Source organism: Alcanivorax hongdengensis A-11-3 (assembly GCF_000300995.1).
Classification (GTDB): Bacteria; Pseudomonadota; Gammaproteobacteria; order Pseudomonadales; family Alcanivoracaceae; genus Alcanivorax; species Alcanivorax hongdengensis.
In genome coordinates this window covers 1-56,241 of sequence record NZ_AMRJ01000004.1, presented here as the reverse complement: position 1 = coordinate 56,241, position 56,241 = coordinate 1, and the positions used below count along the sequence as shown (strand labels likewise).

53 protein-coding genes are annotated in these 56,241 nt (G+C 62.4%); 33 read left to right on the top strand and 20 right to left on the bottom strand.

Annotated elements, in window-relative coordinates; all coding sequences use genetic code 11:
* Nucleotides 1–108 precede the first annotated feature (108 nt).
* From acpP to A11A3_RS04430, 11 genes are all read left to right on the top strand, one after another.
* Complete coding sequence (gene acpP / locus A11A3_RS04480) at nt 109–342, top strand: acyl carrier protein (RefSeq protein ID WP_008928079.1); 234 nt, start codon at nt 109–111, stop codon at nt 340–342.
* Between the two features lie 206 nt (nt 343–548).
* The gene (fabF, locus tag A11A3_RS04475; RefSeq protein WP_008928078.1) at nt 549–1,787 is read left to right on the top strand and encodes a beta-ketoacyl-ACP synthase II; all 1,239 of its coding nucleotides are present in this window, start codon (nt 549–551) and stop codon (nt 1,785–1,787) included.
* A 14-nt stretch (nt 1,788–1,801) separates the two neighbouring features.
* Complete coding sequence (gene pabC / locus A11A3_RS04470; protein ID WP_008928077.1) at nt 1,802–2,578, top strand: aminodeoxychorismate lyase; 777 nt, start codon at nt 1,802–1,804, stop codon at nt 2,576–2,578.
* Complete coding sequence (mltG, locus tag A11A3_RS04465; RefSeq protein ID WP_008928076.1) at nt 2,578–3,636, top strand: endolytic transglycosylase MltG; 1,059 nt, start codon at nt 2,578–2,580, stop codon at nt 3,634–3,636. The genes pabC and mltG overlap by 1 nt, the downstream gene beginning before the upstream one ends.
* Complete coding sequence (gene tmk / locus A11A3_RS04460; RefSeq protein WP_008928075.1) at nt 3,633–4,262, top strand: dTMP kinase; 630 nt, start codon at nt 3,633–3,635, stop codon at nt 4,260–4,262. The genes mltG and tmk overlap by 4 nt, the downstream gene beginning before the upstream one ends.
* The gene (locus tag A11A3_RS04455; RefSeq protein ID WP_008928074.1) at nt 4,253–5,260 is read left to right on the top strand and encodes a DNA polymerase III subunit delta'; all 1,008 of its coding nucleotides are present in this window, start codon (nt 4,253–4,255) and stop codon (nt 5,258–5,260) included. Before tmk ends, A11A3_RS04455 begins: the two co-directional genes overlap by 10 nt.
* Nucleotides 5,261–5,303: 43 nt before the next feature.
* Complete coding sequence (locus A11A3_RS04450; RefSeq protein ID WP_008928073.1) at nt 5,304–5,651, top strand: PilZ domain-containing protein; 348 nt, start codon at nt 5,304–5,306, stop codon at nt 5,649–5,651.
* A gap of 163 nt (nt 5,652–5,814) precedes the next feature.
* Nucleotides 5,815–6,612 (top strand): TatD family hydrolase, encoded by a 798-nt coding sequence (locus tag A11A3_RS04445; RefSeq protein ID WP_008928072.1) that lies wholly within the window; start codon nt 5,815–5,817, stop codon nt 6,610–6,612.
* Complete coding sequence (locus A11A3_RS04440; protein WP_008928071.1) at nt 6,609–7,925, top strand: DNA recombination protein RmuC; 1,317 nt, start codon at nt 6,609–6,611, stop codon at nt 7,923–7,925. Before A11A3_RS04445 ends, A11A3_RS04440 begins: the two co-directional genes overlap by 4 nt.
* A 379-nt stretch (nt 7,926–8,304) precedes the next feature.
* Nucleotides 8,305–9,957 carry an FMN-binding glutamate synthase family protein gene (locus tag A11A3_RS04435; protein WP_008928070.1) on the top strand — a complete coding sequence of 551 codons (1,653 nt, stop codon included), beginning with the start codon at nt 8,305–8,307 and terminating at the stop codon, nt 9,955–9,957.
* Nucleotides 9,958–10,188: 231 nt separating this feature from the next.
* The gene (locus tag A11A3_RS04430; RefSeq protein WP_008928069.1) at nt 10,189–11,832 is read left to right on the top strand and encodes a trypsin-like serine protease; all 1,644 of its coding nucleotides are present in this window, start codon (nt 10,189–10,191) and stop codon (nt 11,830–11,832) included.
* On the opposite strand, the gene A11A3_RS04425 is transcribed toward A11A3_RS04430, so the two are convergent.
* Nucleotides 11,800–12,642 carry a hypothetical protein gene (locus tag A11A3_RS04425; RefSeq protein ID WP_008928068.1) on the bottom strand — a complete coding sequence of 281 codons (843 nt, stop codon included), beginning with the start codon at nt 12,640–12,642 and terminating at the stop codon, nt 11,800–11,802. The genes A11A3_RS04430 and A11A3_RS04425 overlap by 33 nt on opposite strands.
* A 32-nt stretch (nt 12,643–12,674) precedes the next feature.
* Entirely contained in the window at nt 12,675–13,790 is a 1,116-nt protein-coding gene (locus tag A11A3_RS04420; RefSeq protein WP_008928067.1) for an aminotransferase class V-fold PLP-dependent enzyme, read from the bottom strand.
* Between the two features lie 199 nt (nt 13,791–13,989).
* On the opposite strand from A11A3_RS04420, the gene A11A3_RS04415 reads away from it, so the two are divergent.
* Both A11A3_RS04415 and A11A3_RS04410 read left to right on the top strand, forming a co-directional pair.
* On the top strand, nt 13,990–14,625 hold the full coding sequence (locus A11A3_RS04415) for a TetR/AcrR family transcriptional regulator (protein WP_008928066.1): 636 nt from the start codon (nt 13,990–13,992) through the stop codon (nt 14,623–14,625).
* The gene (locus A11A3_RS04410) at nt 14,622–15,173 is read left to right on the top strand and encodes a DUF1285 domain-containing protein (protein WP_008928065.1); all 552 of its coding nucleotides are present in this window, start codon (nt 14,622–14,624) and stop codon (nt 15,171–15,173) included. The genes A11A3_RS04415 and A11A3_RS04410 overlap by 4 nt, the downstream gene beginning before the upstream one ends.
* Here the strand turns inward: A11A3_RS04410 and A11A3_RS04405 are convergent.
* Both A11A3_RS04405 and A11A3_RS04400 read right to left on the bottom strand, forming a co-directional pair.
* Complete coding sequence (locus tag A11A3_RS04405) at nt 15,166–16,854, bottom strand: bifunctional protein-serine/threonine kinase/phosphatase (protein ID WP_008928064.1); 1,689 nt, start codon at nt 16,852–16,854, stop codon at nt 15,166–15,168. The genes A11A3_RS04410 and A11A3_RS04405 overlap by 8 nt on opposite strands.
* Nucleotides 16,854–18,323 (bottom strand): NarK family nitrate/nitrite MFS transporter, encoded by a 1,470-nt coding sequence (locus A11A3_RS04400; RefSeq protein WP_008928063.1) that lies wholly within the window; start codon nt 18,321–18,323, stop codon nt 16,854–16,856. The genes A11A3_RS04405 and A11A3_RS04400 overlap by 1 nt, the downstream gene beginning before the upstream one ends.
* Nucleotides 18,324–18,647: 324 nt before the next feature.
* Here A11A3_RS04400 and nirB point away from each other — a divergent pair, with 324 nt between their 5' ends.
* The 5 genes from nirB (at nt 18,648) to A11A3_RS04375 (ending at nt 26,386) form a co-directional block, all read left to right on the top strand.
* Nucleotides 18,648–21,179: a nitrite reductase large subunit NirB gene (gene nirB, locus A11A3_RS04395; protein WP_008928062.1), complete on the top strand. Its 2,532-nt coding sequence runs from the start codon at nt 18,648–18,650 to the stop codon at nt 21,177–21,179.
* A 4-nt stretch (nt 21,180–21,183) separates the two neighbouring features.
* Entirely contained in the window at nt 21,184–21,528 is a 345-nt protein-coding gene (nirD, locus tag A11A3_RS04390; protein ID WP_008928061.1) for a nitrite reductase small subunit NirD, read from the top strand.
* A 2-nt stretch (nt 21,529–21,530) separates the two neighbouring features.
* The gene (locus A11A3_RS04385) at nt 21,531–22,808 is read left to right on the top strand and encodes an NAD(P)/FAD-dependent oxidoreductase (protein ID WP_008928060.1); all 1,278 of its coding nucleotides are present in this window, start codon (nt 21,531–21,533) and stop codon (nt 22,806–22,808) included.
* A complete protein-coding gene (locus A11A3_RS04380) occupies nt 22,805–25,441 on the top strand; it encodes a nitrate reductase (RefSeq protein ID WP_008928059.1) in 2,637 nt (878 codons plus the stop codon). The genes A11A3_RS04385 and A11A3_RS04380 overlap by 4 nt, the downstream gene beginning before the upstream one ends.
* Before the next feature lie 87 nt (nt 25,442–25,528).
* Nucleotides 25,529–26,386 (top strand): peroxiredoxin family protein, encoded by an 858-nt coding sequence (locus tag A11A3_RS04375; RefSeq protein ID WP_008928058.1) that lies wholly within the window; start codon nt 25,529–25,531, stop codon nt 26,384–26,386.
* On the opposite strand, the gene A11A3_RS04370 is transcribed toward A11A3_RS04375, so the two are convergent.
* The gene (locus A11A3_RS04370) at nt 26,383–27,201 is read right to left on the bottom strand and encodes an ion transporter (RefSeq protein ID WP_083851671.1); all 819 of its coding nucleotides are present in this window, start codon (nt 27,199–27,201) and stop codon (nt 26,383–26,385) included. The genes A11A3_RS04375 and A11A3_RS04370 overlap by 4 nt on opposite strands.
* Before the next feature lie 104 nt (nt 27,202–27,305).
* Here A11A3_RS04370 and A11A3_RS04365 point away from each other — a divergent pair, with 104 nt between their 5' ends.
* Together A11A3_RS04365 and A11A3_RS04360 are read left to right on the top strand one after the other, a co-directional pair.
* Nucleotides 27,306–28,316, top strand: coding sequence for an alpha/beta hydrolase (locus A11A3_RS04365; RefSeq protein WP_008928056.1), 1,011 nt, complete (start codon nt 27,306–27,308; stop codon nt 28,314–28,316).
* A gap of 222 nt (nt 28,317–28,538) precedes the next feature.
* A complete protein-coding gene (locus A11A3_RS04360; RefSeq protein WP_008928055.1) occupies nt 28,539–32,069 on the top strand; it encodes a hypothetical protein in 3,531 nt (1,176 codons plus the stop codon).
* A gap of 116 nt (nt 32,070–32,185) precedes the next feature.
* Here A11A3_RS04360 and A11A3_RS04355 read toward each other — a convergent pair whose 3' ends face one another.
* On the bottom strand, nt 32,186–33,259 hold the full coding sequence (locus A11A3_RS04355) for a 3-deoxy-7-phosphoheptulonate synthase (RefSeq protein ID WP_008928054.1): 1,074 nt from the start codon (nt 33,257–33,259) through the stop codon (nt 32,186–32,188).
* A 184-nt stretch (nt 33,260–33,443) separates the two neighbouring features.
* Nucleotides 33,444–34,151, bottom strand: coding sequence for a Sir2 family NAD+-dependent deacetylase (cobB, locus tag A11A3_RS04350; RefSeq protein WP_008928053.1), 708 nt, complete (start codon nt 34,149–34,151; stop codon nt 33,444–33,446).
* A gap of 33 nt (nt 34,152–34,184) precedes the next feature.
* Between cobB and A11A3_RS04345 the strand changes: the two genes are divergently transcribed.
* Nucleotides 34,185–34,559, top strand: a complete 375-nt coding sequence (locus A11A3_RS04345) for a hypothetical protein (protein WP_008928052.1) — start codon at nt 34,185–34,187, stop codon at nt 34,557–34,559.
* A gap of 34 nt (nt 34,560–34,593) precedes the next feature.
* A complete protein-coding gene (locus A11A3_RS04340) occupies nt 34,594–36,129 on the top strand; it encodes a bifunctional GNAT family N-acetyltransferase/carbon-nitrogen hydrolase family protein (protein WP_008928051.1) in 1,536 nt (511 codons plus the stop codon).
* Between the two features lie 54 nt (nt 36,130–36,183).
* Here A11A3_RS04340 and A11A3_RS04335 read toward each other — a convergent pair whose 3' ends face one another.
* Nucleotides 36,184–36,414: a hypothetical protein gene (locus tag A11A3_RS04335; RefSeq protein ID WP_157375348.1), complete on the bottom strand. Its 231-nt coding sequence runs from the start codon at nt 36,412–36,414 to the stop codon at nt 36,184–36,186.
* Between the two features lie 159 nt (nt 36,415–36,573).
* A complete protein-coding gene (locus A11A3_RS04330) occupies nt 36,574–37,455 on the bottom strand; it encodes an oxygenase MpaB family protein (protein ID WP_008928049.1) in 882 nt (293 codons plus the stop codon).
* A 231-nt stretch (nt 37,456–37,686) separates the two neighbouring features.
* On the opposite strand from A11A3_RS04330, the gene A11A3_RS17225 reads away from it, so the two are divergent.
* The 4 genes from A11A3_RS17225 (at nt 37,687) to A11A3_RS04310 (ending at nt 40,477) form a co-directional block, all read left to right on the top strand.
* The gene (locus A11A3_RS17225) at nt 37,687–38,493 is read left to right on the top strand and encodes a YbaY family lipoprotein (protein WP_008928048.1); all 807 of its coding nucleotides are present in this window, start codon (nt 37,687–37,689) and stop codon (nt 38,491–38,493) included.
* A 95-nt stretch (nt 38,494–38,588) separates the two neighbouring features.
* Nucleotides 38,589–39,170, top strand: a complete 582-nt coding sequence (locus A11A3_RS04320; RefSeq protein WP_237738826.1) for an IMPACT family protein — start codon at nt 38,589–38,591, stop codon at nt 39,168–39,170.
* 90 nt (nt 39,171–39,260) lie between these two features.
* Entirely contained in the window at nt 39,261–39,659 is a 399-nt protein-coding gene (locus A11A3_RS04315; RefSeq protein WP_008928046.1) for a DUF1330 domain-containing protein, read from the top strand.
* 83 nt (nt 39,660–39,742) lie between these two features.
* Nucleotides 39,743–40,477 carry a dienelactone hydrolase family protein gene (locus A11A3_RS04310; protein ID WP_008928045.1) on the top strand — a complete coding sequence of 245 codons (735 nt, stop codon included), beginning with the start codon at nt 39,743–39,745 and terminating at the stop codon, nt 40,475–40,477.
* Between the two features lie 12 nt (nt 40,478–40,489).
* Here the strand turns inward: A11A3_RS04310 and A11A3_RS04305 are convergent, their stop codons facing one another.
* The gene (locus tag A11A3_RS04305) at nt 40,490–40,930 is read right to left on the bottom strand and encodes a DUF3617 domain-containing protein (RefSeq protein ID WP_008928044.1); all 441 of its coding nucleotides are present in this window, start codon (nt 40,928–40,930) and stop codon (nt 40,490–40,492) included.
* An 85-nt stretch (nt 40,931–41,015) separates the two neighbouring features.
* On the bottom strand, nt 41,016–41,654 hold the full coding sequence (gene nth / locus A11A3_RS04300; RefSeq protein WP_008928043.1) for an endonuclease III: 639 nt from the start codon (nt 41,652–41,654) through the stop codon (nt 41,016–41,018).
* A gap of 125 nt (nt 41,655–41,779) precedes the next feature.
* Between nth and gltS the strand changes: the two genes are divergently transcribed.
* Nucleotides 41,780–42,958, top strand: coding sequence for a sodium/glutamate symporter (gene gltS, locus A11A3_RS04295; RefSeq protein ID WP_008928042.1), 1,179 nt, complete (start codon nt 41,780–41,782; stop codon nt 42,956–42,958).
* 208 nt (nt 42,959–43,166) lie between these two features.
* Here gltS and A11A3_RS04290 read toward each other — a convergent pair whose 3' ends face one another.
* Together A11A3_RS04290 and A11A3_RS04285 are read right to left on the bottom strand one after the other, a co-directional pair.
* The gene (locus A11A3_RS04290) at nt 43,167–43,697 is read right to left on the bottom strand and encodes a glycine zipper 2TM domain-containing protein (RefSeq protein WP_008928041.1); all 531 of its coding nucleotides are present in this window, start codon (nt 43,695–43,697) and stop codon (nt 43,167–43,169) included.
* Nucleotides 43,698–43,807: 110 nt separating this feature from the next.
* On the bottom strand, nt 43,808–44,380 hold the full coding sequence (locus A11A3_RS04285; RefSeq protein ID WP_008928040.1) for a hemerythrin domain-containing protein: 573 nt from the start codon (nt 44,378–44,380) through the stop codon (nt 43,808–43,810).
* Nucleotides 44,381–44,486: 106 nt separating this feature from the next.
* Here A11A3_RS04285 and A11A3_RS04280 point away from each other — a divergent pair, with 106 nt between their 5' ends.
* The gene (locus A11A3_RS04280; RefSeq protein WP_008928039.1) at nt 44,487–44,918 is read left to right on the top strand and encodes a hypothetical protein; all 432 of its coding nucleotides are present in this window, start codon (nt 44,487–44,489) and stop codon (nt 44,916–44,918) included.
* Between the two features lie 102 nt (nt 44,919–45,020).
* Here the strand turns inward: A11A3_RS04280 and A11A3_RS04275 are convergent, their stop codons facing one another.
* The 6 genes from A11A3_RS04275 to rsxA form a co-directional block, all read right to left on the bottom strand.
* On the bottom strand, nt 45,021–45,734 hold the full coding sequence (locus A11A3_RS04275; RefSeq protein ID WP_008928038.1) for an electron transport complex subunit E: 714 nt from the start codon (nt 45,732–45,734) through the stop codon (nt 45,021–45,023).
* Nucleotides 45,727–46,371 (bottom strand): electron transport complex subunit RsxG, encoded by a 645-nt coding sequence (gene rsxG, locus A11A3_RS04270; protein ID WP_008928037.1) that lies wholly within the window; start codon nt 46,369–46,371, stop codon nt 45,727–45,729. The genes A11A3_RS04275 and rsxG overlap by 8 nt, the downstream gene beginning before the upstream one ends.
* On the bottom strand, nt 46,368–47,387 hold the full coding sequence (gene rsxD / locus A11A3_RS04265; protein ID WP_008928036.1) for an electron transport complex subunit RsxD: 1,020 nt from the start codon (nt 47,385–47,387) through the stop codon (nt 46,368–46,370). The genes rsxG and rsxD overlap by 4 nt, the downstream gene beginning before the upstream one ends.
* Before the next feature lie 149 nt (nt 47,388–47,536).
* Nucleotides 47,537–50,224, bottom strand: a complete 2,688-nt coding sequence (rsxC, locus tag A11A3_RS04260; protein ID WP_008928035.1) for an electron transport complex subunit RsxC — start codon at nt 50,222–50,224, stop codon at nt 47,537–47,539.
* 70 nt (nt 50,225–50,294) lie between these two features.
* Entirely contained in the window at nt 50,295–50,879 is a 585-nt protein-coding gene (rsxB, locus tag A11A3_RS04255; protein ID WP_008928034.1) for an electron transport complex subunit RsxB, read from the bottom strand.
* 79 nt (nt 50,880–50,958) lie between these two features.
* A complete protein-coding gene (rsxA, locus tag A11A3_RS04250; RefSeq protein ID WP_008928033.1) occupies nt 50,959–51,543 on the bottom strand; it encodes an electron transport complex subunit RsxA in 585 nt (194 codons plus the stop codon).
* Nucleotides 51,544–51,847: 304 nt separating this feature from the next.
* On the opposite strand from rsxA, the gene A11A3_RS04245 reads away from it, so the two are divergent.
* Both A11A3_RS04245 and A11A3_RS04240 read left to right on the top strand, forming a co-directional pair.
* Complete coding sequence (locus tag A11A3_RS04245) at nt 51,848–52,981, top strand: aminotransferase class V-fold PLP-dependent enzyme (protein WP_008928032.1); 1,134 nt, start codon at nt 51,848–51,850, stop codon at nt 52,979–52,981.
* A 175-nt stretch (nt 52,982–53,156) separates the two neighbouring features.
* On the top strand, nt 53,157–53,825 hold the full coding sequence (locus A11A3_RS04240; protein ID WP_008928031.1) for an alpha/beta hydrolase: 669 nt from the start codon (nt 53,157–53,159) through the stop codon (nt 53,823–53,825).
* 672 nt (nt 53,826–54,497) lie between these two features.
* Here the strand turns inward: A11A3_RS04240 and A11A3_RS18220 are convergent.
* The gene (locus A11A3_RS18220; RefSeq protein ID WP_040296711.1) at nt 54,498–54,908 is read right to left on the bottom strand and encodes a type II toxin-antitoxin system PemK/MazF family toxin; all 411 of its coding nucleotides are present in this window, start codon (nt 54,906–54,908) and stop codon (nt 54,498–54,500) included.
* Between the two features lie 164 nt (nt 54,909–55,072).
* Here A11A3_RS18220 and A11A3_RS17675 point away from each other — a divergent pair, with 164 nt between their 5' ends.
* The 3 genes from A11A3_RS17675 (at nt 55,073) to A11A3_RS17670 (ending at nt 56,213) form a co-directional block, all read left to right on the top strand.
* A complete protein-coding gene (locus A11A3_RS17675; protein WP_157375342.1) occupies nt 55,073–55,396 on the top strand; it encodes a hypothetical protein in 324 nt (107 codons plus the stop codon).
* 70 nt (nt 55,397–55,466) lie between these two features.
* Complete coding sequence (locus A11A3_RS04230) at nt 55,467–55,817, top strand: hypothetical protein (protein WP_008928029.1); 351 nt, start codon at nt 55,467–55,469, stop codon at nt 55,815–55,817.
* Nucleotides 55,818–55,916: 99 nt separating this feature from the next.
* Nucleotides 55,917–56,213 carry a hypothetical protein gene (locus A11A3_RS17670; RefSeq protein ID WP_157375339.1) on the top strand — a complete coding sequence of 99 codons (297 nt, stop codon included), beginning with the start codon at nt 55,917–55,919 and terminating at the stop codon, nt 56,211–56,213.
* Nucleotides 56,214–56,241 lie beyond the last annotated feature (28 nt).

Here is a 56,241-nt window from a genome sequence, read left to right as displayed (position 1 = left end):
ACTTAAGGTTAAGTCGGTACCTGCGGCGGCTTGCAAGCGCAAACAGCGTTCACCTAGAATAGCCGCTCATAGGTGCTAGCACACCATTAACAGGAGAGTAATAGGATCATGAGCAGCATCGAAGAACGCGTGCAGAAAATCATTGTGGAACAACTGGGTGTAAAACCGGAAGACGTAAAATCCGAAGCGTCCTTCGTTGAGGATCTGGGTGCAGACTCCCTGGACACCGTTGAGCTGGTGATGGCACTGGAAGAAGAATTCGAAACCGAAATCCCGGACGAAGAAGCTGAGAAAATCAGCACCGTTCAGGCAGCCGTGGATTACATCAAGGCCCACAGCTGATTCGGTTGCTTTCAAAGCAGACACGAAAGCCGCAGGTTCTGTGAACTTGCGGCTTTTTTGTGTTGGTCAGTGATGGCCCGGCCCAGACCGGGCGACCGTGATGTTTGCTTACACAACGACGACCCTGCAATCAGGGCGTTGTAGTACGCTTGCAGCCTGAAAACCGGATAATTCAGGCAAATAATCAGGATTGGGAGGAACAACAGGTGACGTTACGTCGTGTAGTGGTGACTGGCCTGGGCATGCTCACGCCCCTGGGTGCGGATACCGCCAGCAGCTGGGAAGGGATCAAGGCCGGCAAGAGTGGCATCGGCATGATCGAGCATTTCGACACCGAAGCGTTCTCCACCAAGTTTGCCGGTCTGGTTCCCGAGTTTGATGTCAGCGAGTATCTGCCTCCCAAGGATGCCCGCAAGATGGATATTTTTGTCCAGTACGGCCTGGTGGCTGCCATTCAGGCCTTCCGGGATTCCGGTCTGGACATGGAACGCGAAGATCCCACCCGCATCGGTGCCGCCATCGGCTCCGGTATCGGCGGGCTGACCAACATCGAGGAAAACCATCGCAAGATGCTCGATGCCGGTCCGCGCAAGCTGTCGCCGTTTTTTGTGCCCGGCACCATCATCAATATGATCGCCGGCAACCTGGCCATCATGTACGGCTTCAAGGGGCCCAACTTCGCCACCGTTACCGCCTGTACCACCGGCACCCACAACATCGGTTTTGCCGCCCAGCAAATCCAGCTGGGCCAGGCGGATGTGATGATTGCCGGCGGCGCCGAGAAGGGCTCCACGCCCCTGGGCATGGGTGGCTTCAGTGCCGCCCGGGCGCTGTCCACGCGCAATGATGATCCGCAGGGTGCCAGTCGCCCCTGGGACAAGGAGCGTGATGGCTTCGTGCTGGCCGACGGCGCCGGCGCCGTGGTGCTGGAAGAATACGAACGGGCCAAGGCCCGTGGCGCCACCATCTATGCGGAGCTGGTGGGCTATGGCATGAGCGACGATGCCTATCACATCACCGCGCCCGCAGAGGGCGGTGCCGGTGCCGCCCAGGCCATGCGTAATGCCCTGGTGGGAGCCGGTGTCAGCCCCGAGCAGGTGGGCTATATCAATGCCCACGGCACCTCCACCCAGGCCGGCGATGTGGCCGAAGCCATGGCCATCAAGAGCGTCTTCGGTGACCACGCTTACAAGCTGGCGGTGAGCTCTACCAAATCCATGGTTGGCCACCTGCTGGGCGCCGCCGGCGCGGTGGAGGCGATCTTCTCCATTCTTGCCATGCGTGATTCGGTGGCACCGCCGACCATCAACCTGGAGAACCCGGACGAGGGCTGCGACCTGGACTTTGTGGCCAACCAGGCCCAGCAGCGCGGGATCGAATACGCCCTGTCCAACTCCTTCGGTTTTGGTGGTACCAACGGCACCCTGCTGTTCAAGAAAGGCTGACGGATTCGGTGCCCGTGGACCCGAGAGATCGCGGCCTGGCCTACGGTGACGGGGTGTTTGAAACCCTGCGCGTCACCGCCGCCGGCCAGGTGCCTCTCTGGCCGCTGCACCGCCAGCGTCTGCAAGCCGGCTGTGCCGCCCTGGGCATTCCGCTGGAGCTGAGCCGGCTGGAACAGGCCCTGGCCGATCAGCTGAGCGCGTCGGCCGGGCAGGGCGGCGTGCTCAAGCTTATCGTCACCCGCGGTGTCGGCGGCCGGGGTTACCTGCCACCGGCGTCGCCCGTGCCGAACTGGTTCTGGCAACATGGCGCGCTGCCCGTTTGGGCGGATTCCCTGCGCCGCGAAGGCCTTACCCTGGGGCTGTGCAGCACGCCGCTCTATCCCGAACCGCTGGCCGGCTTCAAGCATCTCAATCGCCTGCCCCAGGTGCAGGCCCGCCGGGAAGTGGCCCGTCAGGGCTGGCACGAGGGCCTGCTGCTCAGCGCCCATCGTCAGCCCCTGGAAGCCACCGCCATGAACCTGTTTGCCCGCATTGACGGCCACTGGTGGACGCCGGATCTGGCCGCCGCCGGCGCCGGAGTGGGCGGAGTGATGCGACAGTGGTTGCTGCAGCATCTGGCCGGTCAGGTACGCTGTGATCTGCGGCCGTTGTCACAGCTGCGTACCGCCGAGGCAGTATTTCTTTGTAATAGTGTTGTCGGCGTGCTGCCGGTGCGTAAACTGGCGCAATGGCACTGGCCGGTGAGCGAGTCAGTGCGACAACTCCAACAGACTGTCGATACCCTTTTTTAATGCGTCGAAAAATTCGCCTTTTTGGCCTGCTGGTCGTACTGCTGGTGGTGGCCGTGCCCGTCGGCGGTGCCTGGGTTGCCCGTTACCTGCATCAACCGCTGCCGCTCAAGGAAGCCCAGCTGGTGTTGATTTCACCGGGGACCGGCTTCAACCGTTTTCTCTATGACCTGCGCAGCGAAGGTCTGCTGGGCGATGCCCACCAGGCACACATGCGCTACTGGGGCGCGCGGCTCTATAGTGCCTTCACCGGCATTGCCGGGCGCATGCATGTGGGCGAATACCGGGTAGAACCCGGCGACAGCCTGCTGACCCTGCTCGATCGCATTGACCAGGGCAAGGTGCTGCAGCGCAGCATCACTTTTGTGGATGGCTGGAATTTCCGGGAAATGCGGGCTCGCCTGGCCGGCATGGATACCATCGAGCACCGGATCAAGGGGCTCAGCGATGCCCAGGTGATGACCCGTCTGGGCCGGCAGGGGCAGCACCCGGAAGGCTGGTTTGCCCCGGATACCTACTTCTACACCCGTGGCACCACCGACCTGACCCTGCTGCAGCGGGCCCTGGAACGTCAGCAGGCGATTCTGGACCGGGCCTGGGCCCAGCGTGACCAGGACCTGCCCTACGACACGCCCTACAAGGCATTGATCATGGCCTCCATCGTCGAGAAGGAAACCGGTGTCCCGGATGAACGTGCGGAAATTGCCGGCGTGTTCGTCAACCGCCTGCGCAAGGGCATGCGCCTGCAGACCGACCCGACGGTGATCTATGGTATGGGCGAGCGCTACGACGGCAATATCCGCCGCTCTGATCTGCGCCGCCCGACACCGTACAATACCTATGTGATTCAGGGGCTGCCGCCCACGCCCATTGCCATGCCCGGCCGTGAGGCCATCGAGGCGGCCATGCATCCGGCGCACACCGAGGCGCTCTATTTTGTTGCCCGGGGTGACGGCAGCCACTATTTCTCCAAAACGCTGGCCGAGCATCGCAAGGCCGTGCGCGATTACCAATTACGGCGCCGGGATGGCTATCGCTCGGCACCGGGAGACAAGCCATGAGCAGCGGGCGTTTCATTACCCTGGAAGGCGGCGAGGGGGCCGGCAAAAGCAGTAACCTGCAGTGGCTGGCTGAGCAACTGCGCGTCAAGGGCCACCGTGTGGTAGTGACCCGTGAGCCCGGCGGTACCGTGTTGGCCGAACGTATTCGCGAAGTATTGCTGCACCCCGGCGACGAGCCCATGGCCGACGATACCGAGCTGCTGCTGGTATTCGCCGCCCGTGCCCAGCACCTGGAGGCGCTGATTCGCCCGGCGCTGGCCCGTGGTGACTGGGTACTGTGTGACCGTTTCATCGATGCCACCTGGGCCTACCAGGGCGCCGGGCGTGGCCTGGATGCCGGAGCCATTGCCCGCCTGGAACAGCTGGTGTTGCGCGACACCCACCCGGACATGACCATCCTGTTTGATGTGCCGGTGGAAGTGGGCATGGCCCGTGCTGGTGAACGTGGCAGCCTGGATCGCATCGAGCAGGAAGACCAGGCGTTCTTTGAGCGCATCCGCGCCTGTTATCGCCAGCGTGCCCACCAGCAGGCGGAGCGTTTTCGGGTGGTGGACGCCGCGCTGACCCTGGAACAGGTGCGCGCCCAGCTTCGCCCCTTGCTGGAGGAGATGGATCAATGGCCGTGACCCGTGCCCGCGTTCAGGTGCCATGCCCCTGGCACCAGCAGGAAATGACCCGGCTGCTGGAGCAGCATGAGCAGGGCCGTCTGCCCCATGCCCTGTTGCTCAGTGGCGTGGCCGGCACCGGCAAGCTGCGGTTGGCCCAGTCGCTGGCGCAGACCCTGTTGTGTGAAAAGCCCAGCGGCGGTGTGGCCTGTGGCCAGTGCCAGGGCTGTCAGCTCAGCAGCGCCGGTACTCACCCGGACCTGCACACCCTCTACCCGGACGAGCCGGGCAAGGCCATCAAGATCGACCAGGTACGCCAGCTGGTGGCCTTTGCCACTCGCACTGCCCAGTACAGTGGTTACCGGGTGGCCATCATCCGCCCGGCCGAAGCGCTCAACCGCAATGCCCAGAATGCCTTGCTGAAAACCCTGGAAGAGCCGGGCAGCCAGACCCTGCTGTTGCTGGTCAGTGATCAGCCCAGCCTGTTGTTGCCCACCATTCGCAGCCGCTGTCAGCAACGGCCGCTGCCACTGCCGGCGCCCGGGCAGGCGCTCGACTGGCTCTCGCCGCAGGTGGGGGAGAGCGCCTCGTCCTTGCTGGCGGCGGCCCAGGGGGCCCCCCTGAGGGCGCTGGAACTGGAGCAGGCAGACTGGTTTGCCGATCGGCAGCGCCTGCTGGAGGCCCTGGTCAATGTGGCCGAGGGGCGCCAGAGTGCCGCCCAGGCCTCACCGGCCCTGTCCCGCCACGACCCGAAGATACTGGCACCGGTGATCTACGGCTGGTTGTCCGCCTGTCTGCATCAGCACTACAGCGGAGAAGAAGGCTCGGACCCGGCCCTGTCTGCCTTGCTGGCCCGGCTGGCCAGGGCGGTGCCGCCGGCGCGGCTGCTGCGCGCCGCCCAGCGGGTGCTGGAGGGCCGGCGAGCCCTGCAACAGGGCGCCAACCCCAACAAGGAATTGCTCTACGAACAGTGGCTACTGGTGCTGCTGGGAATTGACGCTGCAGCAGCGGCGTTCTAATCTGCCGACATCATTAATAATAATTTCGTAAGGGGCTCGTACCATGAAAATGCCCGGGGGCCGCAGTGGCATTCTGTCACTGACGATCAAGGACAAGGCCGTGCTGTACTCCGCCTACATGCCCTTCATCACCAACGGTGGCCTGTTCATTCCCACCGACAAGCAATACAAGCTGGGCGAGGAAATCTTCCTGCTGCTCAACATCATGGATGAAGCGGACAAGATTCCGGTGGCCGGCAAGGTCATCTGGATTACTCCCAAGGGGGCCCAGGGCAACCGCAGCGCCGGCATCGGCGTGCAGTTTTCCGACCAGGACGACACCGCCCGCGTGACCATCGAAAACCATCTGGCCGGCTCGCTGGAATCTGACCGACCGACTCATACCATGTAACCGCCGCCGGCCATCGATGGCCGGCGCGTCCCCTGCGTTTTCCTTCGATGGCGTTACCACTTCGGTGGGAACTGTACAAAAAAACAGTGTATGGTGGGCTTGCCGATCTCCCCCGGGAATTCGTTACAATCCGCCTTTTGCAAAACCGGAGCTGTTTGACGCCATGACCGCCCCCGCCGTGCCCCTTGTTGACTCTCATTGCCATCTGGACCGCCTGAACCTGGAGGCCCATAACGGTGATTTCGAGGCCATGATGGCTGCCACTGCGGATGCCGGGGTCAGTCACATGCTATGCATCGGCGTGGATCTGGAATCCTTTCCACAGGTTCAGGGTCTGGCGGAGCGCTATGACAATGTGTTTGCCAGTGTCGGTGTGCATCCGCTCTACAAGGAATCCCGTGAGCCACAGGTGGCAGAGCTGGTGGAACGGGCTGCGCACCCGCGGGTGGTGGCGATAGGCGAGACCGGACTGGATTACTTCTATGCCAGGGAGCAGCGCGACTGGCAGCAGCGCTACTTCGTCGCCCATATTCAGGCCGCCCGTGAGACCGGGCTGCCGTTGGTGATTCACACCCGTGGCGCCAAGGACGATACCCTGGCGTTATTGCGAGAGCATGGCGGCGGGGAAGTGCGCGGTGTGCTGCACTGCTTTACCGAAGACCTGGACATGGCTCGCCAGGCCATGGACATGGGGTTCTATATTTCCATCTCCGGCATTGTCACCTTCCGCAATGCCGAGGCCCTGCGCGAGACCGTGCGCGAGCTGCCGCTGGAGAGGCTCTTGATCGAAACCGATTCCCCCTGGCTGGCGCCGGTGCCGTACCGGGGCAAGCCCAATGAGCCGCGCTACGTGGCCCAGGTGGCCGAGTGCGTGGCCAGCCTGAAAAACGTCAGCGTGGAAACCCTGGCGGCCGCCACGGCGGAGAATTTCTTCACCCTGTTCAACAAGGCGCAACCATGAATCTGACGGTAATGCTGGTGCTGGCGGTGGTAGCGGGGGCGGCCCCGTCAGCCCTGCTGGTGTTTATTCTCGAACGCCGGCGTGCGGCACGGGCGCAGGCCGAGTGGCAGCAGGCGCTGGATGGCAGCCGTGAAAAGCTGGCTCGCCTGCCGGTGCTCGAGCAGCAGCTGGCCAGCGAGCAGCAACATCGCCAGCACAGTGACGAGCACGCCCGGCAACTGGCAGCGGAAAAAGCCCGGCTGGAAGAGCGCGTTGCCGGCCAGCAGGAAAAACTGGCTTTTTCCGAACACAGTCGCGCCCAGCTCAAACAGGAATTCGAAAACCTGTCCGCCCGCATTTTCGAGCAGCGTGGCAAGCAGTTACAGGAGCAGCAGCAGCAGGGGCTGGATGGTTTGCTCAAACCCTTCCGTGAACAGCTGGCCGACTTTCGCCGTCGCGTGGACCAGATCCACAGTGACGAAACCCGTGCCCAGGCCTCCCTGATCGAGCAGCTCGGCCAACTCAAGAGCCTTAACCAGCAGATGCATGAGGACGCCCGTAATCTCACCGATGCCCTCAAGGGCCAGGTGAAGACCCAGGGCAACTGGGGCGAGATGATTCTCGAGCGGGTGCTGGAATCTTCCGGGCTGACCCGTGGGCGCGAATACGATACCCAGGTGAACCTGAAGGACGAGGATGGCCAGCGACGCTTACCTGATGCCATTGTGCACCTGCCGGAAGGCAAGGATGTGGTGATCGATGCCAAGGTGTCACTGGTGGCCTACGAGCGCCTCAGCAGTGCCGAGGGGCCGGAAGAGCGTGACCAGGCCCTGCGTGATCATCTGCTCTCCCTTCGCAGTCACATCAAGGGGCTGGATGCCAAGGACTACAGTGGTCTGGCCGGTATTCGCAGTCTCGATTTCGTGCTGCTGTTCATTCCGGTGGAAGGCGCCTTCATGACTGCCATGGAGCAGGACGCGTCACTCTACACCGATGCCTTCGAGCGCAATATCGTGCTGGTCAGCCCCACCACCTTGCTGGTGACTCTGCGCACCATCCAGAACATCTGGCGCTACGAATACCAGAACCGCAATGCGCTGGATATCGCTGATCGGGCCGGCAAGATCTGTGACCAGGTATCGCTGGTGGCCGAGTCCATGGATGATGTGGGCGACAAGATCGACAAGGCCCAGCAGGCCTGGCAGCTCACCTACAACCGTCTCAGTCGTGGCCGCGGCAATCTGCTGGGCCAGGCTCACAAGCTTCAGGACCTGGGCGCCAAGGCTCGCCGTAATCTGCCGTCGCCCGGTGACGACGTTGATGGGGAGAGTTAAGGAAGCTCTGAAAAACCCCTTACATACCCAGAGGGCATAAACGCTCAGGCTTACAGGCTGGTTCAACCCCTCGGCCAAGGTAAAGGGGGGCGCTTTTTTGAAGGTGTATGTCGATCCATCGGCTTTTTACCTTCAAAGAAAGGGCAACAACGAGTGTGGGCCAGCCTGAAAGCCCCGAAGGGCGAGCCCTGACGCGCACATCTGTTGCGCCTTGCCCCTGGCAAAGGGAGCCACCCTGTCCGTCGTGGCAAGATACAACAGCTGCACGCTTCAGAGCACGCTGAGCATGTAAGGGGTTTTCAGAGGTTCTCTCAGGGTGTTGCCTGCGGGCAAAGTCGGTTAGCGTAAAGGCCCCCTTTATGCTGACGGAGATGCCTCAATGGCCGCACTGCTCAGAGGACTGGCCCGTTACGGCGCCCTGATTGCTGTCGTTTTTTTGGCGCTGGCCAGTGCTGCGGGACTGTTTTTCTTCCCGCAGCGTCACGGATTATGGATGCTGCTGCTGGTGGCCGGGCCGCTGGCCATCATCGGGCTCTGGGATCTGTTGCAATCGTCCCACTCGCTGTTGCGCAATTACCCCCTGCTGGGTCATGTGCGCTGGTTCTTTGAATTTCTGCGCCCCTTCCTGCGCCAGTACATTGTCGAGGGGGACCGTGAAGCGCGCCCCTATAACCGCAACATGCGCTCGCTGATTTACCAGCGCGCCAAGGATGTGGTGGACGTAAAACCCTTTGGCACCGACCTGGATGTCTATGCCAACGAGTATCAACTGGTTACCCACTCCATGGCCCCGCGGCCGACGCCGGATGCGGATTTTCGCGTCACCGTGGGCAGCAGCCAGTGCAAGCAACCCTACCAGGCCTCTTTGCTGAACGTGTCGGCCATGAGCTTCGGCTCGCTCAGTGCGCCGGCCATCGAGGCGCTCAATCTGGGCGCCAGGAACGGCGGTTTTTACCACGATACCGGCGAGGGCAGTATCAGCCGCTATCACCGTCTGCACGGCGGCGATCTGGTCTGGGAGTTGGGCAGTGGCTATTTCGGCTGTCGTGACGACAACGGCCACTTTGATCGCCAGCAGTTCCGCGAACAGGCCCGCAGTGATCAGGTCAAGATGATCGAGATCAAGCTCAGTCAGGGGGCCAAGCCCGGCCATGGCGGGGTGCTGCCCGGTTCCAAGGTAAGCGAGGAAATTGCCCGTGCCCGGCGCATCCCGGTGGGGCAGGACTGTGTCTCCCCGGCATACCATTCGGCCTTTTCCACGCCCCGGGAGCTGTGCGAATTTGGCGCCCTGTTGCGAGAGGAATCCGGCGGCAAGCCGATTGGTTTCAAGCTTTGTGTCGGCCACCCCTGGGAGGTGCTGGCGGTCTGCAAGGCCATGCTGGAAACCGGCTTCTACTTTGACTTTATCGTCGTCGATGGCTCGGAAGGCGGCACTGGCGCGGCGCCGGTGGAGTTCTCCGACCATATCGGCATGCCGCTGCACGAAGGCTTGCTACTGGTGCGCAATGCCCTGGTTGCCACCGGTCTGCGCAGCGAGATACGACTGGCCGCCAGCGGCAAGGTCTACAGCGCCTATTCCATGGCCGCCAACCTGGCGCTGGGGGCGGACTGGTGCAACGCGGCGCGGGCCTTCATGTTGAGCCTGGGTTGTGTACAAACCAAGAAGTGTCACACCGACCGTTGCCCGACGGGCGTGGCGACCCAGCATGCCGGTCGTCAGCGTGGCCTGGTGGTGGCGGACAAGGCGCCCCGGGTGACCAACTTCCAGCGTCACACCCTCGAACATCTGGCCGAACTGATTGCCGCCGCCGGGCTGGATCATCCCGGCCAGTTGCATCCTCATCATATTCTGCACCGTCGCAACGGCACGCGGCTGGAGCCGCTGGACGAGATTTATGCCTTCCTGGAACCGCGCAGCCTGCTGGACAACCCGGAGCAGAGCCCCTATTACGCCTGGTGGCAGGCGGCGGACCCGGACAGCTTCCTGCCCAGACAGGTGGTGGGGCCCCATCACCACAAGGAAGAGAAATAAGGGTTTCATTATATAAAGTTTATTGCTGTATATTTTTATGCACTACAAAGTGTTGTAATCGTGACGTGATTTGTCGTGAATGGCAGCGAAAAACGGCACTTCGCGTCGGGTTTTGTCAAATCAGTAAAAAATATTAGGGTAATGATTTAATATTAGAACCCCGTCACAGGATCTAACCCTTTTCCCTCGATAGTATCTCTGCGTTGCAGAATATTAACCGAGGGTTTAGTTATGTATCGTTTGTGTCTTGCTCTGCTGTTGAGCCTGGGGCTGATTCAGGCGGTATCGGCGCTGGAAGCCCAACCTCGAATCATCGGGGGACAGGACGTCACACAGGTTCGGCCCTGGATGGCCGAGGTGGAAATCAGCCGATCCGGCGATCCGCAGAAGACATCCACCCTTTGCGGTGGGGCTCTGATCGCACCCAACTGGGTGCTGACCGCCGCTCACTGTGTCACCGCCAGTGGCACCACCCTGACACCGGATATCCTGTTCGTGTCCCTGGGTAGCCTGGATCGCCAGGCCACGCCGGCGGAGCGGCTGGCGGTGTCAGCCGTGCACATTCACCAGAATTACGACAGCAGCATCTACCACAATGACCTGGCGCTGCTGAAACTGTCTTCCGCGTCGTCCATGACGCCCATCAACCTGGCCAAGAGCAGTGTGATCGATCAACTGGTGCGTGGCCCGGCGGACGAGGCGCTGCTGGCTCTGGGCTGGGGCAAGACGGAAACCGAAACCCTGTCGGACGCGCTGCAGCAGGCACGGCTGGACTACGTTAGTGACGCCTACTGCGCCAGCCAGTGGGGCAACCTGACGGCCCAGCAGATCTGCGCCGGAGAAATGAACCCGGTGGCCGGCGTGGAGCAGGATACCTGCCGTGGCGATAGTGGCGGGCCGCTGGTCTACGAAAAGGATGGCCAGACCTGGCTGGTCGGTGTGACCAGCTACGGTAATGCTGAATGCGCTACCCCTGGCGTGCCGGGGGTGTATACCCGGGTCAGCAGCTATCTGGCCTGGCTGGAAAGCGCCTCCGACGGTGACCTGGTGGACCTGAGCGACAGCCTGCCGTCCACCCCGGTCTACCAGACCCCCGGTGTGCCGGTGACGGTGCAGACTCGCATTACCAATGCCAGTGCCATCAGCAGTGCCCGTCGGGTGGGCCTGCGCATTGAGCACAAGCCGGGCCTGCAAGTTTCCGCCCAGGGACTCAACTGTACCGACTACCGGGGTTACACCGATTGCACCAGCTATCTGAGCCTGGTGCGCGATGCCAGCACATCCACCCTGACCCTGACGCTCAGCAGCAGCGAAGAGTGGTATGACGACATCCGTATCCACCCCATCAGCCAGTCCCATGACTATTTTCAGGATGGCAACGGTGCCTTCCGGCTGGTATTCAGTGACAAGCCCGATGTGGCCCTGACCCTGACCAGCACAAAGCGCGACGATGGCCGGGTCAGCGTGCGGGCCCGGGTGACCAACCATGCCAGCCACCGCACGGCGGCACGGGTGCGCCTGGGCGTGTCCCTGCCCGGCGGCTGGCAGGGTGATCTGCCGGCGGACTGCTATGGCAGTGCCAGCATTCAGTGTGGCCTTGGTGATCTGGCACCCGGCGCCAGTGCCGAGCGCGAATGGTTGCTGGAAGGGTCGGGCAATGGGGCCATGCAGGTCAGTGTCTGGACTGACAACGGTGACTATCCCACCGGCGACACCTACGATTACACGGTGCCGGCCCAGGCCCGCAAGAGCCAGGCCCAGTCCCGTTCCGCTTCCGAGGGTGGCAGCAGTGGCGGTGGTGGCGGTGGCGGCAGCCTGTCGCTGGGGCTGTTCGGCCTGCTGTCAGTGCTTGTCCTGCGCCGTATCCACCAGTGACAGATGACGCTGGCGCTCCGGCGCCAGCGCACTCTGATTGCCTTTCCAGGGCAGGGTATCCATGCCGGCGGGCACGGCACGCATCTGGAAGGGGGCCTTGATGATCTCGAAATAGGGCGAGTGGTCGAAGTCCGCAGCAATGAAGGCCCGTGGCTGTAGCCGCAACAGACGCGGTGGCGTGCCGTTTTCCTTGACCAGCGGCAATACCGGGAACTGGACAAAGCTGAAGGCATCGCCGGCCAGGGTGCCGCTCAGCGCCTTGAGCACATCGCCGGCCCAACGCCGGAACAGCCGGCTGCGCCAGCGCGGTGTCAGCCAGCGCCAGGGCATCAGGGTCAGCATGAACAACGCCGGCCAGGAGCGCACGCTGGCACCACCGATGCGGCTGATGGCAAAACGCAGCACGTCCTGGGTTTCCTGTTCACTCAATCCCTGCGGGCGGCAGACGCGCAGCTGACGGCCCTCCAGGGTGGTCAGCGGCTGCACCGTCAGCCCCCGTTCCAGGCGCGTGTCGATGACCAGCTGGGTATCCGGTTCGCAGGGCGTGTAATCGGCCAGCAGGGCGCGCAGGGTGGGATCGGCCACATCGTGCAGCCGGCCGATATAAAGCACCGCCCGGGCAAAGCGACTGTCACTGATGGCCTTGAAGGTGCGATCCACGCGACTGTGGCCGGAAACCAGCAGCACGTCGCAGGGGCGCAGCACCGGCCGCAGGCTGTCCAGGTCCGCATTGGGCTGGCCGGAGAGCGGCTCGTCATGCTGCAGATGCTGACAAAGCCACGGGTAGATATCGATCTGTCGAAGGTTCATCCCTGTATCCTGAATCTGGACCGGCCCGCAGATTACAACAGCGCCAGGGCCCGGTCGATGACCGAAGTGTCGGTATAGAAGTGGGGCGACAGGCGTACGCCTCCACCGCGCTCGGCGCAGACCACGCCGCCGGCTCGCAGACGCGCAAAGGTTTGCGTCGGCGCTTCCTGATCCAGCCGAAAGGTAACGATGCCGGCGCGTCGCGCCTCATCCGGGTGACTGAGCAGGGTGGCGCCGGGGCGCTCGGCCAGGCCATCCACCACCCGCCGGACCCGGGTGTGCAGCATGTTCTCCACGGTATCCATGCCGATATCCTGCAACAGGGACAGGGAGGCCTCCAGGGCATGGGCGGCCAGCATATTGGGGCTGCCGCACTCGAAGCGGCGGGCGTTGGGGGCTGGCTGCCAGTGGGTCTGATTGTAGTCGCCGGCATTGGCGATCATGTGCCAGCCATGCTGGCGCAGAATCAGTTGCTGCTGGATCTCCTGGCGGCAGTAAAACAGTGCCAGTCCCTCCGGGCCCAGCATCCATTTGTGACCATCGGCCACCACAAAGTCGGCATGCACGGCGCGGGCATCAAAGGTCTGGGCTCCCAGTATCTGGATGGCATCCACACAGAACAGCACCTCACGTTCGCGACAGACCGCGCCGATCGGCGCCAGATCCAGTTTTAGCCCGGTGCCGTACTGCACCGCAGACAGTGACACCAGCCGGGTGCGGGGACCGATGGCGTCGATAATGGCCTGTTCCGGGTTGTCGTTGTCCAGGTTTACCTCGATCACTTCCACACCATGGTGGGCCAGTGCCTGCCAGGGGATACGGTTGGAAGGGAACTCCTGGTCACTGATGACGATCTGGTCGCCCGGGTGCCAGTCCAGCCCCTGGGCAATCACCGACAGCCCTTCGGAGGTGTTCTTCAGCAGCGCGATTTCATCCCGGCTGACACCGCCAATCAGCGATGACAGCCGGTCGCGCAGCTGTTGCTCCACCTTCAGCCACTGCGGGTAGTCACGGGCGCCGATGGTACAGTTCTGTTCGGCAAACGCCTTCACCGCCTCGCTGGTGCGGCGTGGCCATGGTGCCACGGCGGCATGGTTGAGATAGAGCACATCCTGGTCGAGGGGAAACTCGTAATGCAGATCCGGCATGCTTTTCTCCACGGCTGACCGTCGGCATCACGCCATGCCGACAGGGATTCTCCGATTGTAGGCGTTTGTTGCCACCAATGCCCATGACCGACTTGGCATGACCTGATATGCGTATCAATGGCTGATAGGCTAGAATTGCGCGTGTAACGCGCTATGGTTGGCGCAGTGTCCCAAGGGTTAGAGCCCCGAGGAGAAATGAATGGGTGACCTTGAAAAAGCCACACGCAAGGCGCAGGAGTTTCGCCAGCGTGAAAGACAGATTCTCGATGCCGCACTGGCGCTTTTCCTGGAGCAGGGTGAAGACCGTGTCACGGTGGAGATGATTGCCGACCGGGTCGGTATTGGCAAAGGGACCATCTACAAGCATTTCGAGACCAAGAACGAAATCTACCTGCTGCTGATGCTCCGTTACGAGGAAGATCTGGCGGAGATGTTCCAGAACATTTCCGACCAGGACGACAAGGAAAAACTGGCCCGCGAATATTTTCTTTTCCGCATCAAGGACCCCAAGCGCTACCAGCTGTTCGACCGGCTGGAAAACAAGGTCATCAAGGACCATGCGGTACCGGAACTGGTGGAAAAGCTGCATACCATTCGCGAAGCCAACTTCGACCGCCTGACCCAGATCGTCAAGGCGCGCATGGCCGAGGGCACGCTGGAAGAGGTGCCGGCCATTTACCATATCTGTTCGGCCTGGGCGCTGGCCCATGGGGCCGTGGCACTGATGGAATCGCCGTTCTACCAGAAGCTGATCGATGACAAGGATGACTTTCTCGATTTCCTGGTGGAGATCGGGATTCGCATGGGCAACAAAGGACAACGGGGAACCCGATGACGGCACCGGACGACCTGCTGGCACTGTTGGAAAAGGCCGCCGAGGATGAGAGCGGCCTGCCACCGGTGCACCAGTGGAAACCCGAGCATGAGGCCGACGTGGCCATTCGTATCGCCCGCGACGGGCGCTGGTATTACCAGGATTCACCCATAGAGCGACAGCGCATGGTGAACCTGTTTTCCACCATCCTGCTGCGCGAAGGCAAGGAATACTTCCTGGTGACGCCGGTGGAAAAACTGCGTATCCAGGTGGAGGACGCGCCCTTTGTCGCCGTGGAAGTGGAAAAGGTGGGTGACGGTGACGACCAGAAGCTGGTGTTTCGCACCAACGTGGACAGCCACGTGGTGGCCGGCCCGCGTCATCCCATCCGGGTCACCCATGATGCCAAAACCGGCGAACCGTCGCCCTATCTGCTGGTGCGTGACAATCTGCAGGCGCTGATCAACCGCACCGCCTTTTACCAACTGGTGGAGTGGGGCGAGTGCCAGGATGATCACCTGATGATCCGCAGCGAAGGCACGGCTTTCGAACTGGGCAAGCTTACTTGAGCGCCACGCTCAACATCAGCAGCACCACCAGAATCACACACAACCCCTTCCAGATACGCAGCTCCCGGTTGTAATTGTCCGGCAGCGGCGCATCCCGATGCAGGGGGCGGCGCAGGGCATCGCGGAACTCCGCCGCATCGCGGAACCGTTGCCCGGGCTGGCGCTGCAGGCCGATGCGCAGCACATTGTTCACCCACAGCGGCACAAAGGCATTCTGGCCCTGCAGGTCCGGTAGCGGTTTGTGCCCGGCCTTTTGGTAATGGCCCTGCCAGGGCAGGCTGCCGGTGAGCAACTGGTGGATGATGATGGCGGCGGAAAACAGGTCACTGTGTTCACTGGGGCGCTCGCCGGCGGCCACCTCCGGGGCAGTATAATCACGGGTGCCCAGGGGGATGTCCGCCGCTGGCAGGTCCATGCCCCGGCAGTGACAGCTGCCAAAGTCGATGATGTGCACACGGCCGTGGCGGTCCACCATCAGATTGTCGGGCTTGAGATCACCGTGAATCACGTCACCCCGGTGCAAGGCACGCAGGCCGTTGAGTATCTGGTCCGCCAGGTAAAGGCGCTCCTCCACCGAGGCATCCGGGTGCTCGCGTAACCAGGTCTGCAGTGTCACGCCGTCCACGTATTCCAGCCGTTGATAGAGACCACTGGGATGCTCCGGGCCGGGCAGGGCCCGCAACAGATGCGGGCTGCGCAGGCGGCTGGCGATCCAGCCTTCCAGCACAAAGCGTTCCAGCGCGGCGCGCTGGTCTTCCAGGTTCACCGATGGTGCCTTCAATACACTCAATTCGCCGTCCGCGTCTTTCACCAGATAGACGTGACTACGGGCACTGGCATGCAGTTCACGGATCACGGTGAGGCCGTCCACGGACATGCCCGCGGCCAGCGGTGGTAGCAGCGGCAGGTTGCCGCGGGACTGAATCGCCTCGTCGGCGCCGGCATCGGGCAGCGCATCAATGCGCAGCACCTGGCAGCTGAGGTTGTCATCACTGCCGTTGGCCAGGGCCGCTTCCACCAGGGCCCGGGCGGCGGCTTCCGGGTGGCGGGTTCCCCGCACAATGCCCTGCATGCGCGCACGGCTGAGAAACTCATGCACGCCGTCGCTGGTGAGCAGGTAGATATCGCCCACCTGCAGATCGGTTTTGCGGTAGTCCACGTCCAGGCGGGTATCGCCGCCCATCACACGGGTCAATACCCGATGATTGTCACCCACGGTACGGCTGTGATCCCGGGTCAGGCATTCCAGCTTGTCGCCACGCAGGCGCCAGATACGGGAGTCGCCCACCTGGAAAAGGTGAGCGGTACAGGAGCGCAGGATCAGCAGCGACAGGGTGCAAAGATGGCTGTCGCCGGCCAGGGTCTGGCGGCACAACCAGCGGTTGAGCGCTTCCAGTACCCGCTGGGCGGAGCGCGCCACGCTCCACAGAGCCGGCGTGGCGTAATAATCGCTGATGAAACCCAGCACGCAGGATTCCGCCGCTTCGCGGCCGGCGGCCGCGCTGGACAGGCCATCGGCCAGTGCGGCCACCAGCCCCTTGGTGCGCAGAAGACTGTCCTCCGGCACCTGGATGGCGAGCGCATCCTGGTTATGGGCCTTGTGGCCCGGGTCACTGCACTGGCCGGCGGTAATGCGCGGGTGCAGCACGGTCTCCCGGGTTTGCGCTTGCATGGCGGTCATCAACTTACCTCGATCAGCTGGACCTGGCCGTCTTCGTCCACCTCGGCGATATGGCCGCGGGGCTCATCCAGAAACTGTACTGCGGCAAAGGCCACGGCGGCACTGCCGGCAATCACCAGGAAGAAGGTGCCCGGATCCACAAAGGTCAGCACGGTCAGGAAGATCACCGCACCGGCATTGCCGTAGGCGCCGACCATGCCGGCAATCTGGCCGGTCAGGCGGCGCTTGATCAGCGGCACGGTGGCAAATACTGCTCCTTCACCGGCCTGCACGAAGAACGAGCAGCACATGGTGGCGATCACCGCCAGGGCAATCGGCCAGCCATTGCTGATCTGGCTCATCACCACATAGCCGACCATCAGGCCACACAACATGATGCTCAGGGATTTCTTGCGGCCGAACTTGTCGGAGACCCAGCCGCCACCGGGGCGAGCCACCAGGTTCATAAAGGCATAACCGGAGGCCAGCAGGCCGGCGGTGACCGCGCTCAGTGAAAAGGTATCGGAGAAAAACAGCGGCAGCATGGACACCACGGCCAGCTCCGAGCCGAAGGTCACCAGATAGGCCAGATCCAGAATCGCCACCTGCTTGAACTGGTAGCGGTCATGTTCCTGCACGCCCTCACGCAGGTGTTCACGGTTGACCCGCCAGGCCTGGCCCAGCTGTACCACCGCCAGGCTGACGATCAGGGCACCCAGAATCAGCTGGCTGCTCTGGCCCAGCAGTTCCAGATTGCCGGGGCCAAGGCGCCAGACAATCACCAGCAGGGCGGCGTAGAGCGGCAGGCTCATGGCCAGGTAGAAGAACAGGTCCTTCTTGCTGCTCACCTCCAGGGCGGCGGCTTTTTTCGGCTTGAAATAAGAGGCGCCTTCCGGCGTGTTGCGTGCCCGCCAGAGGAACACCAGGCCATAGACAAAGGCCAGCAGGCCGGTGCTGGCAATGGCCCAGCGCCAGCCATCGTCACCGCCGAACAGCAATGCCACGGTGGGCAGACAGATGGCCGCTGCGGCGGAACCAAAGTTGCCCCAGCCCCCGTAGACACCTTCGGCCAGGCCCACTTCCCGGGCCGGGAACCACTCACCGATCAGGCGGATGCCGACCACGAAGCCGGCACCCACAAAGCCCATCATCAAGCGGGTGATGGCCAGCTGTTCATAGGTGGTGGACATGGCAAAGGCCCAGCAGGGCAGGGCGGCCAGTATCAATAACAGGCCGAATACCTTGCGCGGACCATAACGGTCCACCAGCGAGCCGATGATGACCCGGGACGGAATGGTCAGGGCCACGTTGAGAATCAGCAGGGCCTTGACCTGTTCTGCGGTCAGGTCGAATGCCTCGCGTAATTCTCCCATCAGGGGCGCGTGGGAAAACCACACGACAAAGCTGATAAAGAAGGCAAGCCAGCTCAGGTGCAATAGCCGGATGCGCGGGGCGGACAGGTTCAACAGATTCAGTTTTTGAGCGCTCATGGCTTCTCCGTGCATGGGCGGGTTAGCGATACCTCCCTTGAGCAAGGCCCGTGCCATCCATCTATCTGTTTGATTTAAATTGGTTTTTTGCCGTGTGAATCAGGCCCGCGCAAAAAGCCTGCGCAATACCGGCGCGCAAAACGCTCTTTTTGAGTGCACGAAAAAATGCCCCGTGGTTGTGCGTTGGCGCATTAAAAAAACGCAGCAGGCTGCAGAAATTTCTGAAATTTTCATAAAAAGTTTTTTTAAAACATAAGGTTAATGAGTTGGCACGTGCCTTGCTCTGCTAGCCCCAACTGTCATTCGCCAGTGAGGGTGAAGCTTATGACCAAGCAAAACATTCTGGTAATCGGCCACGGCATGGTCGGTCAACGTTATCTGGAAGCGCTGGTGCAGCATGGCGCGCACCAGCAATACAACATCACGGTATTGTGTGCCGAGCCGCTGCCGGCCTATGACCGGGTTGGCCTGACCAGCTACTTCTCCGGCAAGAGCGCCGCAGACCTGTCACTGGTGCCGGCCGGGTTTTTCGAGGACAACGGCATCACGCTCAGACTCAATACCCGGGCCGAACAGATTGACCGTCAGGCTCGCACGGTGACCACTGACCAGGGCGACACCCTGGGCTATGACAAACTGGTACTGGCCACCGGCTCCTACCCGTTCGTGCCGCCGATTCCCGGCAATGATCGCGACAACTGTTTCGTTTACCGCACCATTGACGATCTGGATGCCATTATCGCCGCCAGCCGGAACGGCAAGGTCGGCACCGTAGTCGGCGGCGGCCTGCTGGGGCTGGAGGCGGCCAAGGCGCTGCATGATCTGGGCCTGCAGACCCATGTGGTGGAATTCGCGCCGCGCCTGATGGCGGTGCAGGTGGATGATTTCGGCGGCGCCTTGCTGAAAGACAAGATTCAGGAATTGGGCGTTACCGTTCACACCAACACCGGCACCCGCGATATTGTCGACGGTGAGCAATGCCTGCATCGCATGAACTTCGGGGAAGACCGCCACCTGGAAACCGACGTGATCGTGTTTTCCGCCGGCATTCGTCCGCAGGACAGCCTGGCCCGTGAATGCGGCCTGGCACTGGGTGAGCGTGGCGGTGTGGTGGTCAACGACCAGTGCCAGACCTCCGACCCGGATATCTATGCCATCGGTGAGGTGGCCCTGTGGGGCGGTCGAATCTTTGGTCTGGTGGCTCCGGGCTACCAGATGGCGGAAGTGGCCGCCGATCACCTGGCCGGTGCACAGCAACAGGCCTTCACCGGCGCCGACATGAGCACCAAGCTGAAACTGATGGGCGTGGATGTGGCCTCCATCGGCGATGCCCACGCTGCCACCCCCGGCGCGCGCAGTGCCGTGTTCATGGATCAGACCGCCGGCATCTACAAGAAGGCGGTGATCAGCGAATGTGGCAAGAAGCTGTTGGGGGCGGTGCTGGTGGGGGATGCCAACGATTATGGCAACCTGCTGCAGCTATGCCTCAACAACATGGACCTGCCCGGTGATCCGGCCGCGCTGGTGGCGCCGGTCTCCGACGGCGCGCCGCTGCTGGGCGCCGATGCGCTGCCCGATAGTGCGCAGATCTGTTCCTGCAACAATGTCTCCAAAGGCGATCTGTGCGGTGCCATTGATGGTGGCGCCACCACCGTGGGTGAGCTGAAAGCCTGCACCAAGGCTTCTGCCACCTGTGGTGGCTGTGCCGCTCTGGTCAAGCAGGTGCTCGACAGCGAACTGGAAAAACGGGGCGTGGAGGTGAACAACCACCTTTGCGAACACTTCGCCTATTCGCGCCAGGAAATCTATCACCTGGTGCGCGTGGGGCAGATCACCACCTTCGACGAGCTGCTGGAGAAACACGGCAGCGGTGATGGCTGTGATATCTGCAAGCCCACCGTGGCATCGGTGCTGGCCTCCTGCTGGAATGACTATGTGCTGAAAAAGCCCCACGCCGGCCTGCAGGACACCAACGATTACTTCCTGGGCAACCTGCAGCGCGACGGCACCTACTCCATCGTGCCGCGGGTGGCCGGGGGCGAAATCACCCCGGACAAGCTGATCGTGCTGGGGCAAGTGGCCAAGCAATACGACCTCTACACCAAGATCACCGGTGGCCAGCGGGTTGACCTGTTCGGCGCCCGCGTGGAACAGCTGCCCGAGATCTGGCGGATTCTGGTGGATGCCGGTTTTGAAACCGGTCACGCCTACGGTAAATCCCTGCGCACGGTGAAATCCTGTGTCGGTTCCACCTGGTGCCGCTACGGCGTCAAGGATTCCGTGGGCACCGCCATTCAGGTGGAAGAGCGCTACAAGGGCCTGCGCAGTCCCCACAAGATCAAGATGGCCGTCAGTGGTTGTACCCGCGAATGTGCTGAAGCGCAGAGCAAGGATGTGGGGGTCATCGCCACCGAAAAGGGCTGGAACCTTTATGTCTGCGGTAATGGTGGCATGCGTCCGCGCCACGCGGATCTGTTCGCCTCCGATCTGACCGATGAGCAGCTGATCCGCACTATCGACCGCTTCCTGATGTTCTACATCCAGACCGCCGACCGTCTGCAACGCACCAGCGTCTGGCTGGAAAACCTGGAAGGCGGTCTGGATTACCTCAAGGCGGTGATTCTGGAGGACTCCCTGGGGATCGGCGACGAGCTGGAAGCGCAGATGCAGCACGTCATCAGCACCTATCAGTGTGAGTGGAAATCCACCATCGAAGATCCGGAAGCAGTGAAACGCTTCAACCACTTCATCAACGACCAGGACGCCGCGGATGACAGCCTGGTCTATGTGCGCGAGCGCGGCCAGCGTCGCCCCGCGTATCAACACGAACGAATCGAAATGGCAGAGGAGGCCTGAGGCCATGAACAGTGCAGTGAATGTGGAATGGCAGCCGGTATGCCGGCTGGAAGAAGTGCTCCCCGGTACCGGTGTGGGCGTGCGACTGGCGGGCGGTCAGGCGGCCCTGTTCCGCACCCGTGAAGACGAGCTGTTCGCACTCGACAACCACGATCCGTTCAGCCGCGCCAATGTGCTGAGCCGCGGCCTGCTGGGCTCGCTGGGTGGCAAGAAGGTGGTCGCCTCGCCGATCTACAAACAGCACTTCTGCCTGGACAGTGGCCAGTGCCTGGAAGATGAAAGTGTGCGTCTGACGGTTTACCCGGTACGCCTCAACGGCAGCCAGGTGGAAGTGGGCGTGGCGGTATAACCATGACCGGAACCGGCAGCAGACAGGGCAACAGCAGACCCGGTGACAGCAAGAAGCTGGTGGTGGTCGGCAATGGCATGGCGGCCTGCCGCCTGCTGGAGGAGTTGTTGCGCCTGGCGCCGGATCTCTATCAGATCACGGTGGTCGGCGAGGAACCCTTTGCCGGTTACAACCGGGTGATGCTGTCGCCGTTGCTGGGAGGGCACACCGATGAGCCGGGCATTACCACCCATTCCCACCGCTGGTACCGGGAGCAGGGTATTCGGCTGATCACTGGTTCGCCGGTGACCGCCATCGACCGTCACCGGCGCCGGGTAATCACCGCCGCCGGCCACGTGTTGCCCTATGACCGTCTGCTGCTGGCCACCGGCTCCGCGCCGCGGGCGCTGCCGGTGGACGGTGCCGGGCTGCAGGGTGTGGTGAGCTTCCGTGATCTGTATGACGTGCGTCGCCTGCTGGCGTTGCCGCCGTCGCGCATTGTCGTGGTCGGCGGTGGCTTTCTCGGTCTGGAGGCGGCGGAAGCGCTGCTCGGCCACGGCCATAGCGTGACCCTGGTGCACAGCCGTGGCCATCTGCTCAACCAGCAACTGGATGCCGCCGCCGGCACCCGCCTGCAACAGGATCTGGAGGGCCGAGGCCTGAGGTTTGTCATGCAGGCCCGCACCGCCGGGTTGCGGGACAATGGCCGGGGACAGGTGACGGCCGTGTGCCTGGACGATGGTCGTGAACTGGCCGCCGACCTGGTGGTGCAGGCGGTGGGAATCGTGCCGCGCACGGCGCTGGCCAGCCAGGCGGGCCTGACCGTGGGGCAGGGCATCCGCGTGGATGACACCCTGCAGACCTTCGACCCGGCCATCTATGCCGTGGGCGAGTGTATCGAACATCGCCAGCGCACTTTCGGCCTGGTGGCGCCGCTTTATGAGCAGGCCGCGGTCTGTGCCAGCCACCTGGCGGAACTGGGCCACCGCCGTTATCTGCACACCGACACCCCCACACGGCTGAAGATCGCCGGCATCGATGTCTATTCCTGTGGCCGGTTTGACGGCGAGGGAGACATTCTCACCCTGCAACTGCCCGGCGGCTACCGACGCCTGCGTCTGTGCGACAACCGACTGATGGGCATGGTGCTCTACGGCGATGTCAGTGATGCGCTGTTCTATGAAACGCTGTGGCGCCAGGGCCGGGACCTGAGTGAATGGCGTCAGTGCCTGTTGCTGGGCGAGGCCTTCTGCCAGCCCGCCGAGCACAGTGAAAAAGACCAGGAGGAACTGGCCGCATGAGTGTATGCACCACCTGCCCCTACTGCGGGGTGGGCTGTGGAATCAACACCGATGGCGAACGTCTTTCCGGCGACAATGCTCACCCGGCCAACGCCGGTCGACTTTGTGTCAAAGGCTCCTCGGTACTGGAAACCCTGGGCGACCAGGATCGCTTGCTGGAGCCGGAAATACAGGGCCGCACGGTCAGCTGGGAAAAGGCGCTGGGCGAAGTGGCCGATCGCTTTCGCCGGGTGATCGATCAGCATGGTCCGGATGCGGTGGCTTTCTATGTTTCCGGGCAGTTGCTGACGGAAGATTATTACGTGGCCAACAAGCTGATGAAGGGTTACATCGGCAGCGCCAATATCGATACCAATTCGCGCCTGTGCATGAGCAGTGCGGTGGTGGCCCACAAGCGCGCCTTTGGCGAAGACGTGGTGCCGGGCTGCTATGACGATCTGGAGCTGGCGGACCTGGTGATCCTCACCGGCTCCAATACCGCCTGGGCCCATCCCATCGTTTACCAGCGCATTGCCGCGGCCAAGGCCGAACGCCCGGCCATGAAAGTGGTGGTGATTGATCCGCGCCGCACCGCCACCTGTGACCTGGCCGACCTGCACCTGGCCATCAATCCGGGCCAGGACGTGACCCTGTTCAACGCGCTGCTGGGCTGGCTGGCCGACAACAATGGTCTGGATGACGACTATATACGCGACCATACCGAGGGGCTGGAGCAGGCCCTGGCGCAAGCCGGTCAGGGCCACCGTCATGCCGGCAAGCTGGCCGCGCAGCTGGGCCTGAGCCGCCAGGATCTGGACAGCTTCTTTCACTGGTTCCGGGATACCCCGCGCACGGTCACCGTGTTTTCCCAGGGCATCAACCAGTCGCGCAACGGTTCTGATCAGGGCAATGCCATCATCAATGCCCACCTGGCCACCGGGCGGGTGGGCAAACCCGGGGCCAGCCCCTTTTCCATTACCGGCCAGCCCAATGCCATGGGCGGGCGTGAAGTGGGCGGACTGGCCAATCAGCTGGCCGTGCACCTGGACATCGAAAACCCGGATCACCGCCAGGCGGTACAGACCTTCTGGCAATCACCGACCCTGGCGGACCATGCCGGCCTCAACGCGGTGGATCTGTTTCGCGCGGTGGAAAGCGGCCAGGTCAAGGCGGTCTGGATCATGGCCACCAACCCGGTGGATTCCCTGCCGGAGGCGGACCGGGTACGCCATGCACTGATGGCCTGCGACACCGTGGTGGTGTCCGATTGCGTGGCCAGTGGCGACACCCTGGCCTGCGCCGACATCAAGCTGCCGGCCCTGGGCTGGGGCGAGAAATCCGGCATGGTGACCAATTCCGAGCGCTGCATGTCACGCCAGCGGGCCTTTGTGCCGGCGCCGGGCCTGGCCCGCCCGGACTGGTGGATCATCACCCAAGTGGCACGCCGAATGGGCTTTGCCCGGGGCTTCGAGTATCAGCATGAACAGGAGATTTTTGCCGAGTATGCGGCGCTCACTGCCGAGGCCGTGCGTTTTGGCAAGCGGCTGGACCTGACGGCCGCGGCAGGCTTGAGCGCCGACCAGTACGAGCGTTGGCTACCCGCCCGCTGGCCGTTGCAGGGCGCGGACCGTTGCTTCGCCGATGGCCGTTTCAGTACCGCCAGCGGCCGGGCCCGTTTCGTGCCCTGTGCGCCGCCGCCATCGGTGGAAACCCGCGCGGAATTTCCGCTGCTGCTCAACAGCGGCCGCATCCGCGACCAGTGGCACACCATGACGCGCACCGGCCGGGCCGGGCGGCTGTTTGCGCACCTGAGCGAACCCTTTGCCGCCCTGCATCCCAACGACATACAACGGTTCCGGCTCTGCGATGGCGGCTTTGTGCGCCTGACCAGCCGGGTGGGCGATGCCCTGGTGCGGGTACGCGCCGATGCCGGCCAGCAGCCGGGCACGGCCTTCATGCCCATGCACTGGACCGATCAGTTTTCTCGCCGGGCCCGGGTGGATGCCCTGGTCCCGGCACGTCTGGATCCGCATTCCGGCCAGCCGGCGTTCAAGCATACGCCGGTCAATGTCAGCGACTGGCAACCCCGCTGGCATGGCTGGTTGTTCACCGCCGTGACCCCACCGGCGGTGGAGTACTGGGCCCGAGTTCCCGTCGATGCCTTTGTGCAGGCGGGCCAGGTACAGCGCTATCGGCTGGCCGGCGATGCGGACCTGACACAACAGCAATTACAGGAGTGGCTGCCCGATGCCGCCCAGTGGCTGCATCTGGATGATCCGGGGCAGGGCCATTTCCGGCGCGCCGCCATGGACAGCCACGGTCGTCTGCTGGCCTGGCTGGCCATCGGCCCGGACCTGCCCAACTGTGATGTGGAGTGGCTCGCCGACTGCTTCGCCATGGATGCCTCGCCGCCGCCGCTGGCGTTACTGGCCGGCCAGCCCGCCGATGCCGGGCCGGATCTGGGCGCGGTGGTGTGCAGCTGTTTCCAGGTGCGGGAAAAAACCATCGAAGCGGCCATCGAGGAGGGCGCCGACAGTGCCGAGGCCATTGGCCGCTGTTGCCAGGCCGGCACCAACTGTGGCTCCTGCGTGCCGGAACTCAAGGCGCTGCTGGCCCGCGGCGAAACAGCCATGCTGGCGTCCACGGCGGAGTAACAAGCGGCCAGACGACGCATCAGATACCCGTTACAATCAGCACCCGGTGGTGACGCAACCACCGGGCAGCCAATCGGGAAAGGTCTGATGAAAAGTCTTAAATCGTTATTTATCTCTGCGTATTTTGTGGTCCTGCTGGTGACGCTGACGGCCGCCGGGTGGTTACTGGCACAGCAGGATCGCAGTGGCCTGGCGTTGCTGGCCGCGAGCGCGCCAATGATCGGCTTCTTCGGCTGGTTGTTCTTCAAGCAGCCGGCCCGCACGCCGGAGCAGATTCCGCTGCTGCAGTGGACCGTGTTCGGTGGGTTGCTTGCCGCCTGCGGCATGTTGTGGGTGGGCAACACCCAGCCCTGGGTGCCGTTGCTGGCCTTCCTCTGTCAGATGGGCATGCTGCAGTACTTTGGCTGGTACAGTCATTATCAGAATCGCCGCTCCACCGTGCAGGTGGGCAAGCCGATGCCGAAGCTGGCCTTTACCGATGAAGCGGGCAAACCGGTGACCCTGGCGGCCTTCAAGGGCCAGCCACTGGTGTTGCTGTTCTACCGGGGCAACTGGTGCCCGCTGTGCATGGCCCAGGTGAAGGAAATGGCCGGCCAGTACCGCAACCTGCAGGCGCGCGGCGTGCGGGTGGCACTGGTCAGCCCCCAGTCCCAGCGTCATACCCGCGAGCTGGCTCAGCGTTTCGATGTCCCGTTCGAATTTCTGGTCGACACCGACCTCAAGGCCGCCCGAGCGCTGGGCATTGTCGATCAGGGCGGCACCCCCCTGGGACTGGAAGCGCTGGGGTACGGCAGCGATACCGTGATGCCCACGGTGATGGTGATCGACAGCAAGGGGCGTCTGGTTTACCAGCACCTGACGGATAATTACCGCATTCGCCCGGAGCCGTCCCTGTTTGTACAGGTGCTGGAAGAGAAGGGGCTGCTGCGTCCAGCCAGTGACTAATCCATCGGCAGCCTGGGCAGCACGGTGCCGCACTGTTTGCAAAAGCGGGCATCCAGATCGTGGTCATGGTGATGGCACTGGGTGCATTCGCGCTGAAAACGCAGCGCCACCCGGGCGGCGGAAATTTCCGCGGTGACGATGCCGGTGGGCACGGCAATAATCGCATAACCGGTGATCATGGCCAGTGAGGCAATAAACTGCCCAAAGGGTGTCTGTGGCGAAATGTCGCCATAGCCCACGGTGGTAATGGTGACCACCGCCCAGTAGATGCTGCGCGGAATACTGGTAAAGCCGTTGTGCGGCCCTTCCACCACGTACATCAGGCTGCCGAAGATAATGATCACCACCACCACCGAGAACATGAAGACGGCAATCTTGCGGCGGGTGCGTACCAGCGCCAGCCCCAGCTGATTGGCCTCGCCCATGAACTTGGCCAGCTTCATGACCCGGAAGACGCGCAACACGCGCAGGGCCCGAATGGTCAGCAGGTAATTGGAGCCGGGCACAAACAGGCTCAGGTAGGTGGGAATCACCGAGAGCAGATCCACCACGCCAAAAAAGCTGCGGGCATAACGCACCGGCCGTTCGCTGACCCACAGGCGCACCACATACTCCAGCGTGAACAGTATCGTGAAAAACCATTCTGCCGCGTAAAGCCAGCTACCAAAGCGTTCATGAATGCCGGCGACACTGTCGAGCATCACCGCCGCCACACTGGCGATGATGGCGATGATCAGCAGCTGGTCGAACAGCTGCCCGGCGGGCGTGTCGGTGCCGAAAATAATATGCCGCCAACGCTGGCGCTGGGTGTCCATACGCATTCTGTGATTAACCCGTAGACCTTATTGACCGCATTGTGTCTTGTTCAAGGCGCCGGGGCTACTTACTCTGGGATAAAGCACGCAGCAAGAGTCCGTCGATGGCGTCCAACCGCAACAACGCCGACAGCATGCACCCTGCCATCAGCTGGCAGGGCAGGGTGGTCAACCGGGTAATGGGCCGTGCCATCAAGCCGGTGATCAGCCGTCTGCGTTTTACCCGACGTTTCATGAAGTTTTCCCAACTGGGTTTTGATGCCTTGACCCTGGCCCTACCGGTGCCGGCCAACGTGCATATTGCTCGCACGCACATGGGCGGTGTCCCCTGCGAGTGGTTGATCGCCGGGCGAGAAGTGCGTTCCAACCGTGTGGTGGTGTATTTCCATGGGGGCGCCTACTTTTTCGGCTCGCCCCGTTCCCATCGGGCGGTGACCTGGCGGCTCAGTCGCCATTGCCGGGCCAAGGTGCTGGCGCTGGATTACCGGCAACCGCCGGACTGGTGTTATCCCGCGCCGCTGGAAGATGCGGTGCGGGCCTATCAGGGGCTGCTCAAACAGGGGTATCGCAGCCGCGATATCGTTTTCGCCGGGGATTCCGCCGGCGGCAACCTGGCACTGGTGACGCTGCTGCGGCTGCGCGAACTGTCTTTGCCGATGCCGGCCTGTGCCGTGCTGATCAGCCCCTGGGCGGACCTGACCTGCAGTGGTGAAAGTCACTGGCGCCATGTTCGGCACGATCCGTTCATTCCCATGAAGGCCCTGCGCTTTGTATCGGCCTCCTACAGCGAAGGTTACAACCCGGCATCGCCCATGCTGTCACCGGCCTTTGCCGATCTGACCGGCCTGCCGCCGTTGATGATTCAGGTGGGCAGCACCGAGGTGCTTTACAGCGATGCGGTGCGCGTGGCGGAGCAGGCCCGCAAGGCCGGCGTGCCCTGCCAGCTTCAGGTGTGGGAAGACATGATGCATGTCTTCCATGCACTGGCAGCCTGGTTACCGGAGGCATCACTGGCCCTGCGTGAGATCGGCAGCTTCGTCAACGAGATCCTGCGCGAGGAGGATGAAGCCGGTCACCTGCGTGCCCGCACCCGGGTCGTGAGCCGGCGAGCCTGAATGGCCGGCGCCAAAAATGTGACCGGGTTCTCATAAATCTGCATATTGTATCCGTGCGTATCGGCGAGGCCGGTTCAGACACCATTCGGTAACCAGAGCTACGCTTGCTTACAGTCAGTCAACCACCTTGCTCTACATTAGATTGCACATCCCTTCCATAGTCGCCAGTACATCTCTCTGCCCAGAGAGAGTATGACGACAAGTACAAGGGAGGGATTCACTTTGGCTACCAATATCAAGCTCCTGATCGGCAGCAGCCTGCTGGCTGCGCTGCTCAGCGCCTGTGGCGGCGGAGGCGGCGGTAGCTCGGCTACTCCGGCCGACGACAACGCGGCGACACCCCGTGAGCAAACCCCCGATACCACGGAAGTGGTGGATGAGGATAACGATTTCACCGATACCTTCTGTCCGGATACCGCTGCGGCGGCGGACGAAGATGGCGCGATCGATCCTGAAGACTGTATGGAAGAGGGCGAGGACCAGGCGGAAGAGGACACCGGGTATTCCCTGTCCCTGAACCCGATCGTCCAGAGCTTCTGCCCGACCGCGGCCGAAGCGTTCGACGCTACCTTCCACTTCAACGGTGAAATGCTGCCCCAGGATTTTGCCTATGACACCGACACATCCTTTGATGGCACCCTGACGTTCCCGGCCGCCTGTCTGCAGGAAGCCGCTGGCAACCTTCAGAATCTGGGTGACATGCTGGGTGGCAGCAACCCGATCACCGATGCCATCTGTCCGCAGGAAGCCGCGGACGGCAACATCGATCCGGAAAGCTGCTTCGCGGAAGCCGTGGGTAACGGTAGCCTGCCCGGTGGTGGCGGCGATGGTGGTGATGGGGGTGCCGGCGGCCTGCCCGGTGCTGGCCAGATCACCGATCAGCTGTGTCCGGAAGCCGGGGCCGGTGGTTTTGGCCCGCAAACTCCGATCGACTGCCTGAACGAGGCCAGCCGTGTCTACATCACCGTGATCGACATGCTGACCGCGCCCAACCCGCTCACCGAGGCCCTGTGTCCGATGGATGCGGCTGACGGCCGTATCGACCCGATGACCTGCTTCAGCGAAGCGGTTACCGGCGGTGGCAACCTGCCCGGTGGTGGTGGCGATGGCGCCAATCCGCTGGCGCCGGTACTGGAGCAGTTCTGTCCGGAAACCGCCATGGCCGATATCGGCCCGTCCACGCCGATTGACTGTCTCACCGAAGCCGGTGGCAACTTCTCCGACGTGCAGGATCTGTTGCTGGGTGCCAACCCGCTGACCGAGCAGCTGTGCCCGGAAGCGGCGGCCAACAGCCCGATTGATCCGGCTGCCTGCTTCATGGAAGCCGCCGGTAACGGCCTGCCGGGTGGTGGTGATCTGCCCCTGCCGGGCGCTGACGGTAACCCGCTGGCGCCGGCCCTGGCTCAGTTCTGCCCGGATACCGCAGCCGGTGACCTGGGTCCGACCACGCCGATCGACTGTCTCACCGAAGCCGGTGGTAACTTCGGCGACGTTCAGGATCTGCTGCTGGGTGCCAACCCGCTGACCGAGGCCCTGTGCCCGGAAGCGGCGGCCAACAGCCCGATTGATCCGGCGGCCTGCTTCGAAGAAGCCGCAGGCGGCGGTCTCCCGGGTGGTGGTGACCTGCCGGGTGGCGATGGCAACCCGCTGGCGCCAGTCCTCGAGCAATTCTGCCCGAACGTGGCGGCCGGTGATCTGGGCCCGACAACGCCGATCGACTGCGTGAGCGAGGCCGGTGGCAACTTCTCCGACGTGCAGGACCTGTTGCTGGGTGCCAACCCGCTGACCGAGGCCCTATGTCCGGAAGCGGCGGCCAACAGCCCGATTGACCCCGCTGCCTGCTTCATGGAAGCGGCCGGTGGTGGCCTGCCGGGTGGTGGTGATCTGCCGGGTGCCGATGGCAACCCGCTGGCACCGGCCCTGGCGCAATTCTGCCCGAACACCGCTGAAGCGGATCTGGGCCCGACTACGCCGATCGACTGCCTGACCGAAGCCGGTGGCAACTTCTCCGACGTGCAGGACCTGCTGCTGGGTGCCAACCCGCTGACCGAAGCCCTGTGCCCGGAAGCGGCGGCCAACAGCCCGATTGATCCGGCGGCCTGCTTCCAGGAAGCTGCTGGCGGTCTGCCGGGTGGTCTTCCCGGTGGCGGCACCGGCGGTGACAACCCGCTGGCGCCGGTGCTGGAGCAGTTCTGCCCGAACGTGGCGGCCGGTGATCTGGGCCCGACCACGCCGATCGACTGCCTGAGCGAAGCCGGTGGCAACTTCTCCGACGTGCAGGATCTGCTGCTGGGCGCCAACCCGCTGACCGAGGCCCTGTGCCCGCAAGCGGCGGCCAACAGCCCGATCGACCCTGCTGCCTGCTTCATGGAAGCGGCCGGTGGTGGCCTGCCGGGTGGTGGCGGTCTGCCGGGTGCCGATGGCAACCCGCTGGCGCCGGTACTGTCCCAGTTCTGCCCGAACACCGCTGAAGCGGATCTGGGCCCGACCACGCCGATTGACTGTCTGACCGAGGCTGGTGGCAACTTTGGTGACGTGCAGGATCTGCTGCTCGGTTCCAATCCGCTGACCGACGCCCTGTGTCCGCAGACTTCCGCTCAGGACGGCCCGCTGGATCCGGCCGCCTGTTTCATGGAAGCCGGTGAAAACCTGCCCAGCGGTGGCAACCTGCCGGGTACCGACGGTAACCCGCTGGCGCCGGTTCTGGAGCAATTCTGCCCGACCACGGCGGCCGGCGATCTGGGTCCGACCACGCCGCTGGACTGCCTGACCGAAGCCGGTGGCAACTTCGGTGACGTGCAGGACCTGCTGCTCGGTGCCAACCCGCTGACCGAGGCCCTGTGCCCGGAAGCGGCGGCCAACAGCCCGATTGACCCCGCTGCCTGCTTCATGGAAGCGGCCGGTGGCGGCCTGCCGGGTGGCGGTGGTCTGCCGGGTACCGATGGCAACCCGCTGGCGCCAGTGCTGAGTCAATTCTGCCCGACCACCGCCGATGGGGACCTGGGCCCGACCACACCGCTGGACTGCCTGACCGAGGCCGGTGGCAACTTTGGTGACGTGCAGGACCTGCTGCTCGGCTCCAACCCGCTGACCGACGCCCTGTGTCCACAAGCGGCAGCCAACAGCCCGATTGATCCCGCCGCCTGCTTCATGGAAGCGGCCGGTGGTGGCCTGCCGGGCGGCGGCGGTCTGCCGGGTACCGATGGCAACCCGCTGTCTCCGTTGCTGAGCCCGTTCTGCCCGACCACCGCTGACGGTGATCTGGGTCCGACCACGCCGCTGGACTGCCTGACCGAAGCCGGTAGCAGCTTTGGTGACGTGCAGGACCTGCTGCTGGGTGCCAACCCGCTGACCGAGGCCCTGTGTCCGCAAGCGGCAGCAACCAGCCCGATCGACCCGGCGGCCTGCTTCATGGAAGCGGCCGGTGGTGGTCTGCCCACCGGCGGTGCCAACCCGCTGGAGCCGGTGCTGACCCAGTTCTGCCCGACCACGGCGGGCGGCGATCTGGGCCCGACCACGGCCTTTGACTGCCTCACCGAAGCCGGTGGCAACCTGTCCCAGCTGCAGGACCTGCTGGGCGGCGCCACGGGCGGCACCGGTGGCACGGATCCGATTACCAGCCAGCTGTGTCCGGTGGCCGGTAGTGGTGGTCTGAGCCCGACTCTGCCGGTGGAGTGTCTGATGGAGGCCGGCGGTGAGTTGCCCAACCTGCTCACCGGTCTGCTGGGTGGTTTTGGCAACCTGGGTGGTTGATCCGAACCGCACCTGCCGGCGCTGGGGCGCTGGCAGGTAAGCACAGCAAGACAGCAAACAAAAAAAGCCCCGGCATTGCCGGGGCTTTTTTGTGGGCGCCGTTGGAGGCTTGGGCGTCAGCCGTTACGCTTGGGCAGCACGTCGCGCAGCTTGTCCGCCAGGCCGCGGATGGCCTCTTCGGTGGTGTCCCAGGCAATACAGCCATCGGTGACGGAAACGCCATATTCCAGATCTTCCAGGTTGGCCGGGATCTTCTGGTTGCCGAATTTCAGATGCGATTCCACCATCAGCCCGACAATGGACTGGTTGCCTTCCAGAATCTGGTTGCCAATGTTTTCCATCACCAGCGGTTGCAGGCCCGGGTCCTTGTTGGAGTTGGAGTGGGAGCAATCCACCATGATGTTGGTGGACACGCCGGCTTTCTCCAGAGCCTTTTCGGCCAGTGCCACGGACACCGAGTCGTAGTTGGGCTTGCCGCCACCACCGCGCAGTACCACATGGCCGTACTGGTTGCCCTTGGTGGTGGTCAGTGCCACGCGGCCTTCCGGATCAATGCCCAGGAAACGGTGCGGGTGCTTGACGCTGAGCATGGCGTTCACGGCCACATCCAGGCTGCCGTCGGTGCCATTCTTGAAGCCCACCGGGCTGGACAGGCCGGAAGACATTTCCCGGTGCGTCTGGCTTTCGGTGGTGCGTGCGCCGATGGCGTTCCAGGCAATCAGGTCCTGCAGGTATTGCGGGGTGGTCGGGTCCAGCGCCTCGGTGGCCGCCGGCAGGCCCAGCTCGGCCACGTCCAGCAGCAGTTTGCGGGCGATGTGCAGCCCGTCCTGTACCTTGAAGGAGTCGTTCATGTAGGGGTCGTTGATCAGCCCCTTCCAGCCCACGGTGGTGCGGGGCTTTTCAAAGTAGACGCGCAGCACCAGGTAGATGGTGTCCTTCACTTCCTCGGCCAGGGCCTTGAGCTTTTGGGCATACTCCATGGCCGCCTTGGGGTCATGGATGGAGCAGGGGCCGATCACCACGAACAGGCGGTGGTCCTTGCGGTCGAGAATATTGCGAATCGTCTCACGGCCTTCGATCACGGTCTGACGGGCATTGTCGGAGAGCGGCAGCTCTTCCTTCAGTGCGTTGGGCGTAATCAGCAGTTCCTGCGAGGCGATATTGAGATCGTCTACCTGTTTATCGGTCATGATGGTCTTAACTACCTGTCGTTGCTGGAGGCCAGGGGCGTTCCCACCCCTGTTTCAGCCCGGGCTGACACTCCTTTTGTAGAGGCTCAGCAGTCTAGCCGAATCCGCCGGCTATAGAAATATCAGCCCCCCTGTTCCACTCATAGGTTGGGGCAATGGGGGCCGATTCAATGCGGCGCGGCTGTCAGCGTTGCGCGATCAGCGCCTCCACATAGGCCGGCACCAGTTCCGAGGCCAGCCCGTGGCGATGTTCGGCGAACGATGTCAGTCGCTGGGACGGCTCCAGATTCAGCTCGACGGTGTGGGCGCCATGGCGGTTGGCTTCTTCCACGAAGCCGGCGGCCGGGTAGACGTTGCCGCTGGTACCGATGCTGATGAACAGGTCGCAGCGGGCCAGGGTCTGGTAGATGCGCTCCATCTCCAGCGGCATCTCGCCGAACCACACCACATGGGGGCGCAGGCAGCCGCTGGCACCGCACAGGGGACAGGGCAGCTCCACGCTCAGATCCGTGTCGACCGGCACCAGGCCGCCGCTGCGCTGGCAACGGCCCTTGAGCAGTTCGCCGTGCATGTGGATCAGGTTGCGGCTGCCGGCCCGTTCGTGCAGGTTGTCGATGTTCTGGGTGACCAGCAGCACCTCGCCACGGCCATATTGCTGTTCCAGCCGGGCCAGGGCCCGGTGGGCGGCATTGGGCTGGACGCCGGTCAGCAGCTGCCGGCGCCGCCGGTTATAGAAGTCCTGCACCAGCACCGGGTCACGCTGGAAGGCCTCCGGCGTGGCCACATCCTCCACCCGGTGGTTTTCCCACAGGCCGTCAGCGGCGCGGAAAGTCTTGATACCGGATTCCGCAGAGATTCCGGCGCCGGTAAGTATTACAATGTTTTCAGCCATTTACCTGCTCGATCCATTAAGGTTGAACGTTCTATGGATACCATTATCGACCGCCAGGAAAACCTGGCGCTGCCCGGGCGCGGCAACGTGACCCTGCTGCATTTTCACCAGGGCATGGTGCTGCTGGTGGGGGCCGATGCGGTGGGCCTCTACCGGGACCGGGTGGCCATTGATGACCCGCTTGCCAATGGTGTCATCGGCTATGAAACCATTCCAGCCTCACTGCAACCGCACTGGCAGGACGAGGGCGGTTATGTGCGCGAACACAGCGCCGGCTATGTGGGGCTCAATGATGGCGGCGTCATCTTTATCCGCCCGGATGGCGTGGCCCTCTATCCCCATGGCATGGATGCATTGCAAAATCGTAACCTGTGCTGGGTTATCCCTTTCCCGCCGCTCAATGCCTGAGGCCTGACGGCCCGCTCTGAATCAAGGAGTCAGTATGGCTGAAGAAACAACCCGCCTGCGCCTGCGTACCCTCACCGAGGAAGACTACCCGGCGCTGGCCCGTCTGATGGATCAGGTGTATCACGACATCGGTGGTGCCTGGCCGGAAGATACCATCAAGACCCTGATCCGCATTTTTCCGGAAGGGCAGCTGGTGATCGAGGACAATGGCGAGCTGGTGGCCACGGCACTGACCATCAAGGTGGACTATGACCGTTTCTCCAACCCGCATCGCTATGAAGACCTGATCACCGATGACAAGGTGCGCTCGCATAATCGCAAGGGCGACGCGCTGTACGGGCTCGATGTATTCGTCGACAAGGAATACCGCGGTTACCGGCTTGGCCGGCGTCTCTATGAAGCGCGCAAGGAACTCTGCCGCGATGAAAACCTGCGTGCCATTCTGGCCGGTGGCCGGCTGCCGGGTTATGCCACCTACGCGGATCAGATGAAGGTCACCGAGTACATTGCCCAGGTGGAAGCGCGGGCCATTTACGATCCGATCCTGACGTTCCAGCTGTCCAACGGCTTCGACGTCAAGCGGCTGATGAAGCAGTACCTGCCCGAGGATGAAGATTCACGCGGCTACGCCACCCTGCTGGAATGGGACAACATCCTCTACGAACCGGAAGAGGACACCACCTGGCCCCGTCGTTCGGTGGTGCGTCTGGGGGTGGTGCAGCGGCGCATGCGAGCCGCCCGTGACGTGCAGGACCTGCTCAACCAGGTGGAATTCTTTATTGATGCCCTGTCCGACTACCGGGCGGACTTTGCGGTCTTGCCGGAGTTCTTCAGCGCGCCCCTGATGGGCCTGCGCCCGGAGCTCAATTCGGTGGAGGCGGTGCGTTTTCTGGCCAGCTTCACCGATGAGGTACGTGATGCCCTGGCCGACATGGCGGTGAGCTACAACATCAACATCGTTGGTGGCTCCATGCCGGTGATTGAAAACGACAAGGTGTTCAACGTGGCCTATCTGATGCGCCGCGATGGTTCGGTGGAGTCCCAGTACAAGATCCACATCACCCCCCACGAACGCCGTGACTGGGTCATCCAGGGCGGTGACAAGGTGCAGGTGTTTGAAACCGATGCCGGCCGGGTGGGCATTCTGATCTGCTACGACGTGGAATTTCCGGAGCTGGGCCGCATTCTGGCCGAGGACAAGATGGATATTCTGTTCGTGCCGTTCTGGACCGACACCAAGAACGGTTATCTGCGCGTGCGTCACTGTGCCCAGGCCCGGGCCATCGAGAACGAATGCTACGTGGCCATTTCCGGCTCCGTGGGTAACCTGCCACGGGTGGACGCGGTGGATATCCAGTACGCCCAGTCGTCGGTGTTTTCACCCAGTGATTTCTATTTCCCCCACGATGCCATCATCAGCGAGTCGGTGCCCAACACCGAGATGCTGATGTTCGCCGATGTGGATCTGGAAAAACTGAAACTGCTGCACCGGGAAGGCTCGGTCACCAACCTGCGTGACCGTCGCAAGGACCTCTACGAGCTGAAATGGACCGCTGACCGTCAGGACTGAGCGGTGTGCCGCCAGGGGCGTCGATAGCGCGCACCTGGCGGTTTGATGGCGCCGCTATTGTGTCGCCTCACGCAGGGCATCCTGCTGCGCTTTGGCCTGGTCGTCGTACAGTTTGTTGATGTCCTTGTCGAATTGCTCGATCTGATCCGGGCGTTGCGGTGCCTGGATAGGGCCCTGGCTGGCCGCCGCCGCATCCGGCGAATTCGCCACCGGGCTTTTCTGTAGTTGGGTCATGGTCAGCCAGCCCACCGCCAGCAGCGCGATCAGCACAACAATCATTCTCATGGTGTTTCCCGTTTTTCTTGTCAGAGTCTTCGGTATAGAGACTGACGCGGTCGCGGTCAACGCTGGCATGACAGGATGACCATGGGGCGGCCTGTCCGGCGGGGCAGGGACGATCAGGGAAAACCCGGCCGAAACCGGGCAGGGCATACAGGAAACGGATCAGACCAGCGGCTTGCCGGTGGCCAGGCGGCGACGAAACCCCCACATGATCAGGTTATAGGGCATCTGCCGGATGGGCCGGGGCAGCAGGCGGCTGAACCCGCCGATGAGGCGCAGATGGCGCTGAAAACGCTGCTGGTGTTTGTCTGACCAGTGGAATTTCATTTTTTCACGCACTTGCGGTGGCAGGAAACCGGCGGTCATCAGCAGGTTGAAGTTCCCGAACAAACGCTGGCTGATCGGGCTGAGAAATTTCAGCCTGGCAATGTCTTCCAGCATCTGCCGCACCGGCTCGTCAATCTGCAGCTTTTGCAAACCGGCCTGCCAGTATTGTTCGAAGGCGTCCAGATCGCGCGGCCACATGTCCGGGCGCACCTGTAAGGTTGTGCCCAGCGGTCTGGCCTGGTCATAGAAACGTTGTTTCTGCTCCCGGGTCCAGCGGCCGCGCAGCTTTTCATTGGTATCGGTGAAACCCCAGTAAAGGCAGGCTGCCACCCACAACTGCAACTCGGGATCGAAGGCGTTGTATTCCACCGGTGAATGCTCGGTGGAATGTACATGGGCATGGGACCGGTTTACCGCCTTGCGGTAGGCCAGTTTTTCCTCGGTGGTGCCGAGCATGGCCACCGCCAGGTAGGTAAAGGTGGTGCGCGAGCGTTTGATCGGGTGACGGAAAATATTGCCGCTTTCCACGCGGCTTTCCTTCACGCCATAACCGACCCCCGGCAACGCCAGTTGCATGATGATATTGGCAGCACCGGACAACAGCATGACGCCGTCAAAAATACCGGGGTATTGCTGGTCCAGTTGTTTGGCGGTCATGGGCTCGGGCCATTCGCGTTGAATGCGGCTTTCGTCCAGGCCACGGGCTGAAGCAGTCATCTTGTTATATCCTCCTTATCGAGGCGTGTTCACCGGGCGCGCCGGAGTCACAGGCCCTTGTACCTTGGTCCCCATGCTAGCGACAGCTCCGGGCCGAAACAATGACACAAATTTTATTAAATGTATCAGTGTGCGGTGTCATTATTTGCGTAATCGCTGGCCAGTGATGACAACAGGGAACCGCGGCCAATCCGCTCAGTCTCAGCCATCACCGATAACAGGGAGGTCACCATGAAAGTCATTGCCAACCTACAGATACTGCTGCTCTCACTGCTGATAGCCGCCTGCGGCCAACCGGATTCGCCGGCGCCGGAGGCCGGCCAGGGTGACAGCATGCAAACCGATAAAAGTGGCCAGCTGGTATTGAGCGGCAAGGTGGTCTACCGCGAGCGCATGGCCATGCCCGAGGACGCCACCGTTCACGTCAGCCTGGCGGATGTCTCCCGGGCGGATGCCCCGGCCCGCGTGATTGCCGAGCAGGTCATCGAACAGCCCGGTCAGGTGCCGGTGCCCTTTACCCTGCGCTATCTGCCGGAAGCCGTGAAAGGCGCCCATGCCATGGACTATGCGGTGCGCGCGGAAATTCGCGATGGCGATGACCAGCTGCTGTGGACCACCACCGAGCGGCACACCGTCAAGGTAGGGGAGAGCGCCGATGGCAAGCCGGTAACGATCATGGTGCACCGTGTGGGTGGCGTGGAGGCCGCGCCGGAACTGTCCCAGGCCGCCCACAAGGCCGCCGCTGCCGGTGCCAGTTTCTGGGCCGTCGGCAATGAGCCGGGCTGGAACCTGGCGGTTTACCCCGATCACCTGGAACTGGTTACTGACTACGGCAATAACCGCCTCTCGGTGGACAACCCCGGCGCCGTCGTGGAGCAGGGCAAGACCCTGTACCATGCGCGCAGCGATGACGCCGAGCTGCGCGTGGAAATCGACAAGACGCCCTGCAAGGATGACATGAGCGGCCGTGCCTACCCCTACCAGGTGCGCGTGGCTCAGGGCGATGAACTGTTTTCCGGCTGCGGCCGGGATCTGTAAGCGCCTGTTCAGGACCGAAACACAGCCGAGCCGGCGCTGGTTTTTCGTCAGCCCTCACGCTGGCTCAATGGGAGAACATTATCAGCGGCTATACCGTGCCCGAGGCGCCTCTTGAGCGGGAAGTGGTGATCAACAAAAGCCGCTTTATTGCCTGGCTGCGCCCGGTAAACAGCCGCGAGCAGGCGCTGGCGGAAGTGACGCTGGCGCGCCAGCAATATCCGGATGCCAGCCACCACTGCTACGCCTATCTGCTGGGCGAACCGGCCAGTGCCCAGGCGGCCATGAATGATGATGGCGAGCCCTCCGGCACCGCCGGCAAACCCATCTTCAACGTCATTCAGCACAAGGCCATCAGTGATGTGCTGGTGATCGTGACCCGCTACTTCGGTGGCGTGAAGCTCGGTGCCGGCGGCCTGGTGCGGGCCTACGCCGCCGCCGCCGAGGCGGTGCTGGCCGACGTGCAACGGGTGGAGCATGTGCCGTTGCAGACCGTGATGCTGGAAATGGATTTCCCCCAGGAGCAACGACTGCGGCACTGGGCGGATCAACATGACGCCTGTCTCGGCGAGGTCATCTATGGCCAGCTGGTCAGCCTGACCCTGACGTTGCCCGAACAGCATCTGCACGCCCTGGAAACCCTGTGCGCCGCCGAGCGCATCGCGCTGCAGCGGCCCTGAGCGGGTGACACAAACCACTGTCTCCTTGTCGCCATTGACCATTGGCGCCGCGCGGCGGCGCGGGCAAGCTCAAGGAAAAAGGAGAGAGTCATGGCTGTGATAGATCCCGATCCCAAACGTCTGCCCGAGATAATGGCGGCGATCCCTGAAGATACCCCCATCGTGATGCTTAACCTGCTGCGTTTTCGTGAGGTGGCCGAATACCGTGACGGGCCGGCGGATTACTCCGGCAGGGAAGCCTACCGGCGTTATTCCGAGGTGGCCCTGGGCAAGGTCAAGGGCGTCGGTGGGGAGCCGGTGTGGATGGGCAAGACCCTGGCCGGCGTGATTGCCCCCGCGGACGAACACTGGGACGAGGTGCTGCTGGTGCGTTATCCCTCCCGACAGGCATTCCAGTCCATGCTGGCGGACCCGGAATACCGCGAGGCCACCCGCCACCGTAGCGCGGCACTCAGCGAGGCGCGCCTGATTGCCATGCAGGAACGCTGATCGGGCCAATTGATCATGGGGAGTTTTTCTCTGCCAACGGGGCGTTTATGGTGAAGCGATTGCGAAAATCGGGAGCGACACCAATGAAAAACGAGCCGGTAGAGATTTCCCTGCCCGGTGGACACACCATGCGGGCCCGCTGGATACGGCCCGCGACCCCCAACCCCCATGGCGCGGGCATCATCGCCATTCACGACATCTTCGGTTTTACCGACGATATCGAGCGCATTGGCAAGCGGCTGGCCGATAACGGCTACCCGGTACTGGTGCCGGACCTTTATGACCTGCCGGGCAGCAAGCCGTTGTGCGTGGTCAAAACCCTGCGCGCCCATGAAACCGGCAAGGGCTTTGCCTTTGAGCAACTGGAAGCCTGCCGTGAATGGTTGCTGGCCCAGCAAGAGGAAAAAGTCAGCCAGGTGGGCGTCATGGGCTTTTGCATGGGTGGTCGCTTTGCGCTCCTCTATGCCAGCCGTGCCCCGGTGCAGGTGGTGGCGCCGTTCTATGGCGGGGTGCCGGGCAAGGCATCGGACCTGTCGGGCATCTGCCCGGTGGTCGGTGGCTGGGGACGCAAGGACATGGTGTTCGGCAACCATGGTGACCGGCTGGCCGGCCATCTGCAGGAGCTGGGCGTGGAGTTCGATGTGAAGACCTACCCGGATGCCGGCCACTCCTACATGAACAATCACCAGACCTTCGTGTTCAAGCGTCTGGCGGATTACTCGCCACTGCGATCCAAATACCACGAGCCCAGTGCCGAGGACAGCTGGCACCGGGTATTCAACTTCTTCGAGCGGGTATTTGCCCGTCAGGCAGCCTGACGGGCCGCCGTTTTATTGCCCGGCCTGATCGCAGCTGGCCTTCAGCCAGCTGCCTTTCACCGTCGACTTCATGCTGTGGCCGTTGGCCTCCACATCCGTTTGCGTGGTGTAGTGCGTGGCATCGACGAAGGTCATGGAGCCGTGCATGTGTGAATCGAACTTGCCGGTCTTGCAGGTGGCGCTCCAGGTGAGGGTATTGCCACTCTGGTCCAGTTTGTCCGGCTGACACTGGCTCTCTCCCCAGCTTTTCTTCATGGCCATTTTCGGGTCGCTGGCCTGTTCCTGCGTAATACAGTGAGTACTTTGCCGGGTGCGCATCTGCTTGGGCAGGTTGGGGGCATCCATGGTGATTTCCTGCTTCCACAGGCCGGGTTTCAGTTCCAGAGCCTGGGCGGCGGGCATGGCGATGCACAGCAGGGTGGCAGCGCTGGCCAGGGTGATGAAGCGTTTCATGACAGGTCCGTCCTTGTTGTCAGGGTGTCATTACCCTAGCAACACGGCCTGCTGGTGCGCCAGCGCCTTGCCTCGGGAGTGAGACTCAGGTGGGTCTTTTACTGGGCGGGTATTCGCACAGGTCGGCGATCAGACATTCCCCGCAGCGCGGTTTGCGCGCCATGCAGGTATAGCGGCCATGCAGAATCAGCCAGTGGTGGGCATCGCGCAGAAATTCCTCAGGCACCAGTTTCAGCAGCCGTTTTTCCACTTCCAGCACATTCTTGCCCGGGGCAATGCGGGTACGGTTGGAGACCCGGAAGATATGGGTATCCACGGCCATGGTCGGGTGGCCAAAGGCGGTGTTGAGTACCACATTGGCGGTCTTGCGCCCGACACCGGGCAGCGCTTCCAGATCTTCGCGGCTGGGCGGTACCTGGCTGTCATGCAGCTCGATCAGCATGCGGCAAAGCTGGATGATGTTTTCCGCCTTGGAATTGAACAGGCCGATGGTCTTGATGTATTGCTTGAGGCCATCCACGCCCAGGGCATAAATGGCCTCCGGCGTGTTGGCCACCGGAAACAGCCTGGCGGTGGCCTTGTTGACGCCCACATCGGTGGCCTGGGCGGACAGCACCACCGCCACCAGCAATTCGAACGGGTTGCTGTATTCCAGCTCCGTGGTCGGGTGCGGGTTCTGGTCGCGCAGGCGGGTAAAGATTTCGGTACGTTTTTCGCGATTCATGATTCACCATCCAGGCTGCGCCGGCAGTATATCTGATCATCGCTCGCCTGTGAGGGGCCGGAACCGGCTACAATGGTCCCTGTCCAATTTTTCTGCCCTTGCGGAAGAGATCAAAGGAGAGATCCATGCAGTTTTCCGCCATGGAAACCCTGATGGTGGCATTGATCGTACTGGCCGTGGGCCAGTGGCTGGTGCATCGCATCCATATCCTCTCGCAGCTGAACATGCCTGACCCGGTGGTGGGCGGGCTGTTGGCCACCATTATCGTGACGGCCCTGCAGCTGGGGGGGATTACCCTGCAATTCAACGATGCCCTGAAAGAACCGGCCATGCTGTTCTTCTTTGGTGCCGTGGGGCTGGCGGCGGATTTTCGGCTGTTGCGACGCGGCGGCTGGCCCATGCTGCTGTTTGCCGTGCTGGTGATCGTGCTGGTGATGCTGCAGGACCTGGCCGGTGTCGGCATGGCCAAGCTCATGGGCCTGTCACCGTTCTACGGCCTGCTGGGGGGCTCCATTACCATGACCGGCGGGCACGGTACCGGCGCCGCCTGGGCTGAGGTCTTCGAGCATCAGGCCGGCTTGCAGGGGGCCACCGAACTGGCGGCGGCTTCCGCCACCTTCGGCCTGATCTTCGGGGCCTTGCTGGGCGGCCCCCTGGCCATGTTCCTGATTCGTCGTTATCACCTGATGGTGCCGGCCCATGGTGTGGAGGGCGACCCGGACTTTGACGAACAGGAAACCCCGCACCCGATTTCCGGTGCCAGTGCCATTCGTATCATGATGCTGTTGTCCGTGGGCGTGGTGGTCGGCTCCGTGGCCGCCGAGCATTTCGCCTCGGTGTTCAGGCTGCCGACCTTCGTCTGGGTGCTGTTTGTCTGCATTCTGCTGGGCAACGCTGCCCGGCGGCTGTGGCGGGTCAACGATGCCACCATCGAAGTGGTGGGCAATACCTCGCTGGGCATTTTCCTGGCCATCACCCTGATGAGCTTGCAGCTGTTGCAACTGGTGGATCTGGCACTGCCCATGCTGGCCATGCTGCTGGTGCAGGTGGTGCTGGCAGTGGCCTTTATTACCCTGGTGACGTTCCGAATGATGGGGCGCAACTATGACTCGGCGGTACTCTGTGCGGGGCACTGTGGCTTCGCCATGGGGGCCACGCCCACGGCGGTGGCCAACATTCAGGCGGTGACCCAGCACCATGGCCCCTCACCGCTGGCCTTTATCATCGTGCCGGTGGTGGGTGGCTTTATCGTGGATATTGCCAATGCCACGGTGATTCAGACCTTTGTCACCTGGCTGAGCTGAACAGCGGCACCACAAAAAAGCCCCGATAACGACCGTAATGCTGTTCACTTAAGCGGTGCAAATCTGGCTCAACCCTTTCAGGCAGGTCCCCTCTCCCCAACCCCTCCCCCGCAAGGGGAGAGGGACTTAAAAGCTTAAGTGAACAGCATTACGATAACGGCCGGGGCTTTTTTGTGGTTGCGGGTTTTGTGGTTGGGGGTGCGGGCTGTTACGGCATCACCACATCGCCGTCTTCGATGCGCAGCCGGTCACCCGGGCGCTTGTCCATATGGATGGTTTGCTGATCACCGTTGAAGGTGTAGGTCACGTCATAACCCTGGGTGTGGCTTTTGCTTTCCATCACCGTATGACACTGCTCTTCGGTGGTGGTGTAGGTGTTTTTATCCTGCATGTTTTTCTGAATGCGGTTACCGGCAATACCGCCGGCAATGGCACCACCGGCGGTGGCTGCATCCTTGCCGTGACCACCGCCGAACTGGTGACCCACCACGCCACCAATGACGGCACCAATCACACTGCCGGCCACCTGTTTGTCATCCTTCACCGGCTTCTGGTGTTGCACGGTGACCTGGCGACATTCCTGCCGCGGTTCTTCGCTGTGAGTCACCACCGGTTTCACGTTTACCACTTTGGCATAGCCGGAAGCGGACGGTGTCATGGCCTGGTAGGCGCCATAACCCACACCGGCAACGGCCACGGTACCCACGACACTGAGGGCGGCAATCGCTGCACTTTTCATGGCTCACTCCTTGTTCTGCTTGATTACCCCTTAGAGCGGTGCCGGTGCGTCAGGGTTCGCCGGTTATTGCAAAAGAGTGTTAACCGCAGTGTTCAATAAAGCGAAAAAAATTACATAGATGCCAGGTAAATCGGCACCAGAATGTCCTCTTCATCGTCCATGTGGCGGTGCAGCAAGGCATCCAGTTGCGCGGCCTGGCCATGGGCCTTTTCCAGCGTGGCGGGGGTGGCTGCAAAGGCTGGCACATCAGCAATGGCCATATCGATATCGGCCAGCAGGCCGTCCAGGGCCTGATGGTCGTTTTCCAGCAGGGTGAAGGCATCCTGCAGACGCGGGTGATGCAGGCGCAGTACCGGGAACACGCTGCTGTCTTCAAAGCCGTGATGGCTGTGCAGGTTTTTCAACAGGGTGCGGCCATGGTGGGCAAGGGTTTGGCGCAATTGCCGGTTCTCTTCACTGTCGCGGCGGGCGTCCGGCTGATTGATCAGATGGGTGAGGGCACCATGATACTGGCGGGCCTGGCGCTTCAGGCTGTTGTGGTTGCGTTGCAGGGCACGGGCGTCGCTGATCAGGTAATGCGGGTGCTCGCGCCACTGGTCCCGCGGTGGTCCATAAAGGCGGGCACGGATGGTGTCCGGCAGTTGGCGGCGTTGCAGCACAGCATTCACAAGTGGCGTGTTCATGGCGTTCCTCCTGTTGCTACTGTGCGGTTTTGTGTGCGCCGAATGAATGGCGTTAAATAGCGCCACATTATCGGACAATCTGATCGATTTATTGTGGGGGAATGGAGTGTCACAACGGGAACAACAACTGCAGGCGGAGTATTTCCATCTTACCGGCCTGATTGATGCATTCGACCAGAAATCCCTGACCATCAAGGCCTGGAGCCTGACCCTGGCGGGCATGCTGGCCGGCTCCGGTGCCTTTTTCGAACGCCCGGCATTGCTCTGGGTGGGGGTGCTCGGCAGCCTGATGTTCTGGTGGGTAGAGGGGCACTGGAAGGCGTTTCAGTCGGCGCACTTTGCCCGCATCGAAAAAATCGAGGCATTTTTTCGCGGTGACATTGCGTCGCTGGCGCCGTTTCAGAGTGCCGCCAGCTGGGACCATAGCCGTCACCAGGGCGGCTGGCGGGAGCTGCTGCGCATTCTCTGCTGGCGCCATGTCTTCCTGCCCCACGGGCTGATTGCCCTGGTGCTGATCGGCACGGCGGTGTGGGTGTGACTCTAGCCATGACCCCACCCTGACCCCACCCCGGCCCTCCCCTTGAAAAGGGGAGGGAGTAGATCCTCCCCCTCCCGGAGGGGGAGCTAGAGGGGGTGTGGTTTAGCTAACCTTGCCAGTGGTACGCACCCGGCGGCTGACCTTGGGCTCGTCGCTGGCCCTGGCCTTTTGCGCGTCCTTGAGGCGTTTGTCGATCACGTTCTTGCCGGCAATGATCAGCCCCAGGCCCAGGAAGGCCCCCGGCGGCAGGATGGCCAGCAGGAAGCCGCCGTAGTTGTGGATCACGTCGATTTCCCAGTTGGCCGCCACCGGCCCGAACAGCAGCTGCATGTTGGCAAACAGGGTGCCCTGGCCAATCAGTTCACGCATGCCGCCCAGCAACAGCAGCACCACCAGGAAGCCGGCGCCCATCATCATGCCGTCGACCATGGCCGGCAGTACGCCGTTCTTGCTGGCGAAGGCATCGGCGCGGCCCAGCACCGTGCAGTTGGTGACGATCAACGGGATAAAGATGCCGAGAATCTGGTAGAGCTCGAAGGTGTAGGCCTGCATCAGCATTTCGATCACCGTCACCATGGCGGCGATGATCATCACGAAGGCCGGCAGGCGCACGGCGTCGGTGACGTAGTTGCGGATCAGCGACACGCAGGCGTTGGAGCCCATCAGCACCACCAGGGTAGCCAGGCCCAGGCCCATGGCGTTGACCACCGAGCCGGTCACCGCCAGCAGCGGGCACAGGCCGAGAATCTGTACCGTGGCCGGGTTGTTGTTCCACAGCCCATCCATGGTGATCTTCTTGTAGTTTGCATCAGCCATTGCAGGACTCCGCCTTGATACGGTCGGCCGGCGCCGCGAATAGCGCGTCGCGGTGGGCCTGGAAATAGAGCAGGGCACGGTGCACGGCACCGACCACGGCACGGGGGGTGATGGTGGCACCGGTGAAGCTGTCGAAGGTGCCGCCGTCTTTCTTCACCGCCCAGCCGGCGTTATCCGGGTTGCCCAGGGATTTGCCGTTGAAACTGAAGATCCAGTGGGATTTCTTGGTTTCGATATGGTCGCCCAGCCCCGGGGTTTCGTTGTGCGGTGGTACCACGCGCACACCGAGAATCTGGCCATCCATGTCCACGCCCACGATCAGGTTGATGGGGCCACCGTAACCGTCCGGCGCGGTGGCTTCCAGTACCGCGCCGCTGGGCGCGCCGTTCAGCTGCGCCCGGTAAATGTGGTGATCGCCGCGACCCAGTTGCGGGTCGTTGACGGTGGTGCGGTCACTGAGCAGCGGCCGGTCGTGGTGGTCTTGCGGCATCACCTGGGCCAGCGAGCTGGACAGGGCCTGCTGCTTGTTGCAGTTCACCTGGCTGAGGGTGGCCTCGTTGGTGATTGCCAGGGTGGCGGCGGTGCCGATGGCAAACAGGCTCAGGATCACGGTGTTCTTGCTGATGGTGCCAATCATGAGCCGACCCCCCGGTTGGCCTTGCGGTGGCCATAGGTGCGCGGCTGGGTGTAGTAATCGATGAAGGGCGCGCACAGGTTGAGCAGCAGCACCGAGAAGGCCACCGCATCCGGGTAGCCGCCGAAGCTGCGGATCACCCAGATCAGCACGCCGATCAGCAGGGCATAGATGAAACGCCCCAGCCGGCTGGTGGCGGCGGTCACCGGGTCGGTGGCGATGAAGAAGGCGCCCAGCATGGTACCGCCGGAAAACAGGTGGAACAGCGGGCCGGCAAAACGCACCGGGTCCACCAGCGAGGCAATCAGCGCCGGCACCGCCACGCCCAGCAGGAAGGCGGCGGGGATCTGCCAGGTAATGATGCGACGGGCCAGCAGGTAGAGGCCGCCCAGCAGAAACGCCAGATTGACCCACTCCCAGCCAAGCCCGGCGAACTGGCCGTGCAGGATGGCATGGCCGCTCAGTTCGCTGGCGTTGCCGGCCCAGGTACGGAAGGTATCCAGTGGCGTGGCGCCGCTGAAGCCGTCCACGCCGGCCTGGCCGAGAAACAGCTGCCAGCTCTGGGCCGGCTCCGGCGTCTGGCCCGGGGCGATCCAGCGGGTCATGGCCGCCGGGAATGAAATCAGCAGCAGCACATAGCCGACCATGGCCGGGTTGAAGGGGTTCATGCCCAGGCCGCCATAGAGTTGCTTGGCGACAATGATGGCAAAGCTGACGCCGATCAGCGTCAGCCACCAGGGCGCGGTGGGCGGCAGGGCCAGGCCCAGCAGCACGGCGGTGACCACGGCGCTGTAATCCTTCAGGTAAAAGCCCAGCGGCCGGCCACGGGCCTTGAGAATGGCCGCTTCACTGAGCAGGGCCACCAGCACGGCCCACAGCACATTGATCACCGAGCCCCAGCCGAACTGCCAGGTGAGCACTGCCAGCCCGGGCAGGGTGGCGTAGAGCACCTGGCGCATGAAGGCGCCGGTGTCGGTCTTGCCGGTGGTGTGCGGTGAGGTGGAACTGATCAGGCTCATGTCGGTTTAGCCCTTACCTTTCAGGTAGGGCGGAAATGGGCGTGAGCCCATCTCCGCCGTTGGCGTCATGATGGCGGAGATTCCCTGCGGGAATGTCCGCCCTGCGAGGTGTTCGCGTGTTGCGTGTTGCATGGATGCCTGCATGCGTTTCATTCTTCCACTAACCCCTGTTCTTCAACGGCCTGCTTGAGGGCCTTGCGGGCGATGTGGGCTTCGGTTTCCAGGGCCTTGAGTTCCGCTTCCAGCGCTTCCAGGGTCTCTTCGGCGGCGCTGTCGCGGCGCTGGGCCAGTTCCTGCTGCTTGTCGGCCAGGGCGCTTTCCGCGCGGGCGGCTTCCAGCTTCAGGGTTTTCAGGTCCTTGCCGGTGTGGGCGCGGATATCGGCCTTGGCCTCTTCCACCAGCGCATCCAGGGCATCACGGGCCACATCGGCCTTGCCCTTGAGCTTGTCCACCTTCTGCTGCATGGCGTTGAACTCGTCGGCGCTGAGTTCCTCGTGGCGCTCGGCGCGCTCCAGCGCGGCGTGGGCGTCCTTGTACTGCTTGTGGGCCATGTTGTAGGCGGTTTTCAGGGCTTTGAGGCGCTTCTGGCGCTTGGCGGCCTGCTCCGGGTCCACGCCGGCCACGGATTGCGGCGCGTCGCTTTCCGGCACTTTCGGGCTGTCCGCCGGCGGCGCCTTGCCGGCGGGCGCGGCCTTGGCCGGTGCCGGCGCATTGGCCTTGGCATCGCGCAGGTCGGCCTTGAGCTGATCGGCCACGGCTTTCAGGCGGTCGGCCTCGGCGCGCAGCTCGGCGGCGTTGTCGGCGCCTTGTGCTTCCGCCTCCTTGGCCGCTTTCACGGCGCTCTTGTAGGCGGAGGAGGCGTCACCAACCTGCTTTTTCAGCTCGGCCACCGGGTCCGTCTGGGGCGCCGCTGGCGTGGTCGGGGCGTTGGCCTTGGCGTCACGCAGCTCGGCCTTGAGCCGGTCGGCGGTGGCTTTCAGTGCCTCCGCCCGGGCGCGCAGGTCGCCGGCATCGTCGGCGCCGCTGGCTTCGGCGTCCTTGGCCGCTTTGACGGCGGCCTTGTAGGCGCTGGAGGCATCGCCAACCTGCTTTTTCAGGCTGGCGACGGCATCGTCCGCCGGGGCCGCCACGGCCGGGGCGTCGGCCTTGGCGTCGCGCACCGCGGCCTTGGCCTTGTCCGCCACGGCCTTGAGGCGCTCGGCCTCGGCTTTCAGGTCGGCGGCGTTATCGTCGCCTTGGGCTTCCGCCGTCTTGGCGGCTTTCACTGCGGCCTTGTAGGCCTTGGAGGCCTCCAGCGAGGCCTGTTTGAGCGCGGCGGCCTGCTCGGCGCTGGGGCCGGTCGGGGCCGCGGCGCCGGCTTCCTTCTTCTTGCGATTGGCTTCCAGGCGTGCCTGGCGGCGGGCTTCTTTTTCCGCCTGTTCCTGTTCGATACGGGCCTGGCGCGCCTCGAAACGCTGGCGGGCCTTGTCGGCCTTCACCTGGTCGGCGGCGCGCTGGCGCACCTCGCCCTTGGCGTAGCGGTAGTACTGCACCAGCGGAATATGGCTGGGGCAGACATAGGCGCAGGCGCCACACTCGATGCAGTCCATCAGGTTGTGGTGCAGGGCCTTGTCCAGATCGTCGTTCTTGGCATGCCAGTAAAGCTGTTGGGGCAACAGGTTGGCCGGGCAGGCCTCGGCACAGGAGCCGCAGCGGATGCAGGGTTGCTCCGGCGGCGGCTCGGGCAGCTCCTGCGGGCTGGCGGCAATGATGCAGTTCGTGGTCTTGACCACCGGCACCGCCGGGTTGTGCAGGGTGAAGCCCATCATCGGCCCGCCCATCACCAGCCGGCCCAGCTGCTGGCTGTGCACACCGCCATGTTGCAGCAGGTCTGCCACCGGGGTGCCCAGCAGGGTCTCGTAGTTGCCCGGTTGGGCCACCGCATCGCCGGTGAGCGTGGTAATGCGAGACAGCAGCGGCTCGCCATGGCAGACCGCCCGCTGGATGGCAAAGGCGGTGCCCACGTTCTGGCACACCACGCCCACCTGGGCGGGCAGCTGGCCGCTGGCCACTTCCTTGCCGGTGAGCAGCTGGATCAGCTGTTTCTCGCCACCGGAGGGGTACTTGGTGGGCACCACCCGCACTTCGATATCGCAGCCCTTGCAGGCGCGCTTGATGGCGGAGATGGCCTCGGGTTTGTTGTCCTCGATGCCGATCAGGGTGCGGCGCGGGTTGAGCAGGTATTGCAGGATATGGATACCGGCGACGATGTCGGCGGCGCGCTCGCGCATCAGGCGGTCGTCGGCGGTGATATAGGGCTCGCACTCCACCGCGTTGATGATGAGCTGTTCCACCCGCTGGTGATCGCCCAAGTTGACCTTGATGCTGGTGGGGAAGCCGGCGCCGCCCATGCCGGCGATGCCCGCCTGGCGAATGGTGTCGACCAGCTCGCCGGGGCTCAGCTCGGTGTAGTCGGCGATGCCCTGATGGTCCACCCAGCGGTCTTCGCCATCGCTGTCGATGACGATGCAGATGGCGTCCATGCCGGAGGGATGCTGAATCGGCCGCGGGCCGATGGCACTGACGGTGCCGGAGGTGGGGGCATGGATGGCGGCGCTCACCGCGCCCACCGGCTCGGCGATCATCTGGCCCTTGAGCACCTTGTCACCGGGGGCCACCAGCGGTTTGGCCGGGGCCCCGATATGCATGTTCAGCGGCAAGATCAGCCGGGCCGGCAGCGGGCCGGGCTGGATCGCAGTGCCGTTGGACTGCTGCTTGTTCTCCGGCGGGTGCACGCCACCGTGGAAATCGTACACCCGGTTTTTGCGGTGAGTGCCACCGAACAGCTTGGCGAGCATCAGGCTGACCTCCGGTATGAGGTCGGACGTCGGACGTCTGACGTCCGGCCCGCCCGCAGGGCACAAGTCATCATAAATTCACCACCTCGATTCGGCTGTCCGGGCGCTGGCCGATGCCGGCGGGGCGGTTCCAGCCCCAGGTCTGCAATGTGGGCTTCACTTCCAGCATGTCGATGCAGTCCACCGGGCAGGGCTCCACGCACAGGTCACAGCCGGTGCACTCGTCCACGATGACGGTATGCATCAGCTTGGCGGCGCCGACAATGGCGTCCACCGGGCAGGCCTGGATGCACTTGGTACAGCCGATGCACTCATCCTCGCGGATATAGGCCACCTTGGTGACGTCCGCGTCTTCGGCGCCGTCATCGTCCACGGTCATGGCATCGCGGCCTAGCAGATCGGTGAGGGCGTCCACGGTGTCCTGGCCGCCGGGCGGGCAGCGGTTGTGTTCCTCGCCCTCGGCAATGGCCTCGGCGTAGGGGCGGCAGCCCGGGTGGCCGCACTGGCCGCACTGGGTCTGGGGCAGCAGGTCATCGATCTGGTCGACAATGGGGTCGCCCTCGACCTTGAACTTTTCCGAGGCAAAGCCGAGCACGGCACCAAACACCGCGGCCAGCCCCAGCAGGGCAGCGATGGCAATCAGCACAGCGGTCATTGGCACGCTCCGCGTGGCGTCGGACGTCGGACGTCGGGCGTCAGACGCAGGAAAGTCATATTTGCGTGCAAGCGGCCCTTCATAGCTTGATCAGCCCCGAGAAGCCCATGAACGCCAGCGACATCAGGCCGGCGGTGATCAGGCCGATGCTGGGGCCACGGAAGGCCTCGGGCACATCGGCCACGGCAATGCGCTCACGCATGGCGGCAAACAGCACCAGCACCAGGGAAAAGCCCAGCGCCGCGCCGAAGCCATAGGTCAGCGAGCTCATGAAGGTGGCATCGTCCTGGCGCACGTTGAGCAGCGCCACGCCCAGCACCGCGCAGTTGGAGGTGATCAGCGGCAGGAACACGCCCAGCACCCGGTAAAGCACGGGGCTTGCCTTCTTGACGAACATCTCGGTGAACTGCACCGCCACCGCAATCACCAGAATAAAGCTGATGGTGCGCAGGTATTCCAGGTGAAAGGGCACCAGGATGTAGGCCCAGGTCAGGTAGGACAGTACCGACGACAGCGTCAGCACGAAGGTGGTGGCCAGGGACATGCCCATGGCGGTTTCCACCTTGTTGGACACGCCCATAAAGGGGCACAGTCCCAGGAACTGGACCAGCACAAAATTGTTCACCAGCACAGCGCTGATCAGAATCAGGACGTACTCAGTCATGTGATCGTGGCTCGCTTGCCGAAAATAGGAGTTAAACGCTGTGTTTACAGGGCGTTAAGGCCGCATAGTATGAGGCAGCGCCCCGGTTGGCTCAAGAATGATGGGACATAAGCTTAATTGATTTGAGGGAACAGTCATTGACTGTGAATTAGGCAGTTGAGGCCGGTTTTGCCATCTTTTGGCCCTGGACGGTTGCGGCGTCGGCGGCAATCCAGTATCCAAGACAAACCGGAACACAAGCTCACAATACAACGCAGAACATGAACAGAGCAGCGGCCAGTCGCCGCTGGAGAGGTAATCCCCCGTGACAGATTTGCCCCGTGACTTCGACCGAGACGGCCTGCTCGAGTACTCCGTGGTGTTCACCGACCGCTCGCTGAACCATATGTCCCAGCGTTTTCAGCAGGTGATGCGCGATATCTCCAGTAACCTCAAACAGGTCTACAATGCCCACTCCGTGGCCGTAGTGCCCGGCGGTGGCAGCTTCGGCATGGAAGCGGTGGCGCGCCAGTTCGCCACCGACCAGTCCTGCCTGGTGATCCGCAATGGCTTCTTCAGCTACCGCTGGAGCCAGATCTTCCAGATGGGCAGCATTCCGGCCAGCGAAACCGTGCTCAAGGCCGCACGGGTCAGCGACCAGCCCCAGGCCCCGTTCGCGCCGGCCCCCATTGACCAGGTGGTGGCCACCATCAAGGCCGAAAAACCGGCCCTGGTATTCGCCCCCCACGTGGAAACCGCCTCCGGCATCATCCTGCCCGACGACTACCTCAAGCAGGTGGCCGAAGCCGTGCACAGCGTCGGTGGCCTGTTCGTGCTCGACTGCATCGCCTCAGGTGCTATCTGGGTGGACATGAAGGCCGTGGGCGTGGATGTGTTGATCAGCGCCCCGCAGAAGGGCTGGAGCTCGTCACCCTGTAGCGCCCTGGTGATGCTCAGCGAGGCCGCAGAAAAGCGCCTGCACGAAACCACCAGCACCAGCTTCGCCTGCGACCTGCGCAAATGGCGCGACATCATGATCGCCTACGAAAACGGCGGCCATGCCTACCACGCCACCATGCCCACCGATGCCCTGCGCGGCTTCCGCGACACCATGCTGGAAACCATCGACCGGGGCCTGGACAAGGTCAAGGAACACCAGTGGCGGCTGGGCCGGGCGGTGCGCCAGGCCATGGCCGAACACGGCTTTGCCAGCGTCGCCGCCCCGGGCTTCGAAGCCCCCGGCGTGGTGGTGTCCTACACCGACAACGACACCATCAAGAGCGGCGCCGCCTTTGTGAAACTGGGCCTGCAGACCGCCGGCGGCGTGCCGCTCATGTGCGACGAAGGCGACGACTTCAAGACCTTCCGAGTGGGCCTGTTCGGCCTGGACAAGCTCGGTGACGTGGACGCCGCCGCGGCGCGTTTGAAAAACGCGCTGGATCAGTTGGCCGCGGGCTAGCTGGTTGACAGTGGACGGTTGATAGTTGATGGCGAAAGCGGGTAGCGCGAGGGCCAGCCTGACGTTGAAGCTACTCAGTGGCCTGCTACTGGGGATGTTTGTAAGCCCCTCTCCCCTCTGGGGAGAGGGGTTGGGGAGAGGGGGCACGGCCTTGCCAAATACCGAGGGGGCAACGATGAAAACCCATCACCCCCAAGCGGCACCACAAGACCCCCAATGCGTCATCCTGCTCCATGGCCTGGCCCGAACCGCCCATGCCATGCACAAGATGGACGTGGCCCTGAGTGATGCCGGCTACACCGTGGTCAACCAGGGCTACCCCTCCACCAAAAAAGACATCCCCACCCTCGCCGAACAAACCCTGCCCGCCGCCCTGGCAAAATGCCCGGCTGATGGCCAGATTCACTTTGTCACCCATTCCATGGGCGGCATCCTGCTGCGCCAGTATTTGAGTCAGCACCGCATCGCGCGGCTGGGCCGCACCGTCATGCTCGGCCCGCCCAACCAGGGCAGCGAAGTGGTCGACCGCCTGGGTGACTGGGCGCCGTTCCAGTGGTTCAACGGCCCCGCCGGCAGCCAGCTGGGCACCGGCCCCGACAGCATTCCCAACCAACTGGGCCCGGTGGACTTCCCCCTGGGCGTCATCGCCGGCAGCGACACCATCAACTTTATTCTCTCCACTATGCTGCCCAGGCCTAATGACGGCAAAGTCAGCGTGGCCAGCACCAAAGTCGAAGGCATGCAGGACCATCTGGTATTGCCAGTGACGCACCCGTTTATGATGCGCAATCGGGACGTGATTGAGCAGGTGAAGGTGTTCCTGGCTCACGGGCACTTCAATTAGCTCGCCTGAACACGCTCAGTGTTTTTCTGGTGTGGGAAACCCTCGATACACGATGGGAAACCCACTTCATCAGCGAGCCGCCTCCCGAAGGAATAACATAGGAAAACGCCCGCGACGGGATTCCCCAGGTAAGCGATAACGACTCAAATGTAAGAGATCGCTTACAGACAACCCAGCCATATTTGAAGAAGATACGGTGGAGGGATTCAAACCGTTTACAGGAGGAGCTGCCGCTATAGGTAGTTTAGGGCCGTTGGATTAATGCTGTCGCTATGTGCAGTGTTATTGGTTTGGGGAAAAGAAGAAGTCAACATATTGAATCATGCGCTCAGGCATGGGTTTGTAACCTGCTGAGAACCATGGTTTTCTTCTTCGTTATATAAATTTGATAACCGTGATATGACGCCGGCACGTTCATTGGATATTCGAGCCGGCTTCCTAATACCTGTTAGCAGCCGTTCCAGCTTCCCAGCTCCGTATAGTAAAACACTTTACATCTTGAATACTGTAATACTATAATCAACCCGTTCCGGTTAATCCGGCTAGCAAGCCTACCGAAAGGTAGCTGACCTAGGGATAAGCGATGACAAGCCCCTTAGGTCATGAACCGGCCAGTCCGGCTAGTGTCAAGAATGCAAGCCCTAAAGGTGAAAGCCTTTAGGGCTTTTTCTTTTATTTCAAGTATTTACGCAGGCCTAACCCGTTTAATATGGCCACCTCAATTGCAGTCATGTCGTCAGCTGTAGCCGTCGTCGTCATATATATGCGCTTTCCGTCAGGCTTGCGCTCTCGAATTCTATCTAATCGGTTCAGCCCCACAGTATAGAGCATGTCGCATTTCGCCCAGCACTCTGTTGCTTGCATCTTGGGAGTGAGCGAGCCCGGATCCATTTTGTGGTGGTATGGCTGCATTGGCACGGGCTCAACCGAGCTAATCGGCACCACAGTACACAGCCCCGGCCTCCCCGGTAGTTGGGGGGTAATTACAATTACGGGTCTAACCTTGACCATTTCAGGAGGTTCAAATCCTTTTGAAAAGTCACAGCAGAGTACAGTACCCTTCCTAGGGTGAAACTTTATCATTCTTAATATTTAGCCTAGTGCTTTGTCCTTAGTAAGCCATCAAGAATATCAAAATTGCGAGGCTGCTGCTAACAAGGCCAAGCACCGCGACGCATTTTTCGTTGCGCCTGCGGCTCCACAAAAAATACGCGCGTGTTGGCGGCGTTATGTGGATGGTGTGAGCCATGAATCGTTATTGCTTTATATTGCTCATGGTTGCTAGCCCTCTCGTACATTCAGAGAGCAAGCCTGTTGCAATCATTGAAGTAACGCCATGGGCTTATATCTTAAACGGACACCGTAGTGAGTATCTGCCAGGTTTAACCCAGGAGGCTCAGTCTTTGCCTGTAGGTAAGTGGGTGGTTTATACCGCTCCTTGTATTGATAAAAGCAGAACTAAATGGGCAGAGAATATGGCGGCAAAGCACTCAAGAATGAATTATGAAGTTATTGAGCGAGGTGGGGGCTTTTGTGAAGGCAAGAATTCACATAACAAGTTGCGCCAGTAAAGCCCCTCCGGGGCCGGACGCTCGTTCCTCGCGCCGCTGCGCAAGGCGTTAGCACTTACAAGGAGTGGCCATGAACTTTGAAAAAATGTCAGAAAATGAAATTCTGGCCATTGCGACTCCTATCATGGACAACCTGATGGAAGCCTCCACCAAAATTGACCATGAAGCTCATATTAGAGACTTCACCGATAGGATGAAAAAAATCGTCACAAAGGAGTATCTTCAGAAGGTCTGCCTGCAGTATCAGAAAGAAAAAGGATTCTTTTCAGAGCGTAAGCCGGTAGCAGTATTCAAACGCCCTGATTCAGCAGCAATTATATGGAAGCAGTCATTCACTAAAGCTAAAGGCGAATTTGTTGCCGAGATGGTTCTTGTCAATCAAAACGGAAGATTTCTTTGTGACCACGCAATGGTTTTCTAACCCAAGTGCTAACAAATGGCTGTTGGCGGACGCACCTACGCTGGCGCTCCGGTACGCCGCAAAGCCAAGGCGTTATGAGTTTTCTCTAAAGAGGAACCTATGAACGAAGAACAATTATCTAGGGCGCTCCAGTCGGTCGGGCAAGCGTGTTTTGTAAAGTATTTTGGCGAGTTTTCGTCCTCCGCTATGTCTCGCGAAGATGTCATCGAAAAATTGCGCACTGAAACAGGTTACACCGAAGCATCGTGTATTTCCCGAACAGGGCACGCCCGAAGTATTATCAGCGCTGGGCTGGCTAAATCAGCTCTGAATATAGTTATTTCGTCTGAGTCTGCACGAGTTACAGAAGAAACAAGAGAGCAGGCCCGGCAATGGCTGAAAGCACTAAACTCATAACAAGCGACTGTGATCCCAAATCAACCCT

Excerpts from the sequence above, each read along its gene's own strand:
- A11A3_RS04310 (WP_008928045.1), top strand. The coding sequence starts at position 39,743 with ATGAAAAACGAGCCGGTAGAGATTTCCCTGCCCGGTGGACACACCATG.
- A11A3_RS04385 (WP_008928060.1), top strand. The coding sequence starts at position 21,531 with ATGACCGGAACCGGCAGCAGACAGGGCAACAGCAGACCCGGTGACAGC.
- mltG (WP_008928076.1), top strand. The coding sequence starts at position 2,578 with ATGCGTCGAAAAATTCGCCTTTTTGGCCTGCTGGTCGTACTGCTGGTG.
- A11A3_RS04370 (WP_083851671.1), bottom strand. The coding sequence starts at position 27,201 with ATGGACACCCAGCGCCAGCGTTGGCGGCATATTATTTTCGGCACCGAC.
- nirB (WP_008928062.1), top strand. The coding sequence starts at position 18,648 with ATGACCAAGCAAAACATTCTGGTAATCGGCCACGGCATGGTCGGTCAA.
- A11A3_RS18220 (WP_040296711.1), bottom strand. The coding sequence starts at position 54,908 with ATGATAAAGTTTCACCCTAGGAAGGGTACTGTACTCTGCTGTGACTTT.
- A11A3_RS04375 (WP_008928058.1), top strand. The coding sequence starts at position 25,529 with ATGAAAAGTCTTAAATCGTTATTTATCTCTGCGTATTTTGTGGTCCTG.
- A11A3_RS04305 (WP_008928044.1), bottom strand. The coding sequence starts at position 40,930 with ATGAAACGCTTCATCACCCTGGCCAGCGCTGCCACCCTGCTGTGCATC.
- acpP (WP_008928079.1), top strand. The coding sequence starts at position 109 with ATGAGCAGCATCGAAGAACGCGTGCAGAAAATCATTGTGGAACAACTG.
- A11A3_RS04365 (WP_008928056.1), top strand. The coding sequence starts at position 27,306 with ATGGCGTCCAACCGCAACAACGCCGACAGCATGCACCCTGCCATCAGC.
- nth (WP_008928043.1), bottom strand. The coding sequence starts at position 41,654 with ATGAATCGCGAAAAACGTACCGAAATCTTTACCCGCCTGCGCGACCAG.
- rsxA (WP_008928033.1), bottom strand. The coding sequence starts at position 51,543 with ATGACTGAGTACGTCCTGATTCTGATCAGCGCTGTGCTGGTGAACAAT.
- A11A3_RS04430 (WP_008928069.1), top strand. The coding sequence starts at position 10,189 with ATGTATCGTTTGTGTCTTGCTCTGCTGTTGAGCCTGGGGCTGATTCAG.
- rsxB (WP_008928034.1), bottom strand. The coding sequence starts at position 50,879 with ATGACCGCTGTGCTGATTGCCATCGCTGCCCTGCTGGGGCTGGCCGCG.
- A11A3_RS04380 (WP_008928059.1), top strand. The coding sequence starts at position 22,805 with ATGAGTGTATGCACCACCTGCCCCTACTGCGGGGTGGGCTGTGGAATC.
- A11A3_RS04420 (WP_008928067.1), bottom strand. The coding sequence starts at position 13,790 with ATGCCGGATCTGCATTACGAGTTTCCCCTCGACCAGGATGTGCTCTAT.
- A11A3_RS04315 (WP_008928046.1), top strand. The coding sequence starts at position 39,261 with ATGGCTGTGATAGATCCCGATCCCAAACGTCTGCCCGAGATAATGGCG.
- A11A3_RS04340 (WP_008928051.1), top strand. The coding sequence starts at position 34,594 with ATGGCTGAAGAAACAACCCGCCTGCGCCTGCGTACCCTCACCGAGGAA.
- rsxG (WP_008928037.1), bottom strand. The coding sequence starts at position 46,371 with ATGATTGGCACCATCAGCAAGAACACCGTGATCCTGAGCCTGTTTGCC.
- A11A3_RS04450 (WP_008928073.1), top strand. The coding sequence starts at position 5,304 with ATGAAAATGCCCGGGGGCCGCAGTGGCATTCTGTCACTGACGATCAAG.
- A11A3_RS17675 (WP_157375342.1), top strand. The coding sequence starts at position 55,073 with ATGAATCGTTATTGCTTTATATTGCTCATGGTTGCTAGCCCTCTCGTA.
- A11A3_RS04230 (WP_008928029.1), top strand. The coding sequence starts at position 55,467 with ATGAACTTTGAAAAAATGTCAGAAAATGAAATTCTGGCCATTGCGACT.
- A11A3_RS17670 (WP_157375339.1), top strand. The coding sequence starts at position 55,917 with ATGAACGAAGAACAATTATCTAGGGCGCTCCAGTCGGTCGGGCAAGCG.
- A11A3_RS17225 (WP_008928048.1), top strand. The coding sequence starts at position 37,687 with ATGAAAGTCATTGCCAACCTACAGATACTGCTGCTCTCACTGCTGATA.
- A11A3_RS04285 (WP_008928040.1), bottom strand. The coding sequence starts at position 44,380 with ATGAACACGCCACTTGTGAATGCTGTGCTGCAACGCCGCCAACTGCCG.
- A11A3_RS04290 (WP_008928041.1), bottom strand. The coding sequence starts at position 43,697 with ATGAAAAGTGCAGCGATTGCCGCCCTCAGTGTCGTGGGTACCGTGGCC.
- A11A3_RS04425 (WP_008928068.1), bottom strand. The coding sequence starts at position 12,642 with ATGAACCTTCGACAGATCGATATCTACCCGTGGCTTTGTCAGCATCTG.
- A11A3_RS04275 (WP_008928038.1), bottom strand. The coding sequence starts at position 45,734 with ATGGCTGATGCAAACTACAAGAAGATCACCATGGATGGGCTGTGGAAC.
- rsxD (WP_008928036.1), bottom strand. The coding sequence starts at position 47,387 with ATGAGCCTGATCAGTTCCACCTCACCGCACACCACCGGCAAGACCGAC.
- cobB (WP_008928053.1), bottom strand. The coding sequence starts at position 34,151 with ATGGCTGAAAACATTGTAATACTTACCGGCGCCGGAATCTCTGCGGAA.
- gltS (WP_008928042.1), top strand. The coding sequence starts at position 41,780 with ATGCAGTTTTCCGCCATGGAAACCCTGATGGTGGCATTGATCGTACTG.
- A11A3_RS04345 (WP_008928052.1), top strand. The coding sequence starts at position 34,185 with ATGGATACCATTATCGACCGCCAGGAAAACCTGGCGCTGCCCGGGCGC.
- A11A3_RS04400 (WP_008928063.1), bottom strand. The coding sequence starts at position 18,323 with ATGAGCGCTCAAAAACTGAATCTGTTGAACCTGTCCGCCCCGCGCATC.
- rsxC (WP_008928035.1), bottom strand. The coding sequence starts at position 50,224 with ATGCTCGCCAAGCTGTTCGGTGGCACTCACCGCAAAAACCGGGTGTAC.
- A11A3_RS04440 (WP_008928071.1), top strand. The coding sequence starts at position 6,609 with ATGAATCTGACGGTAATGCTGGTGCTGGCGGTGGTAGCGGGGGCGGCC.
- A11A3_RS04455 (WP_008928074.1), top strand. The coding sequence starts at position 4,253 with ATGGCCGTGACCCGTGCCCGCGTTCAGGTGCCATGCCCCTGGCACCAG.
- A11A3_RS04445 (WP_008928072.1), top strand. The coding sequence starts at position 5,815 with ATGACCGCCCCCGCCGTGCCCCTTGTTGACTCTCATTGCCATCTGGAC.
- nirD (WP_008928061.1), top strand. The coding sequence starts at position 21,184 with ATGAACAGTGCAGTGAATGTGGAATGGCAGCCGGTATGCCGGCTGGAA.
- A11A3_RS04405 (WP_008928064.1), bottom strand. The coding sequence starts at position 16,854 with ATGACCGCCATGCAAGCGCAAACCCGGGAGACCGTGCTGCACCCGCGC.
- A11A3_RS04335 (WP_157375348.1), bottom strand. The coding sequence starts at position 36,414 with ATGAGAATGATTGTTGTGCTGATCGCGCTGCTGGCGGTGGGCTGGCTG.
- tmk (WP_008928075.1), top strand. The coding sequence starts at position 3,633 with ATGAGCAGCGGGCGTTTCATTACCCTGGAAGGCGGCGAGGGGGCCGGC.
- A11A3_RS04415 (WP_008928066.1), top strand. The coding sequence starts at position 13,990 with ATGGGTGACCTTGAAAAAGCCACACGCAAGGCGCAGGAGTTTCGCCAG.
- A11A3_RS04410 (WP_008928065.1), top strand. The coding sequence starts at position 14,622 with ATGACGGCACCGGACGACCTGCTGGCACTGTTGGAAAAGGCCGCCGAG.
- A11A3_RS04355 (WP_008928054.1), bottom strand. The coding sequence starts at position 33,259 with ATGACCGATAAACAGGTAGACGATCTCAATATCGCCTCGCAGGAACTG.
- A11A3_RS04240 (WP_008928031.1), top strand. The coding sequence starts at position 53,157 with ATGAAAACCCATCACCCCCAAGCGGCACCACAAGACCCCCAATGCGTC.
- A11A3_RS04330 (WP_008928049.1), bottom strand. The coding sequence starts at position 37,455 with ATGACTGCTTCAGCCCGTGGCCTGGACGAAAGCCGCATTCAACGCGAA.
- A11A3_RS04435 (WP_008928070.1), top strand. The coding sequence starts at position 8,305 with ATGGCCGCACTGCTCAGAGGACTGGCCCGTTACGGCGCCCTGATTGCT.